Raw genomic sequence first — 57,671 nt, 5'->3', positions numbered from 1 at the left:
TGTAAAAGGCGCCGCAGAACTGCTGATCCGCGAAAAACGTCATCCGGAAGAAGAAATAGATAAAGTGACCACTCCCAAAGGCTGCACCATCGCAGGCCTGAACGAAATGGAGCATCAGGGCTTCAGCTCTTCGCTCATTAAGGGAATTGCCACTTCCTATAATAAAATTGTTAAAGGATAATTCACAGGCCCGGTCAGTACCGGGCCTCTTTTTCTATTCCACCTTTGCCTGGCCTTTAGAGTGGCCGCATCAAAAACCGATCATATGTTCAAGAAACAAAGGGCAGGGAATTTCCTGTTATTTGCCCTTTTTGCCGGCCTTAGTGTAGTTGGGAAGCCCGTGCTGGCGCAGCAGGCGGCTAAGCCGAACATCCTCGTTATTGTTACCGACGACCAGCGGTTCAATACTATTCACGCGCTGGGCAACCGTTATATACAAACACCGAATATGGACAGGCTGAAGCGCCGCGGCGTTGCGTTTACCCGCGCGCACATCCTAGGGGCCAATAGCGGTGCGGTATGCGCGCCCAGCAGGGCCATGTTGCTGAGCGGCAAACCATATTACCAGTTGCCAGAGTGTTTTATGAATGCCGGTTGCGACTACCCTACTTTCCCCGCTTATTTCCGCAGCCAGGGGTACGAAACCTTTGAAACGGGTAAGTGGCATAACAGCCGCGAAGCCTTTAAAAGCTCGTTTACCACTGCCGATAACATATTCCTGGGCGGTATGCACCAGGAACAAACCGGAGGTCACAACACCCCCAGGCTGTATCATTTTGACAGCTCCGGCAAATATCCCGCAGCCAGCCAGTTCACCGGCGACCACTTCTCCAGCGAGTACTACGCGGAGGCGGCCGTTAAATACCTGGAACAGAAAAAAGACGCATCTCCTTTCCTGATGTACGTGGCCTTCACCGCCCCGCACGATCCCCGCACTCCGCCCGCGGAATTCGCAAAGCGGTACGATTCAGCCAGGATCCCACTGCCGCTTAACTATCTTCCGGAACATCCTTTCGATAACGGCGAAATGGAAGTGCGCGACGAAAAGCTGCTTCCAAGCCCACGCGATACCAACCTGGTGAAAAAGGAGATAGCCTCCTACTACGCCATGATCACCGAAGTAGACGATTGTATCGGTAAAGTGCTGGATGCGCTGGAAAAGTCGGGGAAAGCGAACAACACACTTATTGTTTTTACGGCCGATAATGGCCTGGCTGTAGGGCAACACGGCTTACTGGGTAAACAAAACCTGTACGATCACAGCATGCGCGTACCACTTATTATATCGGGCCCCGGTTTGCCTGCAGATACACGCCGGAACGCCCTCTGTACGCTCACCGACATATTTCCCACGCTCTGCGAATATGCAGGACTTAAAACACCGGAAGGCCTCGAAGGCCAAAGCCTTCTGCCCGTGGTGAAGAAAACTTCCTCCGGCCGCAGTGAAATATACACCGCATACAAGGACGTACAACGGGCCGTACGGACGGCCGATAACTGGAAACTGATCTGGTATAAAGTGAAGGGTCGCGAAACGAAGCAGTTGTTCAACCTGGAAAACGATCCTGCCGAAATGCACAATCTTTCAGGCAAGTCGGCCTTCTTCACCAGGGAAAGGCAGCTGTCCGAGTTACTGGAAAAGCACATGAAGGAAGTAAACGATAGCTTTGTAACTAAACAACCTGGCTGATGCTGCTACTATTTATCTTGTTCATTAAATATTTCTTCTTCGGAATTGCTCCTATGGACGGACCCGACACGACTTCATTAATAAGCCCGATGAACGTTCCCGAGGAAACATATTATATCATACCAAAAAAAATAACTAGGGGCCTGCAACTTCAATTGTGGGCCTTTGTATTTGTTGGACCATTCCATCCGTTTTCTTGCTTCTGATTACTTCCGAATAAACAGAATGGCCTATTGCCTCTCCCAGCTGGTTCAAAGGTTCCAGTTTATAAGTGTAGTGGAAACTTGTTGACCGGCAGTTCTGCTGGAAAAACAGGGAATCGTCTTCTATAATGGAGATTTTCCTTACCCTTATTTCGTGGCCTCCGTAGCGTACTTCTCCGCTCATATCCCTGCCGAGGAAGCTGACACTGATCACATCATGATAATTTTCGGACGGATATTGCTCCCTGAACCCTGCGGTCCAGCTGATAGCGTAACGGTAAAACAAACTGGTGTCGGGCCCATTCAATAGCGGTCCGGTAAGTCGCCTGCGCGACATGCTGCTGTCGAGCAGCCGGTAAGTAAGCAATCCGCGGGATGTGAGTGTGTCCAGCACCGTGGTAATTTCTTTTGTGGAAGATTGAACGATGGAATCGGGGACGATAAGCACCGTATTGGGGATTACTGTATCGTACGCAAGTATGGAAGAAATGGCATCTTTGCCTTTATAGTCTACTCCTCTGCAATCGGGTTGTTGTGTACAGGCAATAGTGGTCAGTAACAGGGCTGATATGGTTATCCGGCTTAATATGGTCGTCATGTTGGTCTGGTTTTATCAACTAGTAATGCAAAAGACGGGCCGCTGGTAATATTTTAACCATCTTCACCACGGCCTCTCCTAACTTCCACCACACTCTCTCCATACTCCGGGGTAACTCCAAAGCCATTTGGTAAAATAGTATCAATAAAAAAAGCACCTGCCGTATGACAAGTGCTTTTCTGAATTTCGTGGTCCCACCAGGGCATGATCCTGGGACCCCCTGATTATGAGTCAGGTGCTCTAACCAACTGAGCTATAGGACCTGTTCCGAAGAACGTCCCCTCTTTCAAGGGAGGGCAAAAGTAAATATTTTTTATTCAATTCAAAATTTTTTTGTGTTCCCTTTAAACTACGCTGTGTTACCTTTGCCGCGGCTGATAAAAAATGCAGTAATGGAAGGAATCAAACATATCATCTTCGACCTTGGTGGCGTAATTCTAAATATCGATTACATGCTTACGGAGCAGGCGTTTATCGACCTGGGCGTAAAAAACTTTCGTGAATTGTACTCACAATTCCACGCCAATGCGTTGTTCGAAGATCTGGAAACAGGCGGTATCAGTAACGATGATTTTCTTCATGAACTACAAAAAGCAGCGCCTGACGGAGTAACGATCGAACAGATTGTAACCGCCTGGAATGCCATGTTGCTCGATTTTCCCGTAGCGCGCTTACAGGTGCTGCAGCAACTGCAAAACTATTACGACACCTTTCTTTTAAGTAATACCAACGCAATTCATCAAAGCGCGTTCAATGCCATATTGTTCCAGTCACGAGGCCTGCCTTCCCTTGATCTGTTCTTCAACAAGTCGTACTATTCCCACAAAATAGGATACCGCAAGCCGGAGAAAGAAGCTTACCAGATCATACTCGACGAGAATAAATTAGATCCCGCTGCCACCTTATTTATTGATGATACGCTGCCAAACATTACCGCAGCACAGGAATTGGGCATAAAAACCATTCACCTGCAGGCGCCACGCACCATACTGGATATATTTCGTCCGGCAAATTAAAAAGGCTTATTTAGTTTCCTCGAATTCGATGTAATCGTCGGGATTTACAGGCTTTTTCACCTGCTCAGTAGCTTGTTGTCGGGGATTAGCGGTATATCCTGTGGAAGACTCTTGCTGTTGACGGTATTGTTCACGCACATGCTCCTGCATGTCGTTCATCTGACGCTTTACGTGTTTCGTGGCTCTGTACACTGGTATGATAAAATCAAACACCAGCTTGTAGAACAGCCATGTAAGAAATAAGTATAACAGAAATTTTAACATAGAAACAAAGGTAGCGGAATATCCAGTTCGTGCCGTAATAGCAGGGGTGTTTTTAAGGTTTCTTTAACTAGTAAGGCTTTAAATGCAAAAGGCCGCTTCGCACGGGAAGCAGCCTTTTATTATTAGCAAAAAGGATTAATTAAACTTGTAACCCAGCAGGGCTGCGGCGTTCATCGCTTCCTGTTTGTTAAACTCCCAGGTAATTTTGCGATAATTGATGGTATCAATTATAGTTCCCACCAAACAAAGGCCTCCGGTAAAGAAGTAAAGTATACCCAGGCCGATACTCCCGGTAATGAAACGGTGGACGCCCGCCACAATTACAAATCCGAGAAGGCAGCAGATCAGAACGGTTTGGGGATCTTTACGGCGCTGGCCATAAATGCTGATGAAACGATGACGGGTTTCCTCATCATAATTTTTTGTCAGTTCCTGAAGCCACATCAGTTCTTCAGGTTCTGCACCAGGTAGCATAGAGAAGTAGTAGTTTGTGTTCATGACTTAAAGATAAAATTAAATTATCATTTGTTGATCCTGGAAAGTTGATAGTCGCTGTATTGATTTCTCGCCAGCCGGTAAATCCGCAGCAGCAACACCAGCAGCGCAAATCCTCCCAGTTTATGCATTTGCCAGGAAGCGGCCGGGTTGCCGTGAAGCAGGTAACTTACCGATCTTCCCAGCCCGCAGCCTGGGCACCAGGTAAAACCCATACGGTGCAGCGGACAAAGATCTATGATGGGAGGATGGGCGGGATTGATGAAATATAGGGCCAGCAGTCCGCCGGTCCATATCACCAGTTCGAGGTTAATTTTTTTAATATGATGGAAAAAAGCACGCATGCTTACTTTCTGCTGATCAGGTTTGCTATCAGCAATATAACGAAAGCCCCTGCGAAAGCCGTAACAAATGTGCCAGCCGGCTTAATTTCCAGCTGACGGAAAATCCAGCCGCCCAATACACCGCCAACTATTCCCAGCAAAATATTTCCCAGGCATCCCAGTCCGCGACCTTTAATTAAAAGGCCTGCCAGCCATCCGGCGGCAGCACCTATCAGTATAAACCATAACCAGTGCATAATGTTTTGTTTGATTTGATGGCGGCAATATAGGTTCTTTATTTTACATGTGAGGCCTTGGTAGCGCTGTGGTCGGCAATTCGCTGTTAATTACCTAAAAATACTTTTTGTATTGAAATAAAATCTTAATTTTGCAATTGATAAAAAGAATCAAAAGAAGGGGACGAGAGAGTCCCCTTCTCGTTTTTTGTATGGCAAACGAACAAATAATAGCATCGATACAGGCGCTGGTGGAAACAGTGATAGCGGAAAACCCCGAGTATTTTTTGGTAGAGATTAAGATCAAGCCCACCAATAATGTGAAGGTGTATATAGATGCAGACAATGGCGCTGCCATTTCCAAACTTGTATCTTTTAACCGCGCGCTTTACCCGCACCTGGAAACATCCGGACTTTTCCCGAACGATGATTTTTCGCTGGAGGTATCTTCTCCGGGACTGGATGAGCCGCTTAAATCGCCGCGCCAGTTCCAGAAAAACATTGGCCGTAAGGTGGAAGTGACGTTGCTGGACGGCACCTCTAAAGAGGGCAAACTGCTGGCGGTAACTGAAGAACAGCTAACTATTGAGGAGCTGATCGGAAAAAAGAAGGAACAAAAAGTAACAGATATAAATTTCTCTGAGATCAAGCACACCCACGTGTGTATTGTGTTTTAAAATAATGAAAAAACATGGCTAGTATTAACCTGATTGAGTCATTCACGGAGTTTAAAGAAGCGGAAAATATCGACCGGCCGACGTTAATGAAGGTATTGGAAGATGTGTTCAAAACGCTCTTGCGCAAAAAGTATGGCTCAGATGAGAACTTCGACGTGATCGTAAATACCGAAAAAGGTGACCTGGAAATCCTGCGTCGCCGTACCATCGTTGAAGATGGTGAGGTGGAAGACGATAACGCCCAGATTGCCTATACAGACGCCATTAAGATAGAACCCGATTACCAGGTAGGTGAGGATTTGTACGAAGAGGTGGAGATCATGGATTTCGGCCGTCGCGCCATTCTGGCAGCTAAACAAACGCTTTCTGCCCGTATCGGCGACCTGAAAAAGAACATCCTGGTTAAAAAATATGCAGACAGGGTAGGTGAAATTGTGAATGGTGAGGTTTACCAGGTGTGGAAAAAAGAAGTTTTATTATTGGATGATGAAGGGAATGAGTTAATATTGCCTAAGCCGGAACAAATACCGACAGATTACTTTAAAAAGGGAGAAAATGTAAGGGCAGTAGTGAAGAAAGTTGAGATGAAAAACAACTCTCCGCTGATCATCCTTTCAAGGACCCACCCCTCCTTCCTGGCAAAATTGCTGGAGATAGAGGTTCCGGAAATCTTCGACGGACTTATCGTGATCAAGAAGATCGTGCGTGAGCCGGGCGAAAGAGCTAAAGTTGCAGTCGAGTCATATGACGACCGTATAGATCCTGTAGGTGCCTGCGTAGGTATGAAGGGTAGCCGTATCCACGGTATCGTACGGGAACTGCGCAACGAAAATATAGACATCATCAATTACACCAACAACATTCAACTGCTTATCCAACGTGCGCTAACGCCTGCGAGGATCAGCCGTATGGACGTTGATAACGACAACAAATACACTTCCGTTTACCTCAATCCGGACCAGGTATCACTGGCCATTGGTAAAAAAGGTGTGAACATAAAACTGGCCTGCGAATTGACGGGATATGAAATCGACGTATTCCGCGACGAGCAGCAGGAACAGGCCGAATTCGATATCGATCTGGAAGAATTCTCAGACGAAATCGAAGAATGGATCATCGACGAACTCAAACGCATTGGTTGCGATACCGCTCGCAGTGTGCTTGAATTAACTTCCGAAGAGTTAGTACGTCGTTCAGACCTGGAAGAAGAAACGGTAACGGAAGTGCGCAGAATATTACAGGAAGAGTTTGAAAAAGAATAAAGTACGTCCCAACCTTCCCCGTGGGATTGGCTTTATGAAGTGAAGAGAGAAATTTATTTGATTAATTACTTAATGTTAAAACAGTCTTCGCTAATGGCGGAGTAGGGGGAGGCAGAAATTAAATATGCCCGAATCAACAAATAACACACCGCGCCTGTTGGCTGCTGCCAAGGAATTCAATATTGGTAAGGATACGCTCATTGACTATCTGTCCAATAAAGGATATGACATGGCAGAATTTGGCTCGCCTAACGCACGCCTTACATCACAGATGTATGGCGCGCTGCAGTCGGAGTTCCAGCAGGATAAAGCGAATAAGCGCAAAAGCGACCAGATCGCTTTGCCTAAAGGGACCGTGTTAGATGCCGCGAAGAAGAAAGAGAAAGAAGATGCAGAAGCTGCAGCCGCGGCAGCCAAAAAGAATGCGCCTGCTAAAGAGGAGGCGAAACCAGAGCCGGTAGCTCCCGCTGCGGCCCAGGAAACACCTGCCCCTCCTAAAGCAGAAACGCCTAAACCGGAACCTCCTCAGCCACAGGCTCAGGCCCCCGCGCCACCTCCACAACCGGAAAAAGCTCCGGAACCGCCTAAAGCGGAAGTGAAGGAAGAGCCGGCCAAGCCAGCAGAAACATCCCGTATCAGCGGCCCTAAAGTTGTGGCCACAATTGATCTGGATGCGTTAAACAGCGCTGCCCGTAGCAAAAAACCTACACCGCCACCTGCACCTCCTGCTAAAAAGGAAGAAGTAGAAGCCCCGGCACCTCCACCAGTAGCGGAGAAACCGCAACCACAGGAAGTAAAGCCCGAGCCTAAACCTGAACCAAAAGCAGAACCGGCTAAACCGGCCGCTGAAACAGCCGCCCCTAAACCGGTACAGGAACCAGTAAAGGATAAGAAGGAAGTAGTAGAAGATAAAAAAGAAAAAGTGGCTGTAATAACAGAAGAAGCCCCCGTAGCTAAACCAGCAGCGGTAGTCGTGAAAGAAACGCCTGCCACACCTCCCCCAGCAACAACTGTGGTGACCCCTGCGGCAGCAAAAGAGGACGATGCTCCTAAAAACGACACCCAGGACGGTGGCGACGACGATGAGTCTAAAGTAATCACCAACATTCAGGCAGAAAAACTTACCGGACCTAAAGTAATCGGTAAAATTAACCTGCCGGTGAACAACGACCGTCGCGATAACAAAGCAAAACAAGACAACGAGAAGCGCAAACGTAAGCGTATCATAGTGGAAAAGAAACCTGAGCCAATTAAGCCAGGCGAATTTCCACAAGATCGTGGTAACCGCGGCCCCGGTGGCGATAACCGCAGCCAGGGAACAGGTGCCAGCCGTCCGTACGAAAACCGTAACCAGGGCGGTGGCCAGGGTGGTAATCGCGGTCCCGGTGGTAACCAGGGTGGCACACACAGTGGCGGACCAAGCCGTCCACACCAGCCACGTAACCAGGGTACCGGCGGTCAGGGCCGTCCACAACACGGTGGCGGACCAAACAGAGGCGGCGGTAACTTCGGTAACCGTCCTGCCGGACAAGGCGGTGGCTATCGTAGCAACCAACCCGATAACAGACGTCCTGAGGATAAAGAAATCGATAAAAACGAGATCCAGAATAAGATTAAGGAAACCATGGCCAAACTCGGCGTTAACTCACGCGGTGGTAAAAACACCAAAGCGAGCCGTCGCCGTGAAAAACGCCAGGTACGTGAAGAGCAACTGGCTAACCAGGGGGCAGATGGTAACAAACTGCAGGTTACAGAATTCGTTTCTGTAAGCGAACTGGCCAACCTGATGGATGTGAGCTTCGCAGAAGTAATCTCGAAATGTATGGGCCTGGGTATCATGGTATCCATTAACCAGCGTCTCGATGCGGAAGTTATTGAACTGGTAGCAGGCGAGTTTGGTTATGAAGTTGAATTCATTGGTCTGGACGATGCAGATGATACCGACGAAGAAGAAGAAGTGGACGATCCGGCCGACCTCGTACCGAGGGCGCCGATTGTGACCATCATGGGTCACGTTGACCACGGTAAAACCTCTTTGCTCGATTATATCCGTAACGCAAACGTAGTGGCTGGTGAGGCCGGCGGTATTACCCAGCACATCGGTGCTTACCAGGTAACTACTGCAACCGGTAAAAAACTGACTTTCCTCGATACACCTGGTCACGAAGCGTTTACCGCGATGCGTGCCCGTGGTGCCAAGGTAGCCGACATCGCCGTTATCGTAGTAGCTGCGGACGATGCGATCATGCCTCAAACCAAGGAAGCGATCTCCCACTCTCAGGCGGCAGGCCTGCCAATGGTGTTCGCTATCAACAAAATTGATAAGGACGGCGCTAATCCTGAAAAAATCAAAGAACAGCTGGCACAACTCAACTTGCTGGTAGAAGACTGGGGCGGTAAATACCAAAGCCAGGAAATATCTGCCAAAAGTGGTTTGAATATCGACCTGCTGCTCGAAAAAATACTGCTCGAAGCAGAACTGCTCGAACTGAAAGCTAACCCTGACCGCGAAGGTTCTGGTAGCATCATCGAAGCTACGCTGGATAAAGGCCGTGGTTATGTAACTACGCTGCTTGTTTCCAACGGTTCCCTGCGCCAGGGCGATACCATCGTATCTGGTTCGCACTTCGGTAAAATCAAGGCCATGTTCAACGAACGTGGTCAGCGTCTGGAAGTAGCAGGTCCTTCTGCTCCTGTACAGATCCTTGGTTTGAACGGTGCGCCGCAGGCTGGTGAGAAGTTCAAGATGTATGAAGATGAATCTGAAGCGAAAGATGTGGCCAGCCGCCGTGCGCAAATCGTGCGTGAGCAGGGTATTCGTACCAAAAAGCACATCACGCTCGACGAAATCGGTCGCCGTTTGGCACTGGGCAACTTCAAGCAGCTTAACCTCATCATCAAAGGTGACTTCGATGGTTCTGTAGAAGCGTTGAGCGATTCCCTGCAGAAACTGTCCAGCGAAGAGATAGCGGTTAGCGTGGTACATAAAGGCGTGGGTCAGATCACTGAGTCCGACGTATTGCTGGCCACCGCATCCGATGCACTGTTGATCGGCTTCCAGGTACGCCCGTCTATGCAGGCAGCGAAACTGGCAGAAAAAGAAAACATCGAGATCCGTACTTACTCTATCATCTACGACGCAATCGACGAGCTGAAAAGCGCGATGGAAGGGATGCTGGAACCAAAAATCGAGAAGAAAGTGGTGTGCAACGTGGAAATCCGCGAAACCTACAAATTCGACAAGGTTACGGTTGCAGGTTGCTTCGTACTCGATGGCCGACTGGCGAGAAACACCAGGATCAACCTGGTACGCGATGGTATCGTAGTATACACCGGCGAACTCGGCTCACTGAAACGTTATAAAGATGATGTGAAGGAAGTAGTATCCAACATGGAGTGCGGCCTTAGTATCAGGAACTATAACGACATCAAACCAGGCGATATCGTGGAAGGTTTCGAAGAGGTAGAAGTTAAGAGAACATTATAATCACGTTCTTACAAATAAAAAAAGGGCGGAGAGCTTGTCAATCAAAGCTTTCCGCCCTTTCTAAATCCGAAATTTTTGTTAAATCACTAGGCCGTCTTTGTGCGGCTTATTTTTTATTGGTTATTTTGGTTATTCACTTTAGAATTATGAAGAAATTATTGATACTGTCTGCTGCCACCCTGTGCCTCGCACAAGCTGCAACCGCACAGCAAAGGTATATTGTAGACAAGATCGTGGCCAAAGTAGGCGATAAGATCATTCTCCGCTCGGAAGTGGAATCTGGTTTAGTCGAATTCCAGAAACAGGACCTTGATCAGCCACTCCCTGCCAACGCTGGCTGTAGCGTGCTCGAGCGCCTCGTAGCGCAAAAAGTACTGGTATTGCAGGCCGAGCGCGACTCCCTCCCCATCAGCGAATCCGACGTATCGGGCAGGATCGAAAGCCAAATCCGTTACTTCGAACAGGTGTATGGTGGTAAGGAGAAAATGCAACAAGTTACCGGTTATAGCATATACCAGCTTCGCGAACGCTTCCGTGAGCCTATCCGCGAGGGTATGCTGGCGCAGGCCATGAGGGAAAAAATCGTGGGTAGCGTGAAAGTGACGCCTACGGAGGTAACCCGCAACTTCGAAGCTATTCCTAAAGACAGCCTTCCGTTCTACGAATCGGAGCTGGAAGTAGGTCAGTTGGTGGTAATACCCAAGGCGAGTACCGAAATGCAAAGCTACGCTTCTGAACGCCTGCTGGAATTTAAAAAACGTGTGGAAGATAAGCAGGGCGACTTCGGTACCCTGGCCAGGTTATACTCAGAAGATCCGGGCGTTAAGGAAAACAGCGGTATGTATACCCTCAACCGTAATGACAAAAACCAGTGGGATCCCGAATTCCTGTCCGCATCGTTCCGTTTGAAAGAAGGTGAAATTTCTCAGCCGGTTAAATCCCAGTTCGGATATCACCTGATCAAAATGGTAAGAAGGCAGGGTGATAACGTGACGGTACAGCACATCCTGCTGAAAGCAAGTGTGACTAACACCGACCTTACTGCAGCAACTAAAAAGATCGATTCGCTCCGCAGCCTTATTATTGCCGGTAAATTGAATTTTGCTGAAGCCGTAACCAGGCATAGTGATGATCCAAATGCGAAGTTCACCGGCGGTATGATCACCGATCCTAATACTGGTAGCTCAATGATCACCATCGACCAACTGAATGATCCTTCGCAGAGGGATATCGTACTGGCACTGAACGATCTGAAACAAGGCGAGTTGTCTAAACCAATGCCTTACGAAGACGAACGTGCAGGCCGGGGCGTACGCATCATCTACCTTAAAACACGTACCCAGCCTCACCGCGAGAACCTGCAGGACGATTACGCCCGCATCCAGTCGCGCGCGCTGGAGATTAAACAGGCCGAAGCATTGAACAAATGGTTGCTGGATAAAATCCCAACCTTCTATATCGATGTGGAACCGGAGTTTAAGGATTGTACCAATGTGGCGCAATGGATGAACGCATTGGCAAAACATTAAGCATCACCTCATAACGATATTAAAAGGAGTACCATCAGTGGTGCTCCTTTTTCTTTTCCGCACCACTCCCAATTTCTATCCACCTGATACACCAAAAAGTCCATTGCCATGCTCCCAATTTGCACTAACTTTGCATCTTCAATTTTACGGCATGAGTGACGCGATTAAGCATGAATGCGGACTTGCATTCATAAGATTAAGAAAACCATTCGCTTATTACCAGCAAAAGTATGGCTCGGTTTTCTACGGACTCAACAAGCTTTACCTCCTGATGGAGAAGCAGCATAACCGGGGGCAGGATGGAGCAGGGGTGGCCGCAGTAAAATTACACACCGAACCCGGCGTTCCCTTCATGAACCGCATCCGCAGCAGTGCCAACCAGCCAATTGCCGATGTTTTCGCCAGGATCAGACAGGAAATTACGGAGGTAGAGAAGTACCAACCGGAAATTACCAAATACCCCGGCCTCATGAAAGGCCACATTCGTTTCCTGGGAGAGTTGCTGATGGGCCATCTCCGTTACGCGACCCAGGGTAAAAATAACGAAGAACTCTGCCATCCTTTCGTACGCCACAACACCATTCCTGCCCGCAACCTCACTATGGCAGGTAACTTTAACCTGGTGAATGTGGAAGAGCTTTTCAACTTTGTAAAAGTATTTCCGGGTGATGCCCATAAAAACAGCGACCTGGCAGCTATGCTGGAAGTTGTACATCACTTCCTGGCTAAGGAAGACGAAACCCGCCAGAACGGCCTCGATGTAAAGAGCATTTTACAAAATGCATTCTCTATGTTTGATGGTGGCTACCACGTAGCAGGCCTTATCGGCTCCGGCGATTCTTTCGTTATCCGCGACCCGCACGGCATCCGCCCTTCTTATTATTATATCAATGAGGATGTGATCGTAGCAGCTTCTGAAAGAGCCGCTATCCGTACCTCCTTCAACGTAGGCGAAAATGAAGTACTGGAACTGATGCCAGGCAACGCACTGATCGTGAAAGAAAACGGTGATTACTCCATCGAACAGATACTGACACCGAAAGAGCGCCGCGCTTGTAGCTTCGAGCGCATCTATTTCTCCCGCGGTAACGATGAAAAGATTTACAAAGAGCGCTCTGCACTTGGCCGTAACATCTCTGAAACCGTACTGAAAGCAATCGACAACGACCTTCGCAATACGATCTTCTCTTTCATTCCTAATACCGCCGAAGTTGCCTTCTACGGTATGATCAAAGGCCTGGAGCATTACCTCAACCGCATTAAGGTAGAGCGCATCATGAGCTGGGACAAGGATTTTGATGAGGAGAAACTTCACGAGATGGTGAACCGCCGCGTTCGTATCGACAAAATTGCGATCAAGGACGTGAAGATGAGGACCTTTATTACCGAAGACAGTGGCCGTAACGAGATGGTGCAACACGTGTACGATATTACATATGGTACAGTGCGGCCCGGTATCGACACACTGGTGGTCATCGACGATTCCATTGTTCGCGGTACTACCCTGCGCGAAAGCATCATCAAAATGCTCGACCGCCTCGGCCCTAAACGCATTATCGTAGTATCTTCCGCACCACAAATCCGCTACCCGGACTGTTACGGTATCGATATGAGCAAAATGGGCGATTTTGTTGCCTTCCAGGCGGCTATTGCTTTGCTCAAAGAAAGCGGTAAAGAGCACATTTTGCAGGAAGCTTACGGTTTGTGTAAGGAACTGGAACGTACAAATACACTGCACGCCCAAAACGTGGTGCGCAATATCTATAAACCCTTTACCACAGAGGAAATTTCTAACAAAATCGCCCAGATCATTACGCCTGCCGGCATCAACGCACAGGTAGATGTAATTTACCAGTCGATAGACGGGCTGCACAACGCCTGCCCTAACAACCTGGGCGATTGGTACTTTACCGGAAATTATCCTACCCCCGGCGGTAACAGGGTGGTGAACAAGGCATTCATGAACTTTATGGAAGGCAAAAACGAACGTGGTTACTAAGTAACTACGTTCGTTTTGCATGTTAATTCTGTCTTAAATCAGCGGCCTTTGCACTGAACGGAAGCTTTTACGGGTTAACTTTCTATAAAATCCGTAATTTCAGTAAACTGTTTGTTTATCAATGGTTTTCAAAAGCTTATGAAAACATTGCTTCTTGTTCGCCACGCAAAGTCCAGTTGGACAGACCCTGACATGGATGATTTTGACCGGCCGCTTAACAAACGGGGCAAAATAAGTGCACCTGAAATGGCAGAACGTATGCTATCGAGGGGCGCGGTGCCACAGCTCATTATTTCCAGCCCGGCCAAAAGGGCAAGGTCTACAGCGAAAATTATGGCCAGAGAGTGGAACTATCCGCGGCAGGCAATCTTGCTGGAAGAGGAGCTCTATTTATGTTACGCCTCCACTTTTTTAAAAGTGATTACCAAAATAGACGACGACTTTGACCAGGTAGCCATTTTTGCCCATAACCCGGGCATCACTGATTTTGCCAATTACCTCACCGAAGAAATGCGCATCGACAACGTACCCACCGCAGGCATTTTTGCCGTGTCGGCTGATACCGATTGCTGGAAAGATTTCGACCGCGCACCTAAACGTTTCCTCTTTTTTGACTACCCCAAAAATGAAGGAGCTGCATTGTTCTGATTTAACTTTTGAGGAGATTTTTACCTGTTTTTCAATTCCTGTGTTTTGTACACGAATTCCTGATTTTTAAATCCCCGTATTTTTTAAATATTGTTTGTTTTACACAAAGATAGTTGAAACCCTTTGCCATAAAGGATTTGGTAAAATGGTCCATCATTTCATTTGCAATCCGCGATAATTTAATCGCCGTTTAATGGTAAACGTTAGGTTGATGTGAATGTGATGACAAGCACTACTGTTTTTTTTCTCCCGCCCCATTTTTTTCTATAGTTGAAGTGTGCGACGCAACGGCGGATGACCAACGGACAGCTGTTGGCTACCACATCCTTACCCAAAATCCGACTTGGCCAGTTTGGATAAAAGGTGTAAAATGCCAGACTTTATCGGGGTACCAAAACACGTTACAACAAAATATTTTGCCATGACACCAAGGATAGAACATGATTTTTTAGGAGAGAAGGAGTTACCACATAATGTTTATTACGGTATTCAAACGCAGCGCGCGTTGGAGAATTTTCATATTACCGGCATTCCTATCAGGACGGAGCCGCTTTTCGTGCAGGCTTTGGGTTATGTGAAAAAGGCAGCTGCCATGGCCAACCGCGACCTCGGTGCCCTGGACCCGGAAATTGCTGAATACATTATACAGGCGAGCGACCGTGTAATTAATGGCGACTTCGACGATCAGTTCCTCAGCGACCTGATTCAGGGTGGCGCCGGTACTTCGGTAAACATGAACGCCAACGAGGTAATTGCCAATGTGGCGCTGGAGATGATGGGCAAACAAAAAGGCGAATATAAATTCTGCCACCCCAACAACCACGTTAACTGCTCGCAGTCGACCAACGATGCCTACCCCACCGCTTTTCGTATCGCCCTCATTAATAAACTGACCAACTACAGCAAATCTATACAAGACCTTGCCGCCGCCTTTGGTGCGAAAGGTGATGAATTTAAGAACGTACTGAAAATGGGCCGTACCCAGTTGCAGGATGCTGTGCCGATGAGCCTGGGCGATGAGTTCCGCGCTTTTGCCACTAATCTTAACGAGGAGCTGGCGCGCATCCAGGATAGCAAAAGCCTGATACTGGAAATTAATATGGGTGCCACGGCAATTGGTACCGGGGTAAATGCGCCTGAAGGGTATGCGGGCCGGGTAACCCAATACCTGCGCGACGTAACCCAACTTGACCTGGTGCTGGCGGGAGATTTAATAGAAGCTACTTACGATACCGGCGTTTACGTACAGCTCTCCGGCGTTTTGAAACGTACCGCCGTAAAGATATCTAAGATCTGTAACGACCTTCGCCTGTTATCGTCGGGCCCACGTGCCGGGTTAAATGAAATAAACCTGCCGCCCATGCAGCCAGGTTCGTCCATCATGCCAGGTAAAGTAAACCCGGTGATTCCTGAAGTGGTGAACCAAACCGCGTTTTACGTAATCGGCGCCGACCTGATGGTCACTTTGGGAGCCGAAGGCGGCCAACTGCAACTGAACGTAATGGAACCGGTGATAGCGATGGCGCTGTTTACCTCCCTTACTTACATGACCAACGCCTGCAATACCCTTCGTGAAAAATGTGTGGTGGGTATTACCGCCAACGCCGAGCATACCCGCAACATGGTGATGGGCAGTATTGGTATTGTTACCCAGCTCAACCCGATCATTGGCTACGAGCAATCGGCGGCCATTGCCCGCGAAGCCCTGGAAACCGGAAAGTCGGTTCATGATCTGGCAGTGAAGGAGAAAAAGTTATTGACGCAGGAGAAGTGGGACGAGATATTCACTTTCGAGAACATGATTCACCCGAAGTTTATTAATAAATAAGGAGAAGCGGCTGAAAGGCCGCTTTTTTTATACGCTAACTGCCAGCGGATTTTGTAATTAGGCCGGTCGGGAGAACGGAAATGATTAGAATTTATCGCCGATCACACTAGCAGTAAAGCCATGAATTCCTTATTGGAGAAAGCTTTGGGCCGCCAGCCGAAAACTGGCCAACATGTGAGCTTACGTTATTCGCCCAGTTTTTCGCGGGTATTTTCCATCGCTTCCTCAATCGAGTGCGATTCTTTTATGTCGAGGTGCTTGCAGGTAAGTTCTGCCAGTTTCATATAATACTTATGGAGGGTGTTCAGCTCCTCTTCAGACAGGTCTTCCACATCAATCAAGCGGTTACTTGCTTCTTTTGTGGCTGCAATCAGTTCGTTCAGCTTTAGTTGTATCGATTTCCCATCCTTATTCTGTGACTTTTGGATAATGAATACCATCAGGAAAGTGATAATGGTAGTGCCTGTGTTGATAACCAGTTGCCAGGTGTCGCTGAAATTGAATATCGGGCCGGTGATGGCCCAGATAACGATGATGCCCATCGCGGTAATCGAGGCCCAGGAACTACCGGTTGCAGTAATCACTTTACTGGCGAAGCGTTCGAAGAAGGGGATTTTCTTTGCTGCACGTTCTGGTTTGTTCTTCATAAAAGGGAGGTTTTACACGAAGCTACTGTAAACAGTTGCGGGTCCCAAGGGACCCGCTATGATAATCTTGCCAATAAGTGATATTAGTAGTTGATGTTCAGCAACCGTAGTTTGTTATACAAAGTTTTACGGTCGATGTTGAGGAGCTGGGCGGCTTTTGTTTTGTTATACTTTACCGCTTTAAGCACATTAATGATCTTATTGTACTCTGCTTTTAATGCCACGGCCTTGAGGTCGTTCGCATCGGTGATCATATCATGTTCTTCCAGTCCATCGGCGCCTACGGAGAAGCTTTCGCGGCTGGATTCCTCTTTGAGTTCCAGTGGCAGTGTTTCTACGGCTATTTCTTCATCGGCCGGTGTGAGCAGGCATGCACGGCGAATTACGTTCTTCAGTTCGCGGATGTTACCTGGCCAGTCGTAGCGGCGGAAGCAATCCCACACATCGCTGGAAATAGGAATGGGCGATTTGCCGAGTTCGCGCGCTACCTGTTGCATGAAGGTATCTACCAGTTGTGGTAAATCGTCGAGGCGTTCGCGTAATGGCGGTATATAAATGGTGAATTCGTTAAAGCGGTGGAACAGGTCTTCCCTGAACTTACCTTTTTGAACAGACTCAGATAATTTTTCGTTAGAAGCTACCACGAGGCGAACGTCCACAGCTATTTCCTTGAGGCTGCCTACGCGGCGGATCTGTTTTTCCTGGATCACGCGGAGCAGGGCTACCTGGATATCATAAGAAAGGTTCGCGATTTCATCGAGGAACAGGGTACCACCGTGGGCCTGTTCGAAAGCACCGATCTTAGTGTTGATGGCTCCTGTGAATGAACCTTTTTCGTGACCAAACAATTCGCTGGCTGCCAGTTCTTTGGAGAGGCTGCCACAATCTAGCGCTACGAATGGTTCGTTTTTGCGCTGACTGTTCTGGTGAATAAGGTTTGCTACAGACTCTTTACCGGTACCGGTTTCGCCGTACACGATCACGCTGTAATCGGTAGGTGCTACCAGTGTAATCTGGCGGTAGAGTTCTTTAGCGGCATGGCTTTTACCATACACATATTTATCGTTCGGTTTCGAAGATTTAAGGGAGAGCGGCGCTTTTTCCTCTTCCACAACTTCCTCCTGCGCACGGCCGCCAACAGCCGCAGCAGCGGGAGCATAGGCAGGTTCCCTAAGGGGTACAGGCTCATGCGATAGCGCTTTTTGCACCAGGGCCAGAATTTCATCCGGGTAAAGTGGTTTGGAGATATAATCGTACGCACCGTTTTTTACCATATCAACGGCAATACGCACGTCGGTATAGCCGGTAATAATGATCACAACAGTACGTGGCCTTATCTGCCTGATGTCGTTCAGGAGCTGTGCGCCATCCGTGTCTTTTAACCTGTAATCGCAGAGAATGAGATCATACGGCTTTTCCTTCAGCATTTTGAGGGCTGTAGCACCAGACATCGTTGACTCAGCTTTAAAACCATGCTTAGACAGGAATTTGCTGAGCAGCGTACAGATATTTATTTCATCGTCAATTATTAGGATACTCTTCATATTCGTATGATGTTAGCCGGGTTACTAAATTTACGATTTAAATCAGTGCCGTCCTAACGGTTTTAGCTTTTTATTTGATAGATTACTTCTTGTAAACGCTTAAGACTAAATGGCTTAGGAAGGAAATACGAGGCTCCTGCACTAAGTGCCTGCTCCATTTCCATGCCCGTGTCGTATGCACTGATGGTAACGATGGGCGTTTGAGGACACTGCTTTTTTATAGCAGGTAAAGCCTCAAGTCCTGATCCATCAGGCAGGTGTATGTCTAAGAACAGAATATCAGGTTGTTTATCTTGTATGCACTTCATACCTTCTTCTAAAGCATGCACGTACTTAACATTATAACCCCGCCTCAACAGGCTTAGTTGCAATAGTTTGCAAATATCCGGTTCGTCATCAATAATCAATATGAAATCACCCATTTTGAACTTTTGTTGCGCTATTGCGCCGTGTAAACTTGCATAGGTTGAAAAACGTCAATACAGCTACCATCCTATTTTCACAATCAATAATACTAACACTGCAATTAGCTTGCCTGAATAGGTTTATAGGACTTAATGGCATATTTGTGGAATTTTTTTCCCGCTGGGAGATATAAAAATTCCACACTCTGGCCTGCCAATTAACAAATCGATGATTATTCATGGGAGCTGGCACGCTGGTACAGTAATTGAATTATTTTTTCCGACCACAGACAGGGTCAACGGATACAGTAAAAGTTAATCATACACCAAAAACGAAAACCATGGACACATTACAAATCAAAGGTAAGTGGAACGAAATCAAAGGCAAATTGAAACAACAGTACGCCGACCTTACCGACGACGACCTGATTTATGCAGAAGGAAAGGAAGATGAGCTTTATGGCAAACTGCAACAAAAGTTAGGTAAATCAAAAGATGAAGTTAAAAAGCTCATTAATGAGCTATAAGATATTATTAAGATATTATAAGGAGAGATCTAATAAACCGTTTGTCTAGACGGTGATATACTTTTTATCATAGCTGTTGTTTTAGTTATTAGGCATCCTTTTTCGGTCTTTTTTTATGCATGAGTATTCATATTCGATGCTTCGAAAGAAGACTTAAATGGAAACGAAGCAGAGATAAAGACCTGATAGTTTTGCCTTTACACTGTCCTGCATTGAAAAATGCAGGACAGTTTTTTACAACATACAGTCTGAACTTTGTATGAGGAAGAAGAAATAAAATAGAAAGCAGTGCCGATTTGTGCTGCTTTTTTATTGGTGGCTGTGGCTTTGCGCCGGCGGGCCGGTAGTGTACGGCAAACCCGGATGATCGTTTCGGATTGACTGGCGATTGCAAAATCGTTCTCCACTTCATTCAATACAATACAACGAATTTTACCGGAATAAGAAAGAGCAAGGATCGTATTGAACCTTGCTCTTGTAATTAATGGGGACGATGGATGTTTGAGTTAAACATGGATAGTGGGATATAACAATACGGATGAATTGGGTTGGAGGAAAAGATATCTTTTAAGCATTCACTTTTTCCAGATCACGCAGGTGCCTGATTTTATCGTGAGATGCTTTTAATGATTGTTGCTGATTACGCACCAGCTGACTGATTTCTGCCGGTAATTCCGAATCTTCTTTTAGTGCTTCGCGGTAAGCCTTCTGTGCCGCATCCTCTCCATATTCGCAACTCGCCAGGATAGCGTGCCTGTTAGCGCCGCTAAAGGTCGCTTTCACGTCCATCCAGGCCCTGTAAATTTTACCGGCGAAAGTAGAATCATCCTCACGTTCTTCCCCGTTCTGGCGAAGTTTCTGGTTAAGTTCTACCTGGTAAGTTTTACTTTCTGCTATCATCTGGGCGAATAGTTCTTTCAAATCGATTTCATCTGTTTGATTGATCGCTTTCTGATAGCCTTCGATCCTGTCGTTATTAATTTTAACGAGGTCGGTGAGTACTTCGGTTACTTGATCGTTCATGACTTATTGTTTTGGTGTATACATAAGTAGACCCAAAAACTTGACCACGAATTTTTACTGCACAAACAGCGCGTAATACCTGTGAAATCTGCTGATTTTTTTCACGCATGGTGGAGGTGTGTCCACGAAAAGGGTGTTAAACACATGCTATAATGGGCAATTTGCGGGGTTTTAATACTGGCACAGAATTTTAACATATAATCATGAACCAAAAACTCCAAATTATGAGCGGCTTATTATATTTAATCGCAGTAATACTCATCATAGGATGGGCGCTTGGCGTGTTTGTTTACTCCGTTACCGGACTAATTCACGCATTGTTAGTATTGGCAGTAATTGCTATACTGGTTAACATTATCAGGGGCAGAAACCCGGTTTGATAATTTTGCCTTAACATAAATGAGGGTTGATGGTTAATACCGTCGACCCTTTTTTATTGTATTCCGGGCGGTAAATCATTCCCGGGGATGAAGGGTGCGACCTGTTCCCGGTATACGAGCGCGATTCACTGTGCTACAAAGCCCGATGGGTTTGTTCAATAAATTTAGTTTTGACGGGCACGGAACACGCCTCTGCAAATAAGTAAAGCCGCAACTGGCGGTTGCGGCTTTACTGTTATATCAATGAAGACTTACTGAACAGGTAACAATATTACAAACTCAGTTCCGTGGCCCCGTGCGCTTTCTACATGAATAGAGCCTTTGTGGTTAAGGATGATGTTTTGTGTGGAGGTTAAGCCCAAACCGGTACCTTTTGTTTTATCGGTAAAGAAGGGCTCAAACAGCCTTACCTTGTTTTCTTCCGGAATGCCAATACCATTATCTTTAATACGAATGCAAACCTTATCCTTTTCCAGGTAGGTGGTAAGGGTAAGCACACCTTCATTAGGTTTCATGGCCTCGATAGCATTGATCACGATATTTAGTAAGGCGATAATCATTTTATCTATGTCCAGCTGTAGTATTACATCCGGGCGCATCAGGTTCTTTTCTACCTTAATACCGTTCAGTTGCAGGCGGTCCTGCGCATGTTCCAGCGTTTTAAGCAGCAACTGGTTGGCAAATACAGCTTCGGGATGGAGGTCCATCATGCGGGTGCTTTGCAGCAATTCGGTAACCAGCTGGTTAATGCGGTGGCAGTTACGTTCTACAATGTCGAGGTACACTACGCTTTCTTCCGGGTTGGGCGAAACGGGTTCCAGTTTAAACTGGCTTACGGCCAGCAGGATGTTCGTAAGCGGGTTACGTACTTCGTGTGCAATTACGCGCGCAATGCGGCCTGATACCACGAATTTCTCCTGCTGACGTTTTTCCAGTTCTTCACGTTTACGCCGGGTAATATCTTCTGCCACGCAAAGGAAAACATTGTTCTCTTCGTCGAGCATATTGGCATTTACCAATACATCGAGGCGGTTGCCCGATTTGCTTTTGAAAATATACTCCACGTGTGTGATCGCGTCCTCTTTACAAATCTCTTCCACAAACTCTCCTCCCTGCTCCTTTTCCAGGAAAAGGTCCTGCATATGCAGCTCCAGCAGTTCGTCTTTACTGTACTCCATTTTACGCAGAGCGGCAGGGTTGGCGTCGATAATCTTTTTATTGCAGTCGGCCAGCAGGATAAGGTCGTGCGACTTTTCGAAGATGCCAAAGTACTTACGCTCGCTTTCGGCAATGGCGCGCAGGTGGCGGAACTCGTCGAGTACGTAACGTACCGTTCTTTCCAGCACTGCGGCCGATATTTCCCCTTTCACAAGGTAATCGGATGCGCCGGCTGTCATGGCTTCCTTATCTATGGAGTAATCGCCCTTACCAGTAAGTATGATCACAGGTGCCTTATAGGCGATCTCCTGGAAGTGCCGGAGAATGTCGATACCAGTGTACTGCCCGAGCCGGTAATCGATCAGGTAGATGTCATGGCCCCGTTTAGCGATAGCGGCAATTCCCTCGTTGTAAGTGCCAGCCCAGTCTACTTTGTACTGGCCGGGGGCGATGTCGTCGAGAAGGCTGCTTACAAGGAAGTAATCATCTTCATCGTCGTCGATCATTAATATTTTTACTAAATCTTCTGTCATCCGTTTATATAAGGTAGTTCTGAAATGTGGAGCCAATAACGTTGGAATACTTTGGTAAACTCTACCAGACCTTTGTAGGTGACCGGTTTTATTACATAACTGTTTACCCCAAGTTCATAGCTTTTTAAAATATCATTTTCTTCGGTAGATGTGGTAAGTACCACTACTGGCAAAGTCCTAAGCTCACTGTCTGTTTTAATTTCCTTCAGGGCCTCGCGGCCGTCTTTCTTAGGCATGTTAAGGTCCAGCAGTACGATATGGGGAAAGGGATATTTCAAATCGTCGGCATATTTTCCCTTTCTTTTCAGGAACTGAACAAGCTCTTCGCCATTTTCCACGAAACAGAGAGGATATACCAATCCACTTTCGTCGAACGCGGCTTTTATCATTTCCCGGTCGTCCACATCATCATCTGCAATAAGTATGCACTTTTTGTCGGATAAGCCAGTTTTATTCATCCCACTTTTGTTTGAAAGGTAACACAACGATCATGGTGGCTCCTTTTCCAGGGCTGCCAATTGCACTTATATTACCATGGTGGGTATCCACTATTTTTTTACAGATAGCCAGTCCTATGCCCGTGCCCTGGTATTCGCTCATGCCATGCAGGCGTTGGAAAATCAGGAAGATGCGCTCTGCATACTCTTGTTCAAAGCCAATTCCATTATCGGCGATGGTAATGCGTACAAAATTATCGTTCCACTTATTTTCTTTCGCAAAACCGGTATCCCTGCCCGTAATTACTTCACTGGTAATATTTATTTCCAACGGTCTGCCTGGATGGGAGAATTTAACGGAGTTAGACACCAGGTTCTGAAAAAGCTGTAGCAGCGCCGTGTGGTTACCTTCTATTACCGGCAGGGCTACGGTGTTTACTTTAGCGCCTTTCTCCTGCAAACTTACATCCAGGTCGGTCATTACTTCGCTCAGCACGGTGTTAAGATCAACCGGTGCAATACTTTCCGGTGATATACGGCCTGCCCGTGAAAAATGAAGCAGGTCATTAATCAGTACCCGCATACGCGCTACCGCACTCACCATTCGTTCCAGCAACTGTGCAGCCTCTTCGGGCAGGTGTTGCTTGTACTTCATTTGCAGCCTGTCGCTGAAGGTGGATATTTTCCGCAACGGTTCCTGCAGGTCGTGCGAGGCTACATAGGCAAACTGCTCCAGTTCCAGGTTGGATTTGTTCAATAGTAAAATGTTATCCTGTAGTTCGCGCTGGTAGCTCTTCATCCGGGCCTCTATATGTAACTGCAAATGGAACTCTTTGTTCAGTACCACATAAGAATATATACCGATAAAGATGGCGAGCAGCGATACGATAAGCAGTACGGGTATCCAGAGGTTGGAGAAAAACCGGAAGTTCTGCGACCGGTGTTTGAGTATATTCTCCTCGATCCGCCTCATGTCCAGCACCTTTTTATCGAGCCGGTCCATGTTTATTTCTCCTTCCCGTACCGCCGCCTTGGCACCGGTATTGGTGGTGCGGTGCGTTTGGGATTGTAGTAACTGGTAATATTTAATATCGAGCAGTTCCTTTAATGTATCGAGGTGGCGCTGTTGGGCGGGATCGTCGGAAGTAATACGCCGCAATAGCCTGTATTCATCTTCAATGATCCGGTTGCGCTCCAGCATGCTTGGCTGAAGAAAGGTGCTGTCGCCCGTGAGATTATACCCGCGCACAGCCGCTTCGGCCGACTTCAGCTCCTTGATAATCACCTCCAGCCTGCGCGAAACCTCTATGGTATGACTAAACATATTGGCATTATCAACAAGGTTTTTGGCTACCAGGTAAGAGAAAAAGGAAGCCGCAATTATGATGGTAAAGGCGACGTAAAACCCGTAACGTATTTTTTTATGTAGTGCGCTATGCATCGTAATTTATAGGGTAAATACAAGTTAAGACTTAAAAATCAATTCATTGCACTGAATAAAACCGCAGCCCCTGTGGGAAAGAATTTCTACAAAAGATAATCCCATTTCTACATGAAACCCTTATTAGCACACACGATATACAGCAGTTGCGCTTGCTCATCCGCAATAATCATGCATTTTAAACGCCTATTTGGGACAAAGTGTTAAAAAAATGGGACGGTCGTTCATCGGGAATGGCATTTGATCCGTTTAAAATGACTACACACTTAAGAAACTGAAGCATGGAAACCGTATTAGAAACCGTTAAAATTATATGTTATGAACAATTCTGGCAATAACCCAATTTCACCCGTAGCACAAAAACCTGCTAACCGTCCGGATACTGGAAGTATGGGCCACCAACCCAATACCGGTCACCTTCCTGATGAGGAAAAGTTTCCGGAAGATCCTGAAGCGCCGGTAACACAAGATGGGACACAAAAGGAGCCGAAAGCAGAAGGGGAAGACGTTGATGCGCTGACTAACAACGATACCATTCCTGCCCAGGACAAAAAAGATATAGAGAAGAAACAGCCGCTTAATACAGAAAGTGAGGAGAACAATGATGTGGAAGAAAAATCTTCGGATACCGATTTGGCCGGCGGGGAAGAAAAAGTGGACAATTCAGATCAGTATCCATTCCCTAACAGATAAGAAAATACAGGCGGCCCGGACTAAACATTGTTTTTTCCCAAGTTGATCATCCATCAATTATAAATCGAAACAACAGACGGGCCGTCTGTTATTTTAAAACGGAAACCCTTACATCATGCAGAAAACGAACGAAAAGCAGGAGCTGCGGCCACCGCAGCATCAGGACCACCAGCCGGGTGTGGAAACAGAAATGTTTCCCAAACCTGTATCGGAAAATAAAACATCTCCCAAGCGCGGCCGCCTCGAAGGCAAAACGGCTATTATCACAGGCGGTGATAGCGGTATAGGCCGGGCCGTAGCGCTGGCCTTTGCCGATGAAGGTGCGGATGTACTGATAGCTTATCTCGAAGAAGAGGAAGATGCTTACAATACCCGCAGGGAAATAGAAGAACGTGGCCGCAAAGCGGTATGCGTGCCCGGTGATATTAGTGTGGAAGCACATTGCGATGAACTGGTATCGCAGGCATTAAGTGCATTCGGTAAAATTGATATACTCGTTAATAATGCGGCGGTGCAATACCCGCAGGAAAAACTGGAAGATATAACGGCCGATCAGTTACACAAAACGTTTTCGGTAAACATCTTCGCCATGTTTTATCTCACTAAAGCAGCCCTTAAATATATGTCTAAGGGTTGTGTAATTATTAATACCACCTCGGTAACCGCGTATCGCGGGAGTGCCAACCTGGTAGACTATTCCGCTACCAAAGGCGCTATCGTAAGTTTTACCCGTTCGCTGGCCGCCCAACTGGCCGATCGCGGTATACGTGTAAATGCTGTAGCACCGGGTCCTGTGTGGACGCCTTTAATTCCCGCCACATTTCCGGCGGACCATGTAGCCGAATTTGGCTCCGATGTACCTTTAAAAAGAGCGGGTCAGCCTGTGGAAATTGCCCCCAGCTACGTATTCCTGGCTTCTGACGATGCCAGTTTTATGACCGGGCAGGTGTTGCACCCCAATGGAGGAGAAGTAGTAAATGGATAAGATAGCCGCTATCATTACCGACCCTGTTGCCATTGCAAAGGCGGTACACCTGCGTTATGTTTCTGCCTCGTCCGCCGGTTTTACCCGGCAAAAGAAGGGCGACAACTTTATCTACCTTGATAAAGAAGGAAAAGAAATCAAAGATGATGATATATTGAAGCGCATCCGCGGGCTGGTGTTACCACCGGCCTGGCAGGATGTGTGGGTTTGCCCGTACGCCAATGGCCATTTGCAGGCTACTGGCATAGATACGATGGGCCGGAAGCAATACCGCTACCATACCAGCTGGCAAAAGGTACGTAACGAAACCAAGTACGACCGCCTCTATCTTTTCGGGCAGCAACTACCTCAGATACGAAAACAGATCAGTAAAGATATACGCCGTAAACAGCTCGATAAGCAAAAGGTGATCGCTATTGCTTTAAGGGTGATGGAGGAAACGCTGATACGCGTGGGCAATTCATCTTATGAAAAGTTATACGGCTCCCACGGACTCACCACACTTCGTAACCAGCACGTGAAAGTGAATGGCAGTAAAGCCTTTTTTAAATTCAAAGGAAAGAAAGGGGTGATGCACCAGATAGAACTGAAGCACGCTGCCCTTACCCGCCTGCTTAAAAAAGTACGCGACATACCCGGGCAGGAGCTATTCCAATATTATGATGGCGATGTGGTGCATAGCCTGGACTCCGGCGAGGTGAACGAGTATTTAAAGAATGCTACGGCCGAGGAATTTACGTGTAAAGATTTCCGCACCTGGGCAGGTACAGTACACGCGTTAAATATGATGGCCGAGCTGGGCCCCTACGAAACTTTAACAGAATGTAAAAAGAATATCCTGGGAATTATAGACGGTGTGGCCTGCAAACTGGGGAATACACGCGCGGTTTGTAAAAAGTATTACATACATCCACAGTTGTTTGAGATGTACGAAGCGGGTACTATTACCCCTTATGTTGACATGATAAGGAAAAAGAAAACCGCCCCCGGAGCTTTAGGGGCGGATGAAAAGTGTTTGCTTTCGCTATTAAAACATCTTCTATCCGGCCGTAAAACATCCCGTAGGGCGGCCTAGTTAAAAGGGCCGCGGTTGTTAAAGACCGCCGTAAATCAATTGTTCCTCACGGTCTTCCACCGGAATCTTTTTCAGGAAGTCGTCGAAGCCGCTTTCGTCATGGGTGCTGTACACGCCATAGGCGTCCAGCACATAACCTTTGCTGCCGTCTTTATCTTCCATCAGGTACAATACAGAGGAATCGGAAGGGTCGGACTCGCCCTCAAACCTATAGGTCTTAATGATCTTCAGGTCTTCCGGGTTGTAGATCTTCTGTTCCGCTACTGACTGCATCCTGCCGTGATCACTCATTTTAAGCTCGTTATCATATCCCTTGCTGTGCAGCTTATTCATAACCTGCGAAAGCGTATTCATTACTCCGGGTTTCTGAGGTGTTTCCATAAAATCATGTTTTAATGAGATAATCATGTTTTAGTTGGTAGAAAAATCCAAAACACATGCCACCAAATTCCGGCGCAAATTTTGCGAAGTACTTCGCGACTCGTAACAGTTAAACCCTGAAAACAAAATCCACTGTTCCCCCAAGTTATGCATATAGAAGTAACGACCATCTTGATTCGCAGGATGGTCTTTTTTTTGTATCATATTCGGGTACACCAAAACTCAAGCACATGCGATCAATCTGGACAGGCACACTGGGCTTTGGCCTCGTAAACATCCCGGTGAAACTTTACAGCGCCGTACAGGACAGCCACGTTGACCTGGATATGCTGGACAAGAAAGACCACAGTAAGATCCGCTTCCGGCGTGTGAATGAGAAAACGGGCAAGGAAGTAGCCTGGGGCAATATTGTAAAGGCGTATAACCTTAATGACGAGTACGTAGTACTGGAAGATGCAGACTTTGAGGCCGCCAGCCCCAAAAAGAGCAAGATGATTGAGATTGAGTCCTTCGTACAACAGGAGGAAATAGACGATATCTACTTCGAAGCCGCGTACTTCATAGAACCCGATAAAGGAGGTGGTAAGGCTTACGCCCTGCTGCTGCAAACCCTCGAAAAAACCGGGAAAGCCGGTTTCTGCCGCTTCGTATTACGCAGCCAGGAGAACCTGGCCATTGTTCGCCCCCGCGAAAACTACCTGCTGCTACAGCGCCTCCGCTTTGGCAATGAGGTACGTACCGCAGACGATCTAAAGCTTCCTACTGATGTGAAAATCAATAAGAAAGAGGTAGATATGGCCACCAAACTGGTGGAGGAATATACCGAGGCATTCGATATCAGCAAATACAAAGATGAATACACCGCCGAATTGATGAAGATCATTAAAGCGAAGGCCAGTGGCAAAAAGCGTCCGGTGAAAAAGATGAAGGTGGTGCATACCCGCAGTACCGATTTGCTCGACCAGCTGAAAGCCAGTTTAGGCGGAAATGGAAAGAAACGGGTGTCGTAAAGCAGTGCTTACCTGCAACGAATGTAGAATCGATTCCACAATTTGTGTAAGCGGCTACTTTTATTAGTAGCCCAATTCCCGTTATGAAAAAAATCCGCCGCGCCTATTATGAAAACCAGCAATAAAAAAAGGGAATAATATGGAACAGGCAACCCAAACAAGGAAAAAACACCACAATGCAACCCCAAAAGGGGAAGATGATGTAGTGGTAAAATTGAACGGTCACCCGGTAAACCTGACTAACCGCAACAAAATTTACTGGCCGGAGGAGGAGATTACGAAAGGAGAGCTCGTAGACTATTATCTTTCCATTTCTGACATCCTGCTGCCACACTTAAAGAACAGGCCCTTATCGCTGCACCGTTTCCCGAATGGCATCAACGGCATTAGCTTTTACCAGAAAGACCTGGATGTGAAGAACATCCCCGCCTGGCTTAAAACTATTCCCATCCACGCTGCTTCCACAGGTAAAAACGTAGACTACCTTATTTGTAATAACGAGGCTACACTGGCCTACATGGCTAATCTGGGTTGTATAGAAATCAACCCATGGCTTTCCCGTAACCCTAACCTCGATCACCCGGACCACGTTGTACTCGACCTCGATCCGGAGGATATTTCCTTTAAACATGTGATAGAAACCGCACTTTGCATTAAAGAGATACTCGACGAACTGGAGCTAGAGAGTTATATAAAAACCTCCGGCTCCTCCGGGCTCCACATCTATATACCGGTAGCTGGTAAATATGATTACGAAACCTGCCGCACGTTTGCTGAGTATGTGGCCAAACAAGCCAACGGACTGTTACCTAAAACGACCAGCGTAGTAAGGGCAAAGGTGCAACGTAAGAATAAAGTGTACATCGATTACCTGCAAAACAGTTTCGGGCAAACCGTAGCGGCCCCCTACTCTGTAAGGCCGCGCCCTGGCGTAACCGTTTCTGCCCCGCTACTGTGGAAAGAAGTGAATGAAAAACTGAAGCTGGAGGACTACCACATCAATAATATGGCGAAAAGGCTTGAGAAAATGGGCGATCTGTGGAAAGATATCCATAAACAAAAGAATGATCTTAAGCGGGTTATGAAATTTATAGCAGGAAATTGAAATGGCGCAATAGTTGAATTATGAACCAACAGAACACCGATAGTATTAACGCTATGAACAACACAAACAAATTTCCTACAGGCCTGTTATGGAAAGGCCTTGCGGCCGGCGCAGCGGTAGCCCTTCTTATTTTCGCGCTGGAAAAGAAGGCTAAGAAAAGGTTGGCGCTGGATGAGGGTGATATGCAGCGTAAGATGTACCGCAGGATTAACAGGACAAGGATTGCGTCGTAGCGGATTTGTTCACGTTTAAAACGACAGGTTATGCAAACAGTACACACACAGCCAAGGTTAACGCCCATTTATGGGTTGCTGATCGCCGCTATCTCCATCGTGTTTACCATCATATTTTACCTGACTAATCATTCGGATAACCTTTGGACTGGTTACTTCGTACACCTGATCTTATTTCTCGGAGTGTTGTTCTCCGTTATACATTATAATAAGATAAAAGGCGGCGGCGCTTCTATACCGTCGCTGTTTAAGATGGGGCTGCACACTACGTTGCTGGCCGTGGTTATCGTATCAGTATTCACCATTGTTTTCCACCTTATTATTGAATCGTCTGCCGGCGCAGGTGGCGTACCTTCCGATGGTAACGAATTAAGCGATACCAGTCTTTACAAACGTGAAGGCTTCTGGATATTCCTGGTAAGTAATGTATTGTTCGTAAACGGTATACTGGGGCTGCTGGCTTCTCTGCTGGGTGCCATTTCTGTAAAAAGAAACCAGAAAACCGAGAAAAGAACATAGCGCTTTTTTCGATAACCAATCCTGGTGAAACCATCAATTGCATCCCGTCCCCACCCCGAAACATGAAAAACTTGTACAGAAAAAATTAGTGTAGTATAGAGAGGGGGCGGGAGCATTGACTCCCGTTTTTTTGTTTGCCCATACTTCACTTACCTTTGCCCTACATTTTTGCATAATGGCCAAAGGAACAATCCTTATTATCGACGACGAAGACCAGTTACGTAAGCTGATGGGCCGTTTGCTCGCCCTGGAAGGTTACACCGTTTTAGAAGCGGCCAACGGTCGTAGTGCGTTAAAACTGCTGGAAAAAGAAGAGGTGCAGGTAGTGCTGTCGGACGTTAAACTGCCCGATGCAAATGGTGTGGAACTGGTAACCGAACTTCGTAAAAAGTACCCCGAAACAGAAGTGATCGTGTTAACCGCTTACGGTAACATCCCCGATGGTGTTTTGGCCATTCGCAACGGGGCTTTCGACTATATTACAAAAGGTGACGACAACCACCGTATTATCCCATTGGTGAGCAAGGCCATAGACAAATCGCTCTTGCAGTTCCGGGTAAAGGCGCTGGAGAAGAAGATATCCGGCAAGTACGGCTTCGATAATATTATAGGTGTTTCTGCCGAAATAAAGGCCCCCATTGCGTTAGCGCAAAAAGTAGCCGCTACCGATGTAACCGTGTTGTTGCTGGGCGAAACCGGTGCCGGTAAAGAAGTATTCGCACAATCCATTCACCAGGCCAGCGATCGCCGCTCACAGCCCTTTGTGGCGGTAAACTGCAGCGCCATTGGTAAAGAGTTGCTGGAAAGTGAACTGTTCGGTTACAAAGCCGGGGCTTTTACCGGTGCCAATAAAGACCGTACAGGTTTCCTCGAAGAAGCCAACAAAGGCACCATCTTTCTCGATGAAATAGGTGAAATGCCCATGGAGCTGCAAGCCAAACTATTACGCGTACTCGAAACCCGCGAGTTCTATAAAGTAGGCGACGCCAAACCCGTAAAGGTCGATATCCGAATCATCGCCGCCACCAACCGCGACCTTGAAGCCGAAATAGACCTCGGTCATTTCCGAGCCGACCTGTTCTACCGCCTTTCCTCCTTCACCATCAAACTCCCGTCCCTGAACGAACGTCGTAAGGACATACCCTTATTGGCAGCGTATTTCATCAGCACGCTGGCACCAAAGCTCAACAAAAAAGTAGAAGGTATGAGCGCCCCCTTCGCCGATGCCCTGCAACACCACCACTGGAAAGGCAACATCCGCGAACTCCGCAACGTCATCGAACGCGCCATCATCCTCGCCGATGCCAATACACTTGAGCCCGCAGATCTGCCCCTCGATTTCCACTGGGCACAGCACCCCGCCGGCGCCAACAGCTTCCGCCTGGCCGATATAGAAAAGCAGCATATCATCAAAACCCTGCAACACACCAAAGGCAATAAAACCAAAGCCGCCGAACTTCTCGACATTGGCCTCACCACGCTCTACAATAAACTCAAAGAGTATAACATTCATTCTTAGGGAACAGGCATCAGGAATACTATTTAGCCCCCGTTGCGTCGCACTCTTCAGCAAATAGTTACAACATTGGTCATTAACAATTCGTGTCGCAAACACACCCGTGTGCTAAAAAGACGCCTTACCGTCCGCTCACCGTCCGCTCACGTTCCGCTTCACCTTACTCTCACCATACTTCCTCTATACTTCCTCCCGGCATCGCCTCCTCCACTCGTCATCACGAACGAAGTGAAGTGACCCGTCGCTTCAGTCAAAAGCCTCGCACCAGAATAATGCAGGCGCAGCAATAACGACCCCAGGCCGTAGAGTAAGAGGACCGGAGTGGTCGTGGAAGTGGGTACACAACGAGCCATGACCTTCGCCCATGAGAGGAGTAACCGCTGAAGGGTGTGACACAACGGCGGCCCCATCCTGCCCCCGCCGCCCGTCCCCCCAAATCTGAAAATACCATACAGAAATTGAAGGGTATATACACCGACAACGCCACCTGCCAAACTTATAAGGTATTATATATCAATCTGTTAATAGTGATTGGATCAACCCGGAACACCCTTTGGCATATCTCCCGAAACATTACGATCATGAAACCGAAACTGATGATGCGGCCAGGGTACACAAGGCCGCGGTTTAAACCGGCACCGAGGCATCCCTTTGTGATGTATTACCTGCTGACGGCACTGTTTGTTGTATCGCTCATTGCCCAGCTGCTCATTAAGATTTTCCAATAGTTAAATACGGACTCACTATGATCAATCAGTATGAAGTACCTGCTATGATAGAGGATGCGCTGCCTGAACTGTGTAAACCTTTGCGCCAGTTCCCGGCAGTGTTCCACATCTACGAAACCATGAGCTGCTTTACGGTATATACATGTAAGCAGATAATACGCGGCGACTTCGCCCTGGCAGGCCGCTGCCTGCAACTGGCAGACAAGCTGTACAGCCGGGGTAACGAAAAAGTGAAGTACGCCATCGAACAATATTTCCTGCCGGTGTTATCGGCGCTGCCGGTACAGAACGCGGCAGAACGCATCAAACTCTATTCTATTATTCCATCGCACCTGTACAGCAGGTTTATCAACGAACAGTTAAAGCATTCCTAATATGGAAACAGATTCGCCGGACGTCATCGTCCGTATAGCCACGCCGGCCGATATTGATTTTGCCCTGCCGATAGTGGCCGAAATGGAAGCCAGCGCCCAGGCGCGCGGTACCGGTATTGCTAAACGCGACCCGGAAGTAATTAAACAGAAAATACTGGCGGGCAAAGCCATTATCGCCTTTACCAAAGAGGGCGTATGGGCTGGGTTTACCTATCTCGAAACCTACGACCAGGGCCGTTTTGTAAGTAACAGCGGACTGATCGTGCCACCGGGCTTTCGTGGTTTAGGCGTAGCGGCCAAACTTAAACAACGGCTGTTTGAATTATGTCGCTTCCTGTACCCGCAGGCGAAGTTATTCGGTATCACAACCGGATCGGCGGTGATGAAAATTAACAGTCGCCTGGGTTACGAGCCGGTTGCCTTCGCAGAAATTACCCAGGACCCAACGTTCTGGAACGGTTGCAAAAGCTGCGTGAATTACGACATCCTGGAACGTAAACAGTTTAAGAACTGCCTGTGTACGGCCATGTTATTTGAGCCTCCTAAGGAAACCTACCATGCGGATTTTGAAAACCACCCTTCCGTTTCTGAAGGGTGGGTGGTATCCGCCAATCGCCAATTGGCCTTAAAAAATCTTATTAGATATTGATAAGCAGGTAGTTAGTGATGCCTGTTGGCACACTGGCACTTTGCTGGCTTATACTGCTGAAACAAAAAACAATGATACCCGACGAAAACATATCACAACTCATCGCCCGGCAGGTGCCCGACTTTAAGGTGGGCCAGGGCAAAAGTGTATCCAATACTATACATGCCTTTATGGAATATACCAGTGCGCTGGTGCGTACCGGTCAGCTGCACGAAGCCGGCAGGTGTTTCCGTATGGCAGGCGTGCTTTACCGCAATGGCAGTAACATGCTGCGAAACGCTATTGAAAACGTGTACATCTATGGCGTATCGCCGCTTATCGACATGTATAAACAACCGCTGAACGAGTTATTGCCACTGTCGTTGAAACAGGTACGTATCCAACATCATCAAATATAAAACTATGCTCACGATCGCTCTTTTCGCAGCAGCTATTGCCTGCTTCGCACTACTCTTCAAATGTGCCGATTACTTCGAAAAAATTTAAGACCATGATGACCGCTTTATTTATGCTCTCTCTCCTGGTGTTTGGCTACATGATTTACGTACTGCTAAAGCCAGAGAAATTCTAAACGCTAACAACTATGAACACAGAAATTGCAGGCATTATTTTCATCTTCGTACTCACGGTAATAATTGCCTTGCCGCTCGGTAAATATATAGCGAAGGTATACCTGGGCGAACGTACCTGGACCGACTTCCTGAAACCGCTCGAACGCGGGATCTATAAACTTTCCGGTATCAATCCCAATGAGGAAATGAACTGGAAACAACATCTCAAAGCATTGCTCACTATCAACTTTGTATGGTTTGTATATGCTTTCTTCATGTTGCTTTTCCAGGATAAACTGCCAATGAACCCGGATGGTAATCCGGCCCAAACGCCCGACCTGGCCTTCAATACAGCCATCAGCTTTTTGGTGAACTGTAACCTGCAGCACTACTCCGGCGAAACAGGTGTTACTTATCTCACCCAGATATTTGTACTGGCCTTCCTGCAGTTTGTGAGTGCAGCAACGGGTATGGCCGCACTGGTGGTGGTGTTTAAAGCATTGAAAGAAAAAACGGCGACACAGCTGGGCAACTTCTGGCAATACTTCGTGAAATCGATCACCCGTATTTTATTACCGATCTCCATTTTGCTGGCCATCATTTTCACCTTTAACGGCATGCCTGCCAGCTTTGAAGGCAAAGGGCAGTATGTGTCTGTACAGGGCGATACGGTGAATGTATCCCGCGGGCCGGTGGCTGCTTACGTAGCGATTAAACACCTGGGTACAAATGGTGGCGGATGGTTTGCCGCCAACTCTGCGCATCCGCTGGAAAATCCCAGTTATATAACGAACATCGTTGAGATGCTGGCACAAACGATCATCCCGCTGGCCATGATATTTGCGTTCGGCTTCTTTATCAAACGACGCAAGTTTGCATGGGTCATATTTGGGGTGATGACGGTGGGTATGCTGTGTTTACTGATACCTACTATTATCTCAGAAGTGAATGGCAACCCCGCCCTTACTAAGATGGGCATAATGCAAAGCACCGGCGCCATGGAAGGTAAAGAAGTGCGCTTCGGCCCCGCCGCTACGGCTTACTGGAGCATCGTTACCACGGTCATTTCTACCGGTTCTGTAAACGGCTGGCACGATAGCACCATGCCCATCAGCGGCATGATGCAAATGCTCGCCATGATGACCAATGCCTTTTACGGCGGTTGCGGTGTGGGGATACTGAACTACTTTATCTATATCATCATCGCCGTATTTATTGCGGGCCTCATGGTAGGGCGTACGCCTGAATTTATGGGGCATAAAATAGAAGCGCGAGAAGTAAAGATCGCCGCGATCATCGCGTTGCTGCATCCCTTCCTGATATTGGCGGGTACTGCCTTGTCTTCTTACGTACTCTCGCACAATTTGGGCGCTGCCTGGGCCACCCCGCCGGGCAACTGGTTGAATAATCCGGGGTATCACGGCTTCTCGGAAATGCTGTATGAGTACACATCTGCCACCGCCAACAACGGCTCCGGTTTCGAAGGTTTAACGGATAATAACGTGTTCTGGAACGTTACCACCGGTATTATCCTCATCGTGTCACGCTTCCTGCCGATCATTGGCCCGGTGGCCATTGCGGGTATACTGGCGCAAAAGAGATTTGTACCCGAATCGGCTGGTACACTGCGTACGGATACTGCCACTTTTGGTATGATGACTTTCGCCGTGATCGTGATCCTCGCTGCCCTCTCGTTCTTCCCATCGCTGGCCCTTGGCCCGCTGGCTGAGTATTTTTCAATGTTATAATCGTAATCATGAAACAGGAAAATAAATTATTCCCGAAAGCATTGGTGAAAGAAAGCCTCGTGCAATCTTTCATCAAACTCAATCCCAGGCTGATGGTCAGGAACCCCGTGATGTTTATGGTGGAACTGGGCACGCTGGTGATGTTGTTTGTAACGTGTTACACTTTATTTACCGGCGATACTTCGCAAGGTTCGCTGGCCTACAATATCATTGTACTTTTCGTATTATTCCTCACCGTATTGTTCGCCAACTTTGCAGAAGCTATTGCCGAAGCGCGGGGTAAAGCGCAGGCCGAAAGTCTGCGTAAAACGAGGGAAGAAACGCCGGCTAAGCTGGTCGTAGCAAATGAGATGAGGATAATTTCATCTGCACAACTTAAAAAGGGCGACGTGTTCCTCTGCGAGCCAGGCGATATTATCCCCGCTGATGGTGAGATCATAGAAGGTTTGGCCAGCATCGACGAATCGGCTATTACGGGCGAAAGTGCGCCGGTAATACGCGAGTCGGGTGGTGATAAATCGAGCGTGGTAGGCGGTACGAAGGTTTTGAGCGACCATATTAAAGTGCGGGTAAGCACAGCTGCCGGCGAATCATTTTTAGATAAGATGATTGCGTTGGTAGAAGGTGCCAGTCGCCAGAAAACGCCGAATGAAATTGCGCTGACTATCCTGCTGGCCAGTTTTACGCTGGTGTTCATTATCGTGTGCGTAACGTTAAAACCATTTGCAGATTACGCCAATACAACGATCACGATCGCCGCCTTTATATCCCTCTTCGTATGCCTCATACCCACTACCATCGGCGGTTTATTATCTGCCATCGGTATAGCGGGTATGGACAGGGCGCTACGCGCCAACGTGATCACTAAATCGGGCAAGGCGGTGGAAACTGCGGGCGACCTGGACGTATTACTGCTCGACAAAACAGGCACCATTACCATCGGTAACCGAAAGGCCACTAACTTCTACGCTGCCAATGGTGTTTCGCAGGCCGGGTTCGTAGAGCTGTGCGCCTTAAGTTCGCTCTCCGATGAAACGCCTGAAGGTAAATCGATCATAGAACTGGCGGGTAAAGAAGTAGTCAATAAACTAAGTGTACATGGCGCCACGATGGTACAATTTACCGCCGAAACAAGAAGCAGTGGTATCGACCTGCCCAATGGCACCCGCATTCGCAAAGGTGCTTACGATACCATGCGTGGTTTCGCGGAAAAGGCAGGCCACGCCTTCCCTGCAGAAACAAAAGAAAGAGTAGAAACCATTGCTAAAGATGGCGGTACGCCACTGGTAGTAGCACTTAACGGTGAAGTAAAAGGTGTAATAGAGTTACAGGATATTATTAAACCCGGCATCCAGGAACGCTTCGAGCGCCTGCGCCGTATGGGTGTAAAAACGGTCATGGTAACGGGCGATAACCCGCTTACAGCTAAATACATTGCCACCAAAGCGGGTGTGGACGATTTTATCGCCGAAGCCAAACCGGAAGATAAGATGCGTTACATCAAACAGGAACAACAGCAAGGTCGCCTGGTAGCCATGATGGGTGATGGTACCAACGATGCTCCCGCCCTGGCACAGGCCGACGTAGGCGTGGCCATGAACAGTGGTACCCAGGCCGCCAAAGAAGCCGGTAACATGGTGGACCTCGACAACGATCCCACCAAACTGATCGAGATCGTGGAAATAGGCAAACAGTTACTGATGACGCGCGGCACACTCACCACTTTTTCTATTGCGAACGACGTAGCCAAATACTTCGCCATCGTGCCCGCACTGTTCATCGCATCTATCCCCGCACTGGAGGGTTTAAACATCATGCACCTGCACAGTCCCGAGTCGGCCATACTGTCGGCCGTGATCTTTAACGCCATCATTATTCCCATACTGATACCGCTGGCCCTTAAAGGCGTGGCGTACAGGCCCATCGGCGCCAGCGCACTGTTACGCCGTAACCTGTTCGTGTACGGCATTGGTGGTTTGATTGCTCCGTTCATTGGCATTAAGCTGATCGACATGCTGATGGCCCTGTTCTTTTAATTTCTTTAAATCATTTATAAGATGAAAAAATATTTGTTGCCGGCCGTAAGGTTAACTGTTGTGATGATCGTTCTGGTAGCGGTTATGTATCCTTTGCTGATAGTGGCTGTAGCTAAAATGGCATCTGGTAAGGGCGATGGTGTAACCGTGTCGCATAACGGCCGTGTAGTTGGTTTTGCCAATGTGGGACAAAAGTTTACGGAAGATAAATACTTTAACTCCCGTCCTTCTACCGTGGATTATAACGCTGCCGGTTCAGGCGGTTCCAACAAAGCCGCGGCTAATGCCGATTACCTTAAAACCGTGCAGGAACGTATCGATACTTTCCTGGCGCACAATCCTGGTGTAAAGAAAGAACAGATTCCTGCCGAACTGGTAACCGCCAGCGCCAGCGGTCTTGATCCGCACCTTTCACCGGAAGCAGCCTATATACAAATCGCCCGCATTGCCGGTGCCCGTGGAATGACCATTCCACAGCTCACCGCGCTGGTGGATAAACATACCAAAGGTCCGCTGTTAGGCATGTTTGGTCCGGCTACGATCAATGTGCTGGAACTGAACCTGGCCTTAGATAATTTAAAATAGCGTTTGATTCATACTATCCATGGAAACCATGTGCCCTGCAGGTCATTGCCGTATCGCATGCGGAGCGGCAATGTACCTCCCGGCGCAGCTTTATATAGCCATGTGCCGCTGATGGTACAAAACATCTACATCAACACAATTCTTAACACCTATAATTTTTATGAAGCGAATTATTTTCAGCGCAGCCATGATAGCTGCTATGTGTACAACGGCCGCTGCGCAGGACACGATTAAACCAAAAATTCCTTTTGATGGAATGGACCTTACCTGGATTAATGGCCAGAACAGGCAAACCGACTTCCCGCTTACGTTAAAAGACAAAAACGGGGAAACGATACTGACCGGTGTGGCTTACATGGACGGGTATTACAATTACGATTTTCATCGCCCGAAAGATAATACGCACACCATTTCATCGACTATTGGCCGTAGCAACGAGTTTACCATCAATATGGCCAGCTTTGGCATCGAAACCAATTACAAAAACATGATCGGCCGCTTGTTGTTACAGTACGGGCAAGTGGGCTCCATCGTTCAGGACCTCGACGGAACAACCGGGCATGGCCGCAATACCAGCATCAACAACCTGAAATACATCCGCGAAGCGGCAGCCGGTTATCACTTTAATAAATGGTACGGCATTAACGTGGAGATGGGGGTTTTTATGAGTTACATAGGCCTCGAAAGTTATGTACTGGGTGAAAATTGGAACTATCAGCATAGTATGGTGAGCGACTTTACTCCCTTCTACTTATCCGGCGCCCGTGTACAAATGTTCCCCTCTAAAAAACTGAAACAGGAAATATGGCTGCTCAACGGCTGGCAGAGTTATAATAGCTGGAACCAAAGCCTGGGCCTGGGTAGCTCAACTTACTACCGCCCCAGCGAAAACCTGCAACTGGTGGCGAACTTTTACCTTGCCGGTAAAGACACCCGCAACAGCAATCGCCTCCGCTTTCACCACGATAACAGTATTGTGTACCGCTACTTCAAAAGCCGCAGCGATAAGGGTATTAGCCAGGCCGCGTTCAGTCTTAACAACCACTACGGTTTCCAGAGTGGCGATGGTGTAAAAGCCAGCGATCAGTACATGGCCGGTACTTCCTTCGCCAACCGCCTGTGGTTTGCCAAAAATAAACTGGCCCTCACCCTGCGTGGCGATATCATCACAAACCCGGGTCTGTACCTGGCATTCAGCCCTTCGCCAGTGGCCGATAACGACTTTAACGACGCCATTGCCGCCGATCCCAAGCAGAAGTTGAACATTGGCCAGGTATGCGCCACGTTCGACGTAATGCCTAACGACCACATTACCTTCCGTTTTGAGTACGGTTACCGTGCGGCCAACGTTCCGTATTTCGCCGGTCGCGGTGGTACCACCTCACCCGACGGCTGGATAGATACGCCGACAGACAACTGGCGTCCCGACCTGCAGAAAATGGAAAACAGGCTTACCGTAGCCGCCAGCTTCAGGTTATAACCTATTTTTGTTCATGCGTACCTGCTTTGTTCACGCAAAGCAGGTATACGTATTAAAAGGATATAGATGGATAAATCATCGCCGTCGCCCTTTGCTAACCGCAGTCGCGGTAAATTTAAGATCTACATAGGCATGAGCGCCGGTGTGGGTAAAAGCTACCGCATGTTGCAGGAGGCGCATAGCCTGCTGCACAACGGCGTAAACATCCAAATTGGTTATGTGGAAACACATGGCCGTAAAGAAACTGAAGCGCTGGTGGCCGGCTTACCACTTATTCCACGCAGGCAGGTGTTTTATAAGGGTAAACTGATGGAGGAGATGGACCTGAATACCGTGCTGCTATTATCGCCCGAGTGGGTAATAGTCGACGAGCTGGCCCATACCAACATTCCCGGCAGCCGTAACGAAAAGCGCTGGCAGGATGTGCAGGAACTGCTAAAAGCCGGCATCAATGTAATATCGGCCGTTAATATCCAGCACATCGAAAGTATTAATCATCACGTGAAAGCCATTACCGGGGTAGATGTGCACGAGCGTGTACCCGACGTAATGCTGCAACTGGCCGATGAGGTAGTGAACATCGACCTTACGGCCGATGAGCTGATAACGAGATTGAAAGAAGGAAAGATTTACGAGGCCTCGAAAGTAGATACCGCGCTGCGGAATTTCTTTCAGCCAGATAAAATATTGCAGCTTCGCGAACTGGCGTTAAAAGAAGTAGCTACGCAGGTAGAGCGGAAGGTAGAAACAGAAGTGCCCCGCGCACAACAAATGCGGCACGAACGTTTCCTGGCCTGCATATCTACCAACGAGGAAATAGCGCGTAAGGTAATTCGTAAAACAGCCAGGCTGGCCGCTTACTATCATGCCGACTGGAAAGTGCTGTACGTACAAACACCGTCGGAAAGCACCGGCAGGATAAACCTGGCCTTGCAGCGCCACCTGATCAATAATATGAAACTGGCCACAGAATTGGGCGCAGAAGTGATACAGGTACAACACACTAATATTGCAGAGGCGATCATCAGCACGGTAAAAGAAAAAGAGATTACGACCATCTGCATCGGCAAACCACATATCAGCCTGTTCCGTATTATTTTACGTACCAATATCTTTAACCAGCTACTAAAAACACTATCTTCCCATGAAACCGATATCGTTATCCTGTCATGAGTAAATCGAGGCTTAAATCCAAGATCACCGCAGGCGTGCTGTTCCTGTTCCTGATGCTTATACTGGTAAGCGTGGTCAGTTACTTTTACCTGTCGCGGCTCGATAAACAGGCGCGCATGGTGCTGGAAGATAACTATGAATCGCTGGAGTACAGCCGCGAGATGTTATCCGCTATTGACAACTGGCCCAATGCTACCCGGTTTGATAAAGCGCTAACCCAGCAGCAGCAGAACATAACTGAAAAAGGAGAAGCGGCGGCTACCACCACACTCCGCCTGTTGTACAACAGTGCGCGCGGGCAGCAGCAGTTGTCGCCAGTCATCGCCAAAGCCATGCGGCGGCAGTTGGATATACTGATGGACCTGAATATGCAGGCGATCGTTCGTAAGAACGTGCGCGCGGGTAAAACGGCGGAGAGTGCCCTGGTATACATTGCGATTATCAGTGGCGTGTGTTTGATGCTGGGCATCACCTTCGTTTATAATTTTCCCGGTTACATTGCCAACCCCATACAGGAACTAACCGCCGGTATCAAAGGAATTGCGAATAAGCAATACAGCCAGCGCCTGCACTTTAAGTCGGGCGATGAGTTTGGCGAACTGGCCAACGCGTTTAACACCATGGCGCAGCGGCTGGATGAGTATGAGCATAGCAACCTCGCCCGTATCGTGTTTGAAAAGAAACGTGCCGAAGCGGTGATCAGCAGCCTCAAAGACGCTACCATCGGTTTTGATGTGAACGATGTAGTACTGTTTGCCAACACGCAGGCCTTACAACTCCTCAACCTCCCCGAAGGCGAATTACCTGGCCGCACAGCCACGGAGATCGCCAAACGCAACGACCTGTTACGCTTCCTGGTAACGGAGGCCAATAACGCACCGCTCAAAATAGTGGTAGATGGCAAAGAGAGTTTCTTCACACGCGAAGTAGCCGATATCACCCAGGATGGCCAACGCACTGGTTACGTCATCATCCTCCGGAATATTACGACGTTTAAAGAACAGGACATTGCCAAAACACACTTCATCGCCACCATTTCCCACGAACTAAAAACCCCGCTTGCAGCTTCCGACCTCAGTCTGCGATTGCTGGAAGATGAACGTACCGGCAAGTTGTTACCCGAACAACTCGAACTGGTAGAAAGCCTGAAACAGGATAATCGCCGTATGATTAAAATGGTGAGCGACCTGCTCGACTTCTCGCGTGTGGAAAGCGGCAATATCCAACTACAAATACAAACTGTTGCGCCGCAGGGCATTGTAGCATATGCGCTGGAAGCGGTGCGTAAACAAGCCGCCGAACACCAGGTAGTCATCTTACAAAGTATGGCCAACGACCTGCCGCCCATTACGGCCGATGCGGAGAAAACTGCGTGGGTGCTGGTAAACCTGCTCACCAACGCCATCCGTTATTCCCCTCACAGTTCCTTTATCCAACTAGAGTTGCAGCCGAATGAAGACAATACACTTACGTTTAGTGTTACCGATAAAGGCAAAGGCATTCCTGTCGCGTTTCGCGATAAAATATTTGAGCGCTTCTTCCAGGTGCCGGGCGTGGATACTGAAAAGGGCAGCGGGCTTGGGCTGGCCATTGCCCGGGAGTTTATCGAGGCCCAGGGTGGCGTTATTGGGGTGGATAGTACCGAAGGTGCGGGCAGCCGCTTTTATTTCTCGTTGCCGGTAGCCTAAACATTAAAACCTCGTCTTTACTTCCTGCTTTAAAATTTCATCCGCTTCCTCGTAAAGTTTAATCGCCAGCAGTATATCGTCTTCTATCGTGTCGGTGTGTTCCGGTTGCATGGCATGCTCTTCTATCTGCAACAATAAAGCAATAAGCGGGATAATGCGGATAGTGTTTAACTCTGCCCGCAACTGCCTGGCCACCGGCGCTATTTCCGTCCACTGCTGCTGTTGCGCGTTTACCAGCATTTGTTCTAAGAGGAATTTTGTGCGCGACCGGAACATGTCTATCAGGTCCATCAGGTAACCGCGGTCGCTGTTTGCCAGCATCTGCAGGTACTGTAGATCTACCAGCGCAGTAAGTTCCGCCTGTTCCAGCATCAGCGCCCGGTTGCGGGCCGTGTTTTCGCTGTGGATGATGGAATCATGTATCTTTTTATATAGTTCTTCAGGAATAAAAGGTTTGGAGATGTAGTCGGTCATGCCTGCCCGCACACAATTTTCCTTTTCGCCATCAATGGCCGAGGCAGTCATGGCGATAATGGGTGTGGTACATCCAAGTTCACGTATCAGGCCGGTGGCTTTAAGTCCGTCGATTTCAGGCATCTGGATGTCCATTAGTATACAATCGTATTCATGCTCCTTCACTTTTTCCACCGCTTCTGCACCATCGGACACGATCTCTACGTTGGCACCGGCTCTCTTTAAAGTATGCAGTGCCACTTTCTGGTTGATAAGGTTATCCTCTGCCACCAGTATTTCTTTGCCGTTAAGGTTGACCTGCGGTACTTCATGGGCAATTGTTGTTTCCGGCTGTGTGAACAGGTTTCGGGTGTAAGGGATTTCGAAACGCAATGTTGTGCCCTTGCCAACGGTACTCTCCAGCGATATTTCTCCCTGTTGCAGGGTGACCAGTTGTTTGCAGATGGCCAGTCCAAGCCCGGTACCGCCGTACTTGCGGTCTATACCCGGGTGCGATTGCGTGAAACTCTCGAACACTTCGGCCAGCATGTCCGCTGGAATACCAATGCCCGTATCACGCACCTCAAAACAAATTCTAGCGTACATATCATCTATGCTGCGAAGTGCCGCCGTGAGTGTAATAGCGCCTTTCTCCGTGAATTTGATCGCATTACTCAGCAGGTTTTCCAGAATCTGCCGCAGTCTTACAGGGTCGCCAATGAGGTGGGATGGTACTGCATCATCCACGCGGCATACGAGGTCCAGGCCTTTTTCATGTGCTTTGTGGTTAAAGGGATAAACCGTTTTACGAATGATGTAACGAATGTCGAAGTTCGTTTTCTCAAACGCCATTTTCCCTGATTTGATTTTCGAGAAGTCGAGTATGTCGTTAATGATCACCAGCAGGTTGTTGGCCGAATCTTTAATGGCATCAATAAATTCCCTTTGCTCTGCCTGTAAGGTCGTTTTGTGCATCAGGTTAGTCATACCAATAATGCCGTTCATGGGCGTACGTATTTCGTGGCTCATGTTGGCCATAAACGTTTCCTGTGCCCGTTTCGCCGCTTCGGCATCGCGCCTCGCTGCAATAAGTTCATGTTCGTATGCAATACGTTCAGATATATCGGTCGATATACCGCATAGCCCAAATACCTTTTGCTGGTGATCGCGCAACGGGAATTTGGTGGTCATGTAATAATGTTTTCTGCCCTGGTGTACGAGCGTATTGTCCATTTCTACCGGTATCTTAAAGTCGAGTACCTGCCTGTCGGTGGCGTCCGCACGGATTACATCGAAAATATGAGGGAATTGCTGGTCGCTATGGCCAATGATACGTGCGGCATCGATGTGGAACATCTCCTCAAACTTTTTATTAACCAGCAGGTAGCGGCTGTTAAGGTCTTTTATAAAGATGATAGCGTTGGTGTTGTCCAGTATAGATTGCAGCCATATCTGTATTTCATCTTTTTCCTCCTGCGATTTTATTAGTTGCTCCTGGAAGCGTTTGCGCTCGTCCACATCTTTCACTATACATTGATAACCGGCCAGGTCTTCGCCTTCCCATATAAGCATCGCCTGTTGTTCCACCCAAATCTGCGTTCCGTTTTTTCGTTTAATGCGAAACTCGCGGGTAGTGCTGGGAATGTGGTTACCGGCCTGCTCCTCGTAGTGTGCGGCCAATTCCTTTTGCGTTTGTTCATCAAGAAACAGGCTGTAATGTTTGCCCAGCAGTTCGGTATTAGTATGTCCGGTTATACTTTCCACTTTAGGGCTGATGTAGGTGAAATAACCGCCACGGTTAGTCGTATACATAATCACCTCCGCATCTTCAATAAGCCGTCTGTATTTAATTTCGCTTTTGCGCAGGTTCTCTTCTGTTACCTTGTTACGGGCGTGCTCCACGATAAAGCGTACCATCCCCACAATAAGAAATACGACGCCGATCATGCTGCCGGCGATGGACAAATAGTATACTTTGCTGGCGAAGAAGCGGTTGTTATTAACGTGGTTATCCATCAAAAGCCGCTCTTCGTCGAGCAATCGGCGGTGAACGTCGGCAATGCCTGCCTGTAATGCACTGCGATAGTTATTTTGCATCATCGCCACGGCCGTGTCTGGCGACTGGCGGACGGTGCTACGGATGTTTTGGTCGATCGCCAGCTTTTTGATGAGCAGTAGTTCCAGCGAGTCGGCCAATGCCTGCTGCGCGGGGTGGCCGGCAACGGCCTGCCGCAAATCGGCGGCCTGCCTTACGAGGTCCTCGTCGGGCAGGTCAGGTTCCGTGCTGTCGTCCTCCAATGCCACATAACCATGCATGAAAACATCAATTTCGGCATGTTGCCGGAAAATGTTGTGAAGAAGCTGCATTCTTCCGTCTAAATCTTCCACCTTGTCGCGGCTGTGCATAGCACGCTCATTGGCTACAATTACTTTGTAGGTGAACCAGGACATGGACAGGGTTGACACGACAAATACAATGAGCACAGGGCTCTTAATGATTCTCATCACTAACTAAAAGTTAACGTTAAAAAAGGGGCATGCCGACGGTGAGAATAGGCTGGGGGTGTTGTAACGATACAATTTACGGGAAATAAAATGAACGAGGCTGTTCATTATTCCATAGATATTTTTGCAATATTTTAACCTTTGGTTATTTGCATTCCATTAAATTTGCCTAATATTCTTTTTGCTAAGCATTAAACAGATTATGAAAAAAATACTCTTTACATTAGGTCTGATCGCGGTTTCTTTTGGCGTTTTTGCACAGGAAAACACTTCCGGTTCAGCCGTTTCCGGCGTAGCTAACAGGGCCCGGTACTCCAGGGATTTCCTGATGATACAGCTTACGTACGACAACTGGGCCGGGGCGGACAGTGCGCGTGTGACAGGTTTTTCCCGTGGTTTTAATGTGTACCTGATGTACGATTTCCCTATTAACAACTCGCATTACAGCTTTGCGCCAGGTTTGGGTATCGGTACCAGCAGTATTTTCCTCGACGATCAGAAGATCGATATGTCAAACGGTAACTCCCAGCAGGTGAATTACGTAAACACCACCGCTTTCAGCAAATACAAGGTAATGACTACCTATGTCGACATTCCCCTGGAACTTCGCTACCGCGGTGTGCCGGACAATGCCAATAAAGGTTTCAAAGCGGCTTTGGGTGTTAAAGTGGGTGCTTTGCTGAACGCGCACACTAAGTCTAAAAGCTCCCTGGGTGGCGAAAAGAACATCCTGAAAGAGCAGAACAAACGTTTCTTCAACACCTGGCGTTATGCAGGTACTGCCAGGATCGGCTGGGGTAACTGGGCAGTGCTTGGCACTTACAGCTTCTCTTCCGTGTTTAAAAACAACACTGGTCAGGAAGCGTTCCCGTACTCAATCGGTCTTTGCCTGAGCGGCCTCTAAGCCAGTCATGATAAGTTATAAAAAGAAGGGGTGGCCTTATGCAGGCCACCCCTTCTTTTATGTTGATGGTATATTCTCCTTCTTCTCCTACTCTTCTCCTAGCTTTCAGGTATACTTCAGGTATACTTCAGCTATACTCGGGCTTGTCAGGTAAAATACTATCAGGTTAAACGCCTTTGAACACTGGCTTCCTTTTCTCAAGGAAGGCGGTGATACCTTCTGCATTATCCGCCGTATTTCCAGCAATCTCCTGGCAATAGGCTTCATACTCTAATACTGCGTCCAGGTCTTCCGTCATGCCTTTGGTGAGCATCTTTTTCATCATGGCGATGGCTTTTGTGGGGGCATTGGCGTAAAAACGGGCCTCTTCGGCTACCGCATCATCCAAATCTGCCGCAGGCACTACTTTGTTCACCAGGCCCAGCTCCTTCGCCTCGGCAGCGCTCAATTTGGTAGCCTTCGTAGCCAGCTCGAACGCCCGGTGGTAACCCACGGTGCGTGGTAGAAAGTAAGAAGACCCGGAATCCAGCACCAGTGCGATATTGATGAAGATCTCTACCATAGAAGCAGCTTCGGAGGCGATGATTACATCGCAGGCCAGGGCGAGCGAGCAACCTGCACCTGCCGCCACGCCGTTCAGCTTGCAGATCACGGGTTTGGGCATATTGCGGATGGCACGGATGATGGGGTTGTACCGCTTGTGCAGCGATTCGCTGAGGTTGCGTTTGCCGGAGGCCATAGCGGCTTTGAGGTCCTGGCCACTGCAAAAGGCTTTACCGGCGCCGGTAATCACTACGGCACGCACGCTGGCGTCTTTGTCCACCTGCTTAAGGGCATCCTGCAGTTCGTAACTAAGCGTATCGTCAAATGCATTGTAAACTTCGGGGCGGTTAAGGGTAATGGTGGCGATGTTATCCGCCACCATTACCTGGAGTGTTGTAAACATATAACGTGGAATTTTTTGGATTAAAGCGTTTCTTTTAACCAGCCGAAGAACTCGCGCTGCCAAACAATAGCGTTTTGCGCGCTTAGTACCCAATGGTTCTCTTCAGGCAGGTACAGCAGTTTGCTCTTAATGCCCCTTAGCTGTGCCGCCTGGAAGGCCTGTAAGCCCTGCTCAATACCAACCCGGAAGTCGATACCACCCTGCACGATCATGATGGGCGAGGTCCAGTTGGCCACGAGGTTGCTGGGGTTGAACTGCTCGTAGCTTTTAGCATTGGCTTTATCCCAGTAAGCGCCGATATCCCAGTTGGCGAACCACAGTTCTTCGGTGGTGCCGTACCAACTGCGCAGGTCGAAAAGGCCGTCGTGTGCAATGAAGGTTTTAAAGCGTTTTTCGTGTACGCCGGCCAGCATGTAAACGGAGTAACCGCCGTAGCTGGCACCTACTGCACCCAGACGGGCTTTATCTACGAAAGGTTCCTTCGCCACATCGTCTATTGCAGATAAATAATCTCTAATTGGCTGTCCGCCCCAGTCTTTACTGATGCTGGCATTCCATTCCACACCATGGCCAGGCATACCGCGCCTGTTGGGTGCTACTACAATGTAACCCTGCGCCGCCATTAACTGAAAGTTCCAGCGGAAGCTGTAGAACTGCGATACGGCCGATTGTGGGCCGCCCTGGCAGTACAATAAGGTGGGATATTTCTTTGTGGCATCGAAGTCAGGCGGATAAATCACCCAAACCAGCATTTTCTTGCCGTCGGTCGTGTTTACCCAACGCTCTTCTATTTTGCTGGAAGTGAGTTTGCTGTAAATGTTTTCGTTTTCCTTCGTTACCGGTTGCATGCTGCCGGTCTTCAGGTTCACATTAAACAGTTCTGCGGCGTGGTTCATGTCTGCCCGGCTTACCACCAGGCTGTTGCCGGTTTCGCCAACAATGCCGTTTACATCAAACATGCCTTTGGTTACCTGGCGGATGTGTTTGGCGCCGGTAAGTTCTACCTGGCCCTGCAAAGCTATTTCGTGCAGTTGTTCAGTGCCTTTTATCACCGCCAGGAAGAATATCTTTTTACCATCTTTGCTCCAGGAAGCACTGCTCACGGTGTTGTCCCAGTCTTTGGTAGCATTATGGATCTGCCCGGATTTAAGATTGTAGATGATTACATCGTTTTTATCAGCCTCAAAGCCATCGCGGGCCATGCTAAGCCATAACAAACGGTTGCCGTCGGGGCTAAAGGCGGGAGCTACGTCGTAGCCGGCCATGCCTTCGCTGAGGTTATTGGTCTGTTTGGTAGCAATGTTATATTGGTAAATGTCGGTATTGGTGCTAATGGCGTAAGCGGTGCCGTGTTTCTTTTTGCATACATAGATAATGCTGTTGCCATCGGGTGCCCAGATGAAATCTTCGGGGCCGCCGGAAGGCACCTGTGGGCAATCGTGTGGCTGGCCGGCCATAATATCTACGGGCTCGCCCAGCTGACCATCGTTGTACGGAGCGAAGAATACATGGTTGTAATTACCATCTTCCCAGGTGTCCCAGTGGCGGTAATTAAGTGAGGTGTATACTTGTGCATTGGATTTCGGTAAATCGGGGTGGAAGTCTACACCACTCACTTTATCCACCTTTACATCCTTCGAAAAAAGAAGGTATTTACCGTTAGGCGAGATGCGGATGTTTTGCATACCGCCTTCGTAATTGGTTTTCTGCACAGGGTTGCTTCCGTCGGCATTCATCTCCCACCACTGCCCTTTCAGGTTGTAACCAATTTTACCGTCAGGCAGTACCGTTGCGCCGGATTCGCCACCCGCGGTGCTGGTCAGTTGTTTGGAAACACCCCCTTCAATTGGTGCGGCATACAGGTTTCGTTCACTTTTATTCTCGGCGAGGTTGTAGCGGCTAACACCGTAAATCACCGTTTTTCCGTCGGCTGAGAGGGTTTCGCCACCCACCCTTGCCAGTTGCCAGAGTAGCTCCGGCGTCATTTTTTGTTGTGCCATACTTGAATACTGGATAAAAAGCATGCCTGCCAAAAAGAGCGTTTTACGCATGGTCAGTAGATTTTATTGATCCGATAAATGTAGGAAAACCCGGGGTATCTGTAAAATTGGCGCTTTTGTCCAGCCGGTTCCACAATCTATTGTACATTTTACCGCAAGTGTTAAACCTACGCCGCTACCAGTTGTTTATGGAATGGTTTTAGGGGTTAAAATCCCGGCATTATATCAACAAAAACATTTTTTATGGATAAGAAACAAAACAAAAACACCGAAGGTTATCCGCATTACCCCGCCAGCGAGGATATTTACAACAAGGCCGAACACACCGGTCAGGGCGGCGCACCGGATAGCAAAGACCCTGAAGATCTGGCACCGCTGCTGAACAGCGACGATATCGAGGAAAGTGATGCAGATGTAACGGAGGAAGACCTTGACCTGCTGGGCGACCCGCAGCGTGACTTCGAGCTGGAAGATAACACGGACATCGTGCGTCCCGAGCGCGAAGAAGGCGACGAAGACCTCGATACCCTCGATGTACCGGGCGATGAGCTGGATGATGACATGGAAGAAATAGGCGAGGAGGACGAAGAAAATAATTACTACAGCCTCGGCGGCGACAGGCACGGAGAAGATATCGATATGGAAGAGGAGAAGTAGGCTGATGGCGGCTGTAACTAAGCTCCGGCTATCCGGTTATTTGTAGTAACTTTGCCGAAAGTTTTTAAAGAATTGATAGATAAACAACAAGTAGTAAAGAACGACGAACGTGCGGTACTGGTAGGGCTTATTCACAAAGAGCAAACCGAACCGCAGGTCCAGGAGTATCTTGATGAACTGGCCTTCCTGGCAGAAACTGCCGGAGCCGAAACGGTAAAACGTTTCACGCAAAAACTGGCTCACCCCGATCGCGCTACCTTCGTAGGTAAGGGTAAGCTGGAGGAAATACGCGTGTACGTAAGTACGCGTAACGTAACCCTGGTTATTTTCGATGACGAGCTTACCGGCTCGCAGATATCCAATATCCAGAAGGAGCTGAAAGTAAAAGTGATTGACCGTAGTGACCTCATCCTGGATATATTTGCCCGCCGCGCCCGCACAGCGCAGGCCAAGGTGCAGGTGGAGCTGGCCCAGTACCAGTACATCCTGCCAAGACTCCGCGGTATGTGGAGTCACCTCGAACGCCAGGGCGGTGGTATTGGTTCAAGAGGCCCCGGTGAAACGGAGATTGAAACAGACCGCCGTATCGTAAAGGATAAAATTGCCTTACTACGTAAACGCCTCGGCGAAATAGACAAGCAGGCACTTACCCAGCGTAAGGACCGTGGCGAGTTTATTCGTGTAGCGCTGGTAGGTTACACCAACGTGGGTAAATCCACGCTCATGAACCTGCTGAGCAAAAGCGAAGTATTTGCAGAGAATAAACTGTTTGCCACTTTGGATACCACTACCCGCAAGGTAGTATTCGAGCAAACCCCTTTCCTGTTAAGTGATACCGTAGGTTTCATCCGCAAACTTCCTCACCACCTGGTAGAGAGTTTTAAATCTACCCTGGATGAGGTGCGCGAAAGCGACATCCTGATGCACGTAGTAGATATTTCGCACCCTAAGTACGAAGATCAGATCGAGGTAGTAAACAGAACGCTGCAGGAGTTGAAGGCCTTCGAAAAGCCCACCATCCTTATTTTTAATAAGATGGACCTTTACGAAAAACAAACCTTTGACGAGTGGCTGAGCGATGAGGTGAAGCAGGACATACTGGAGCAATTACGCCAGGGCTGGCTGTCTAAAGCAAACGGCAACTGCGTATTTGTTTCCGCTACCGAACGCCGTAACATCGAAGAGTTGCGCGCAACCATCCTGGAAAAGGTGGCTACGTTGTACCGCGAGCGTTATCCTTACAAATCAGAATTTCTCTACTAAACATTCATGGCAAAGGAGTATAACTGGCACCGTGTAGCCGATGCGGACGATGAACTGGCCGCCGAAGCGGTAATTACCGTACAAGACGTAGCCGGTAAAAAGGTTTGCGTTACCCGCTACCAGGGAGAGTTATACGCCTTTGCCCATAAATGCCCCCACGCAGGCGCTTTTATGCAGGAAGGTTATATAGATGCGGTGGGTAATATTGTTTGTCCGCTTCACCGCTATAAATTCTCTGTAAAAAACGGCCGCAATACCAGCGGCGAAGGTTTTTACCTCAAAACCTACCCCATTGAACTTCGCCCCGAAGGTGTTTTTATCGGCTTCGAAAAAGGCTGGTTCTCCTGGTAATTAATAGTTCACCACCACCCTGTTATTTTCATTTTTTAAGTGGATGCGTTGCACCGTACAGCTATCCGTTTCCGAAGCTCCGGCTTGTGGATCGAAGCGTGATATAGCGTTGAGCCAGGCCATACGTTCCTCTTTTGCTTTCGGAACGGCTTCGTTAAAGCCGTGTAGCAATAGCGCTATCGTGTTAAATTTAGAGGTTGACCGGCCATCTGGCTTTTCAAAAACAATACTGCGGTTGGCCGGTTCATAACGGATAAAACGTTTGTAATACTGCCCTTTCTCGTAATCATAAGTTTCCCCATCATCTTCATAATAAAGAAAACTATTCGCCTGCCCGCCCTTATAAACATGTATGGTCAGCGTGTCTGTTGGCTTCTCCGCTGTACTTTGCACCAGCGACTGCGTGGGTACAATACTGCCGGCCTTTACGTACACAGGCAGCTTTTTCATGCTAAGCGGAAATATATATTCCTTGCCACCTTCTGATACCTGGTCGGTGTATAGATCGTACCAGCGACCATCGGGAAGGTATATTTCCGCATAGGTACGCTGACTTTCGAAAGGCGTAACCAGGAAAGCGTGGCCCAACATAAACTGGTTCTGGAACCGGGCGTCGTAAACCTTTGCATCGTGGGTGTAATCAATGGCGAGCGTGCGCATGATGGGCATAGCAGTTTGTGTGGCTTCGTAGAAGTTGGAATAGAGGTATGGCAACAGGCGGTAACGCAGGTTTACGTAGTTACGCACGATTTCCAAAGCTTCTTCTCCAAACGACCATGGTTCAGCGCTGCGGGTATTTACACCGGTGTGGTTGCGGAAATAAGGAATAAACGCGCCCAGTTGCATCCAGCGGGTGTATAGACCAACAGAGGCGTTACCCGTAAAGCCACCCACGTCCATCCCGTTGAAGGCCATGCCGCTGACGCCCAGGCTGTTGAGCAGCCGTACTCCGAGCAGCATATGATCATCTTCGGCGCGGTTATCGCCCGTCCAAATGGCGGTGTAGCGTTGCGAGCCGGCGTAACCTGCACGGGTAAGCATGAACGGACGGTGATTGGGTTTGGCTGCGCGTGCGCCTTCGTAACTGGCGCGGGTCATTTGCAGGCCATAAATGTTGTGTGCCTGTAAGTGAGTGGTCGTATCGCCTTCATAGTTGAACAATACATTGTCCGGCATTTTTTGTCCCCAGGTGGCGATCTCGTTCATGTCGTTCCAGATACCTTCTACGCCTGCATCTACATATGCCTTTACTTCTTTTTGCCACCACAGCCTGCCTTTTTCGCCGGTAAAGTCGGGGAAGTGGCACCAGCCGGGCCATACCTGGCCTGCGTAAGGAACTCCATCGCTGTATTTTATGAAGATGTCTGACTGCAGGCCACGTTCATAAGCGCCATATCCCTTTTCTGTTTTAATGCCGGGATCTACGATCACGGTAGTGCTGAAGCCCAGTTTCTTTAAATCGTCCGTTAGTTTTTTCGGGTTGGGGAAGCGGCTCTTGTTCCAGGTAAACAGTTTATAAGCGTCCATGTAGTGGATGTCCAGCGTAATGCCGTCGGCAGGGATCTTTTTCTCGCGGAGCGTTTGTGCAATGCGTATCACTTCCGTATCGGGGTAATAGCTGTAGCGGTTTTGCTGGTAACCCAGGCTCCATAAAGGCGGCATCGTCATGCGGCCTGTAAGTTGCGTGTACGATTGAATGATGCCGGCCACCTGCGTGTGGTAAATAAAGTAATAATTCATCTCCCCGCCCTGCGCACTAAAAGAAGAAAAGCGGTTGTTGCTGGCGCCGAAGTTAAAATCGCTACGGTAGGAGTTGTCAAAAAATATCCCGTAGTTAAGTTGGTGGTGAATGCCGATGTAAAAAGGGATGGTAGAATACAATGGGTCCTGCCCGGTACTGTAGCCAAATACATCAGAGTTCCAGTTGGTGTAAGCGCTGCCCCGGCGGTCGAAGTTGCCGGTTTTTTCACCGAGACCGATGAACCGTTCGCCCTCCTGCATTTTTTTGTAACTGGTTACGTTTACGCCCGCCCACGAAGTTGATAATCCTTTTTCATCTTCATTAATAATGGTACCACTTGGAGTAAGAAAACTAATGGTGAAAGGCCTTTTGTTAATGCGCACCTGTAACGAATCGGTACTGATATTAATCGTTGTTTCATTTTGGGTGATGCGGGAACTTGTCTTTACAGGTGCTGTGATAACAGCATAAGAAAAGTCCTTGCCCAGTTCTTTATTGTCCATCCTCACCCGGATGATGGTGGGCGTATGCACCGTAACCTGCACTACGGCATTACCTGTACCAATGTTCACCTGGCCGTCTTTTATATCTACTGTTTGAATATCGCCTATCGTATGTATTTTTTGCTGCGCCTGGGCGTAAAAGCCCGTCACCATCAATAATGCAGGAAGCATACATCTTCTCATAAATATCTGTTTAGTACAAAGAAAGGCCTGGGCCGCTGTGCCGTGGCCTGTAAATAGTCCATAAGAAGGGCTGCTAGAAAACAGCCCTTTTATGGATTTGATCAACTGCGAAAAAACGAAACGTTAATAACCGTCGTTCTGTGTAAGATTTTTGTTTACCGCTTTCGCGTTCGCCGGTATTGGGAACAGCAGGTATTTTTTATCGTCGGTAGGTTTTAACTGCCATGGCAGTAAGAACTTGCCGAAGCGGATAAGGTCCTGCCGGCGCCAGCCTTCCCAGTAAAACTCTCGTCCGCGCTCGTCTATCATTTTATCCAGGTCGAGGCTGGTAAGTGCTGTGGCGCCACGTTTGGTGCGTACATTGTTTACGATAGTGAGGGCTGCGGCTGCGCCGTTGTTACGTAATAAAGCTTCGGCTTTCATCAGCAGCACATCGGCATAGCGGAAAAACACATAATCGTTACTGGCGTTGTTGCTGTTCGTGCCATTAAGCGTTACAAAATCCGGGGGGTACTTCACCACGCGGATACCTTTTATCTCCAGGTCGTTGCCCGTTTCCTGTAACAGCAGCTCGCGGGTGAAGGCCAGTTTATTGCCCTTACGGTCCTGCAGTTCTTTCCCGGTTTGATCGAACTGCTGACCTACGAGTAAGCCTACCCGGAGTCCGCTCACGTTGGTAACCCCAGTGTAAGCAGCGCCACGGCGGGTATCCACCGCTTCGAACTTGTCATAAAAATCGCTGAGGGTAGAAAAGCCGTTCCATCCGCTGGGGCGTTGGTTGTAGTGCAACGTTGGCGCCCAACGGCAGAAGGAGGAGTTGCCTCCGCGGGCCGTACTCAGGCCAGGGCCATTCTGCTGGGTGAAGATGTTTTCGGTGGAAATGACATCGTTGTTATAGGCAAAGTTGTCGTAGAAGTTATTAGCCAGGCTGTAGTTACCGGTGCTAATAATTTCATCGGCCAGCGTTACCACCTTTGTCATATCTGCCGGGTCGAAGGTGGGCGCCTCGCGGTTGGCGAAGGAGCCTTTGTTCAGGTAACATTTCATCAACAATACCTTTGCTGCTGCTTTATTCGCAATATAGGCCGGTGTTGTGGGCGGACCAGCAGGCAGATCAGCGATAATAGCTTCCAGCTCGGAGATGATGAAAGTAAGGGCGTCGTTGCCCACCAGCACTTTAGGCGCGTTTAACAATGTGTCGCCTGGCTGGCGGTACGGCACCTGGTTCCAGCCATCCAAAACCGAGAACATGGCGAAGGCGCGCAGGAAACGGGCCTCGGCAGCCTGGCTGGCGGAGGGACTGAAGTTAAGCACATTCGTAGCCGCAAACTCTAATGTGAGGATGTTGTTAAAGGCATCGTTTACATGCGTATGGTCGGGTGTCCAGGCGTGTGCATGCAGCGCACGCCAAACTCCATTATCATCCCAGTCGCCACCGCGCGTAGGTGCCACGGCTTCGTCGGTCGTCATTTCGCAAAGCGCCCAAAAGTTGCTCTGGTCCTGGTAGGGAAGCTGCAACGCATCGTAAGCTGTTTTGAGCAGCGCCGGTACTTTAATCACCGAGTCGGCCTGTTCTTTCGTAATTGTAGAGCCCAGCTTTTCGTCGAGCTTGGTGCAGGCCGTGAGGCCAATACCCAGGGCTACGATGGAGAGCGCGAATATTTTATGTCGGGTCATGATCGTAAGTTTTAGAGTTTTTTAAAGCGAAAAGTTTACACCAAAAAGAATAGACCTGGCGGTGGGGTATGGAGAGTACTCAATACCGAACGAGGTAACGCCATTCACGCTTTTATCGGTGTTAACTTCCGGGTCGAAACCGCTGTAGCCGGTAAGGACGAACAGGTTTTGACCAGTAAGGAAAACGCTTACATTTTTAATGTTTTTACCGATGTTGCCCAGGCTGTAACTGAGCGTAGCATTGGTAAGTTTCATGAAATCGGCATTTTCGAGATACCTGCTGGAAGTAGTAATCGGGTTGCTGGTGCTTTCGGTGGTGCCCAGTAAAGAGGCACCAATGTTACGCGAGCCGAGGTTGCCGATAGGCAGTACAGTATTAGCCGTATTATTATACACCTGGTGACCGAAAGCTCCGTTCATATTCACGTTCAGCGCCCATTTTTTATAATTCAGTTCGCTGGTGATGCCCAATAACTGGTTCGGGTTAGGATCGCCGAGGTAGAACATAGAGTTACCATTGTCGGTGTATACACCCTGGCCTTTGTCATCAAACCCCTCGAACTTCCGCACATAAAAAGTATTGAGTGGCTGGCCCGAAACAAGTCGCTGTATGGTAGCGCCAGATACGCCCTGACCGCTGATAGAGCCGGTAAGGACGATGGGGCCGGTGTAGTCGCGCAACTCATTCTTCAGGAAAGCTGCATTTACGCCCAGTGTCCACATCCAGTCCTTCCCTCTTACTATATCCCCTTTAATGGCCAGTTCCACGCCCGTATTCAGCACATTACCCGGCAGGTTGATCCAGTAGTTGGAGGCAGGGGCCGGCTGAATGGCGGGGAAGTTAAACAGCAGGTTAGTGGTCTTCTTATAGAAATAATCCACGCTACCATAAATGCGGCTATTAGCTAAGGCGAAATCAATACCCGCATTTAACTGCTGACTGCTTTCCCATTTAAGGTCCGGGTTGGCCACGTTGCTAAGTCCCGCGCCGCCGCCAGATCCCAGTGCATATTGTTCCTGCGCCGCACCTGCCGGGAATTCCTGGTTGCCCGTAATGCCCCAGCCTACACGAAACGCCAGGTTCTGTACAGCCGTGCTGCCCTTAAGAAAAGCCTCGTTGCTCATATTCCATTTGGCCGCAAACGATGGGAAGTAGCCATACTTATTATTCGACCCGAACTTGCTGGAGCCATCGGCGCGCAGTGTACCGGTAAAGAGGTATTTATCTTTCAGGTTTAACGTCACCCTGCCGAACACCGACTGCAGTTCCGAGCTGGGGTTTTCGAATGAGTTGAGGAAGGTGTTAGACTGCAAAGCATTCTGGAGGATATTAGTATAATCCAGTTCATCCGTAGAAAAACCCAGTGCGCCCAATGAAGCGCCTTTAAACTGGAACTTCTGGTACTCGTAACCAATTACCGCGCTCAGGTTAAGGTCGGCGTTCAATTCCTTGTTGTAACTCAGCGTGTGGGTAAACAGTTGGGAGGTCAGTTCCGTATTACCGTAATACGCCTGTCCGAACCCGTTTACACCATTAATGTTGATGTAAGATTTGATTTCCGCGCGACGGATACCGATTTGCCTGTTAATGCTGTACAGGAAGCGGTACT

The 57,671-nt window shown here is 48.3% G+C and carries 53 protein-coding genes and 1 tRNA gene (1 of these 54 running past the window's edge); 34 read left to right on the top strand and 20 right to left on the bottom strand.

Annotated elements, in window-relative coordinates; translation table 11 throughout:
• Both proC and QZT80_RS19485 read left to right on the top strand, forming a co-directional pair.
• Positions 1-181 carry the 3' portion of a pyrroline-5-carboxylate reductase gene (proC, locus tag QZT80_RS19490; protein WP_295125954.1) on the top strand. It extends 620 nt beyond the left edge of the window, so 181 of the gene's 801 nt are visible here — the last part of the coding sequence; the start codon falls outside the window, past its left edge; the stop codon is at positions 179-181.
• Positions 182-265: 84 nt separating this feature from the next.
• On the top strand, positions 266-1,690 hold the full coding sequence (locus tag QZT80_RS19485) for a sulfatase-like hydrolase/transferase (RefSeq protein ID WP_295125951.1): 1,425 nt from the start codon (positions 266-268) through the stop codon (positions 1,688-1,690).
• Positions 1,691-1,825: 135 nt separating this feature from the next.
• Here the strand turns inward: QZT80_RS19485 and QZT80_RS19480 are convergent, their stop codons facing one another.
• Both QZT80_RS19480 and QZT80_RS19475 read right to left on the bottom strand, forming a co-directional pair.
• Positions 1,826-2,491, bottom strand: a complete 666-nt coding sequence (locus QZT80_RS19480) for a hypothetical protein (RefSeq protein ID WP_295125948.1) — start codon at positions 2,489-2,491, stop codon at positions 1,826-1,828.
• Positions 2,492-2,680: 189 nt separating this feature from the next.
• Positions 2,681-2,754 (bottom strand) — tRNA-Ile (locus QZT80_RS19475).
• Between the two features lie 129 nt (positions 2,755-2,883).
• On the opposite strand from QZT80_RS19475, the gene QZT80_RS19470 reads away from it, so the two are divergent.
• Positions 2,884-3,507 carry an HAD family phosphatase gene (locus QZT80_RS19470; protein ID WP_295125945.1) on the top strand — a complete coding sequence of 208 codons (624 nt, stop codon included), beginning with the start codon at positions 2,884-2,886 and terminating at the stop codon, positions 3,505-3,507.
• Positions 3,508-3,513: 6 nt separating this feature from the next.
• Here the strand turns inward: QZT80_RS19470 and QZT80_RS19465 are convergent, their stop codons facing one another.
• The 4 genes from QZT80_RS19465 to QZT80_RS19450 form a co-directional block, all read right to left on the bottom strand.
• Positions 3,514-3,771 (bottom strand): hypothetical protein, encoded by a 258-nt coding sequence (locus QZT80_RS19465; protein WP_295125942.1) that lies wholly within the window; start codon positions 3,769-3,771, stop codon positions 3,514-3,516.
• 135 nt (positions 3,772-3,906) lie between these two features.
• Positions 3,907-4,269, bottom strand: a complete 363-nt coding sequence (locus QZT80_RS19460) for a TM2 domain-containing protein (RefSeq protein WP_295125940.1) — start codon at positions 4,267-4,269, stop codon at positions 3,907-3,909.
• A 23-nt stretch (positions 4,270-4,292) separates the two neighbouring features.
• Positions 4,293-4,610 (bottom strand): DUF2752 domain-containing protein, encoded by a 318-nt coding sequence (locus tag QZT80_RS19455; protein WP_295125937.1) that lies wholly within the window; start codon positions 4,608-4,610, stop codon positions 4,293-4,295.
• Between the two features lie 2 nt (positions 4,611-4,612).
• The gene (locus QZT80_RS19450) at positions 4,613-4,846 is read right to left on the bottom strand and encodes a GlsB/YeaQ/YmgE family stress response membrane protein (RefSeq protein WP_295125935.1); all 234 of its coding nucleotides are present in this window, start codon (positions 4,844-4,846) and stop codon (positions 4,613-4,615) included.
• Between the two features lie 191 nt (positions 4,847-5,037).
• Between QZT80_RS19450 and rimP the strand changes: the two genes are divergently transcribed.
• From rimP to aspA, 7 genes are all read left to right on the top strand, one after another.
• The gene (gene rimP, locus QZT80_RS19445) at positions 5,038-5,502 is read left to right on the top strand and encodes a ribosome maturation factor (protein WP_295125932.1); all 465 of its coding nucleotides are present in this window, start codon (positions 5,038-5,040) and stop codon (positions 5,500-5,502) included.
• Positions 5,503-5,516: 14 nt separating this feature from the next.
• Positions 5,517-6,764, top strand: coding sequence for a transcription termination factor NusA (gene nusA, locus QZT80_RS19440; protein WP_295125929.1), 1,248 nt, complete (start codon positions 5,517-5,519; stop codon positions 6,762-6,764).
• Positions 6,765-6,888: 124 nt separating this feature from the next.
• Positions 6,889-10,251: a translation initiation factor IF-2 gene (gene infB, locus QZT80_RS19435; protein WP_295125928.1), complete on the top strand. Its 3,363-nt coding sequence runs from the start codon at positions 6,889-6,891 to the stop codon at positions 10,249-10,251.
• Between the two features lie 146 nt (positions 10,252-10,397).
• The gene (locus QZT80_RS19430; RefSeq protein WP_295125926.1) at positions 10,398-11,780 is read left to right on the top strand and encodes a peptidylprolyl isomerase; all 1,383 of its coding nucleotides are present in this window, start codon (positions 10,398-10,400) and stop codon (positions 11,778-11,780) included.
• 151 nt (positions 11,781-11,931) lie between these two features.
• Positions 11,932-13,779 (top strand): amidophosphoribosyltransferase, encoded by a 1,848-nt coding sequence (locus QZT80_RS19425; RefSeq protein WP_295125924.1) that lies wholly within the window; start codon positions 11,932-11,934, stop codon positions 13,777-13,779.
• 138 nt (positions 13,780-13,917) lie between these two features.
• Positions 13,918-14,427, top strand: a complete 510-nt coding sequence (locus QZT80_RS19420) for a histidine phosphatase family protein (protein ID WP_295125921.1) — start codon at positions 13,918-13,920, stop codon at positions 14,425-14,427.
• A 421-nt stretch (positions 14,428-14,848) separates the two neighbouring features.
• On the top strand, positions 14,849-16,255 hold the full coding sequence (gene aspA, locus QZT80_RS19415; protein WP_295125919.1) for an aspartate ammonia-lyase: 1,407 nt from the start codon (positions 14,849-14,851) through the stop codon (positions 16,253-16,255).
• Between the two features lie 185 nt (positions 16,256-16,440).
• On the opposite strand, the gene QZT80_RS19410 is transcribed toward aspA, so the two are convergent.
• From QZT80_RS19410 to QZT80_RS19400, 3 genes are all read right to left on the bottom strand, one after another.
• Positions 16,441-16,902 carry a low affinity iron permease family protein gene (locus QZT80_RS19410; protein WP_295125916.1) on the bottom strand — a complete coding sequence of 154 codons (462 nt, stop codon included), beginning with the start codon at positions 16,900-16,902 and terminating at the stop codon, positions 16,441-16,443.
• Positions 16,903-16,985: 83 nt separating this feature from the next.
• Positions 16,986-18,446: a sigma-54 dependent transcriptional regulator gene (locus QZT80_RS19405; RefSeq protein ID WP_295125913.1), complete on the bottom strand. Its 1,461-nt coding sequence runs from the start codon at positions 18,444-18,446 to the stop codon at positions 16,986-16,988.
• A gap of 62 nt (positions 18,447-18,508) precedes the next feature.
• Positions 18,509-18,868 (bottom strand): response regulator, encoded by a 360-nt coding sequence (locus QZT80_RS19400; RefSeq protein WP_295125911.1) that lies wholly within the window; start codon positions 18,866-18,868, stop codon positions 18,509-18,511.
• Between the two features lie 323 nt (positions 18,869-19,191).
• Here QZT80_RS19400 and QZT80_RS19395 point away from each other — a divergent pair, with 323 nt between their 5' ends.
• Positions 19,192-19,377, top strand: coding sequence for a CsbD family protein (locus tag QZT80_RS19395; RefSeq protein ID WP_295125908.1), 186 nt, complete (start codon positions 19,192-19,194; stop codon positions 19,375-19,377).
• A 567-nt stretch (positions 19,378-19,944) separates the two neighbouring features.
• Here the strand turns inward: QZT80_RS19395 and QZT80_RS19390 are convergent.
• Positions 19,945-20,400 carry a PA2169 family four-helix-bundle protein gene (locus QZT80_RS19390; RefSeq protein WP_295125905.1) on the bottom strand — a complete coding sequence of 152 codons (456 nt, stop codon included), beginning with the start codon at positions 20,398-20,400 and terminating at the stop codon, positions 19,945-19,947.
• A 224-nt stretch (positions 20,401-20,624) separates the two neighbouring features.
• On the opposite strand from QZT80_RS19390, the gene QZT80_RS19385 reads away from it, so the two are divergent.
• Positions 20,625-20,780, top strand: a complete 156-nt coding sequence (locus QZT80_RS19385; RefSeq protein ID WP_295125902.1) for a lmo0937 family membrane protein — start codon at positions 20,625-20,627, stop codon at positions 20,778-20,780.
• 251 nt (positions 20,781-21,031) lie between these two features.
• On the opposite strand, the gene QZT80_RS19380 is transcribed toward QZT80_RS19385, so the two are convergent.
• Genes QZT80_RS19380 through QZT80_RS19370 form a run of 3 tightly spaced genes read right to left on the bottom strand, consistent with a single transcriptional unit; the run spans position 21,032 to position 24,349 of the window.
• Positions 21,032-22,471: a hybrid sensor histidine kinase/response regulator gene (locus tag QZT80_RS19380; RefSeq protein WP_295125900.1), complete on the bottom strand. Its 1,440-nt coding sequence runs from the start codon at positions 22,469-22,471 to the stop codon at positions 21,032-21,034.
• Positions 22,468-22,929, bottom strand: coding sequence for a response regulator (locus tag QZT80_RS19375; protein WP_295125897.1), 462 nt, complete (start codon positions 22,927-22,929; stop codon positions 22,468-22,470). Before QZT80_RS19375 ends, QZT80_RS19380 begins: the two co-directional genes overlap by 4 nt.
• On the bottom strand, positions 22,922-24,349 hold the full coding sequence (locus QZT80_RS19370; protein WP_295125894.1) for a sensor histidine kinase: 1,428 nt from the start codon (positions 24,347-24,349) through the stop codon (positions 22,922-22,924). Before QZT80_RS19370 ends, QZT80_RS19375 begins: the two co-directional genes overlap by 8 nt.
• Before the next feature lie 318 nt (positions 24,350-24,667).
• Here QZT80_RS19370 and QZT80_RS19365 point away from each other — a divergent pair, with 318 nt between their 5' ends.
• The 3 genes from QZT80_RS19365 (at position 24,668) to QZT80_RS19355 (ending at position 27,102) form a co-directional block, all read left to right on the top strand.
• A complete protein-coding gene (locus tag QZT80_RS19365) occupies positions 24,668-25,042 on the top strand; it encodes a hypothetical protein (protein WP_295125891.1) in 375 nt (124 codons plus the stop codon).
• 115 nt (positions 25,043-25,157) lie between these two features.
• Positions 25,158-26,027 carry a glucose 1-dehydrogenase gene (locus QZT80_RS19360; RefSeq protein WP_295125888.1) on the top strand — a complete coding sequence of 290 codons (870 nt, stop codon included), beginning with the start codon at positions 25,158-25,160 and terminating at the stop codon, positions 26,025-26,027.
• Positions 26,020-27,102, top strand: a complete 1,083-nt coding sequence (locus QZT80_RS19355) for a DNA topoisomerase IB (protein ID WP_295125885.1) — start codon at positions 26,020-26,022, stop codon at positions 27,100-27,102. Before QZT80_RS19360 ends, QZT80_RS19355 begins: the two co-directional genes overlap by 8 nt.
• Before the next feature lie 18 nt (positions 27,103-27,120).
• On the opposite strand, the gene QZT80_RS19350 is transcribed toward QZT80_RS19355, so the two are convergent.
• Entirely contained in the window at positions 27,121-27,483 is a 363-nt protein-coding gene (locus tag QZT80_RS19350; RefSeq protein ID WP_295125883.1) for a hypothetical protein, read from the bottom strand.
• Positions 27,484-27,713: 230 nt separating this feature from the next.
• On the opposite strand from QZT80_RS19350, the gene QZT80_RS19345 reads away from it, so the two are divergent.
• The 15 genes from QZT80_RS19345 to QZT80_RS19275 all read left to right on the top strand — a co-directional run bounded on the left by QZT80_RS19345 (position 27,714) and on the right by QZT80_RS19275 (position 42,878).
• Positions 27,714-28,493: a Ku protein gene (locus QZT80_RS19345; protein WP_295125881.1), complete on the top strand. Its 780-nt coding sequence runs from the start codon at positions 27,714-27,716 to the stop codon at positions 28,491-28,493.
• 139 nt (positions 28,494-28,632) lie between these two features.
• A complete protein-coding gene (gene ligD, locus QZT80_RS19340) occupies positions 28,633-29,598 on the top strand; it encodes a non-homologous end-joining DNA ligase (RefSeq protein ID WP_295125878.1) in 966 nt (321 codons plus the stop codon).
• Positions 29,599-29,618: 20 nt separating this feature from the next.
• A complete protein-coding gene (locus QZT80_RS19335; protein WP_295125876.1) occupies positions 29,619-29,831 on the top strand; it encodes a hypothetical protein in 213 nt (70 codons plus the stop codon).
• 30 nt (positions 29,832-29,861) lie between these two features.
• Positions 29,862-30,350: a DUF4199 domain-containing protein gene (locus QZT80_RS19330; protein WP_295125874.1), complete on the top strand. Its 489-nt coding sequence runs from the start codon at positions 29,862-29,864 to the stop codon at positions 30,348-30,350.
• 175 nt (positions 30,351-30,525) lie between these two features.
• The gene (locus QZT80_RS19325) at positions 30,526-31,869 is read left to right on the top strand and encodes a sigma-54 dependent transcriptional regulator (protein WP_295125871.1); all 1,344 of its coding nucleotides are present in this window, start codon (positions 30,526-30,528) and stop codon (positions 31,867-31,869) included.
• A gap of 578 nt (positions 31,870-32,447) precedes the next feature.
• Positions 32,448-32,594 carry a hypothetical protein gene (locus QZT80_RS19320; protein WP_295125868.1) on the top strand — a complete coding sequence of 49 codons (147 nt, stop codon included), beginning with the start codon at positions 32,448-32,450 and terminating at the stop codon, positions 32,592-32,594.
• 17 nt (positions 32,595-32,611) lie between these two features.
• Complete coding sequence (locus tag QZT80_RS19315; RefSeq protein ID WP_295125866.1) at positions 32,612-32,968, top strand: hypothetical protein; 357 nt, start codon at positions 32,612-32,614, stop codon at positions 32,966-32,968.
• A gap of 1 nt (position 32,969) precedes the next feature.
• Positions 32,970-33,617, top strand: coding sequence for an N-acetyltransferase (locus QZT80_RS19310; RefSeq protein WP_295125863.1), 648 nt, complete (start codon positions 32,970-32,972; stop codon positions 33,615-33,617).
• A 71-nt stretch (positions 33,618-33,688) separates the two neighbouring features.
• Positions 33,689-34,015: a hypothetical protein gene (locus tag QZT80_RS19305; protein ID WP_295125860.1), complete on the top strand. Its 327-nt coding sequence runs from the start codon at positions 33,689-33,691 to the stop codon at positions 34,013-34,015.
• 185 nt (positions 34,016-34,200) lie between these two features.
• Positions 34,201-35,916, top strand: coding sequence for a potassium-transporting ATPase subunit KdpA (kdpA, locus tag QZT80_RS19300; protein WP_295125857.1), 1,716 nt, complete (start codon positions 34,201-34,203; stop codon positions 35,914-35,916).
• 8 nt (positions 35,917-35,924) lie between these two features.
• Positions 35,925-37,952 carry a potassium-transporting ATPase subunit KdpB gene (gene kdpB / locus QZT80_RS19295; protein ID WP_295125854.1) on the top strand — a complete coding sequence of 676 codons (2,028 nt, stop codon included), beginning with the start codon at positions 35,925-35,927 and terminating at the stop codon, positions 37,950-37,952.
• A 21-nt stretch (positions 37,953-37,973) separates the two neighbouring features.
• The gene (locus tag QZT80_RS19290; protein WP_295125851.1) at positions 37,974-38,537 is read left to right on the top strand and encodes a K(+)-transporting ATPase subunit C; all 564 of its coding nucleotides are present in this window, start codon (positions 37,974-37,976) and stop codon (positions 38,535-38,537) included.
• 160 nt (positions 38,538-38,697) lie between these two features.
• Positions 38,698-40,017, top strand: coding sequence for an outer membrane beta-barrel protein (locus QZT80_RS19285; protein ID WP_295125849.1), 1,320 nt, complete (start codon positions 38,698-38,700; stop codon positions 40,015-40,017).
• 66 nt (positions 40,018-40,083) lie between these two features.
• Positions 40,084-41,190, top strand: a complete 1,107-nt coding sequence (locus QZT80_RS19280) for a sensor protein KdpD (protein ID WP_295125846.1) — start codon at positions 40,084-40,086, stop codon at positions 41,188-41,190.
• The gene (locus QZT80_RS19275; RefSeq protein ID WP_295125844.1) at positions 41,187-42,878 is read left to right on the top strand and encodes an ATP-binding protein; all 1,692 of its coding nucleotides are present in this window, start codon (positions 41,187-41,189) and stop codon (positions 42,876-42,878) included. The genes QZT80_RS19280 and QZT80_RS19275 overlap by 4 nt, the downstream gene beginning before the upstream one ends.
• 3 nt (positions 42,879-42,881) lie before the next feature.
• Here the strand turns inward: QZT80_RS19275 and QZT80_RS19270 are convergent, their stop codons facing one another.
• A complete protein-coding gene (locus tag QZT80_RS19270) occupies positions 42,882-45,782 on the bottom strand; it encodes a PAS domain S-box protein (protein ID WP_295125842.1) in 2,901 nt (966 codons plus the stop codon).
• A gap of 256 nt (positions 45,783-46,038) precedes the next feature.
• Here QZT80_RS19270 and QZT80_RS19265 point away from each other — a divergent pair, with 256 nt between their 5' ends.
• Positions 46,039-46,740 (top strand): porin family protein, encoded by a 702-nt coding sequence (locus QZT80_RS19265; RefSeq protein ID WP_295125840.1) that lies wholly within the window; start codon positions 46,039-46,041, stop codon positions 46,738-46,740.
• A 166-nt stretch (positions 46,741-46,906) separates the two neighbouring features.
• On the opposite strand, the gene QZT80_RS19260 is transcribed toward QZT80_RS19265, so the two are convergent.
• Together QZT80_RS19260 and QZT80_RS19255 are read right to left on the bottom strand one after the other, a co-directional pair.
• Positions 46,907-47,686: an enoyl-CoA hydratase-related protein gene (locus tag QZT80_RS19260; RefSeq protein WP_295125838.1), complete on the bottom strand. Its 780-nt coding sequence runs from the start codon at positions 47,684-47,686 to the stop codon at positions 46,907-46,909.
• A gap of 20 nt (positions 47,687-47,706) precedes the next feature.
• Complete coding sequence (locus QZT80_RS19255) at positions 47,707-49,737, bottom strand: S9 family peptidase (protein ID WP_295125836.1); 2,031 nt, start codon at positions 49,735-49,737, stop codon at positions 47,707-47,709.
• Between the two features lie 192 nt (positions 49,738-49,929).
• On the opposite strand from QZT80_RS19255, the gene QZT80_RS19250 reads away from it, so the two are divergent.
• Genes QZT80_RS19250 through QZT80_RS19240 form a run of 3 tightly spaced genes read left to right on the top strand, consistent with a single transcriptional unit; the run spans position 49,930 to position 51,957 of the window.
• Positions 49,930-50,343, top strand: a complete 414-nt coding sequence (locus tag QZT80_RS19250; protein ID WP_295125834.1) for a hypothetical protein — start codon at positions 49,930-49,932, stop codon at positions 50,341-50,343.
• Positions 50,344-50,394: 51 nt separating this feature from the next.
• Positions 50,395-51,606, top strand: a complete 1,212-nt coding sequence (hflX, locus tag QZT80_RS19245) for a GTPase HflX (RefSeq protein ID WP_295125833.1) — start codon at positions 50,395-50,397, stop codon at positions 51,604-51,606.
• A 6-nt stretch (positions 51,607-51,612) separates the two neighbouring features.
• Positions 51,613-51,957: a Rieske 2Fe-2S domain-containing protein gene (locus tag QZT80_RS19240; protein ID WP_295125831.1), complete on the top strand. Its 345-nt coding sequence runs from the start codon at positions 51,613-51,615 to the stop codon at positions 51,955-51,957.
• On the opposite strand, the gene QZT80_RS19235 is transcribed toward QZT80_RS19240, so the two are convergent.
• From QZT80_RS19235 to QZT80_RS19225, 3 genes are all read right to left on the bottom strand, one after another.
• Positions 51,958-54,384 carry a glycoside hydrolase family 31 protein gene (locus tag QZT80_RS19235; protein ID WP_295125829.1) on the bottom strand — a complete coding sequence of 809 codons (2,427 nt, stop codon included), beginning with the start codon at positions 54,382-54,384 and terminating at the stop codon, positions 51,958-51,960.
• 123 nt (positions 54,385-54,507) lie between these two features.
• Positions 54,508-56,061 carry a RagB/SusD family nutrient uptake outer membrane protein gene (locus tag QZT80_RS19230; protein ID WP_295125827.1) on the bottom strand — a complete coding sequence of 518 codons (1,554 nt, stop codon included), beginning with the start codon at positions 56,059-56,061 and terminating at the stop codon, positions 54,508-54,510.
• A gap of 21 nt (positions 56,062-56,082) precedes the next feature.
• A partial coding sequence (locus QZT80_RS19225) for a TonB-dependent receptor (RefSeq protein ID WP_295125825.1) occupies positions 56,083-57,671 on the bottom strand: 1,589 nt, incomplete at its 5' end.

Origin of the sequence: uncultured Chitinophaga sp. (assembly GCF_902168175.1) — a bacterium.
GTDB lineage: Bacteria > Bacteroidota > Bacteroidia > Chitinophagales > Chitinophagaceae > Chitinophaga.
Note: the sequence above shows the minus strand (reverse complement) of the source record. Positions and strands in the feature narration are given on the sequence as shown.

What these genes read in the sequence shown, in the direction of transcription:
- QZT80_RS19485 (WP_295125951.1), top strand. Translation starts at nt 266, where the DNA reads ATGTTCAAGAAACAAAGGGCAGGGAATTTCCTGTTATTTGCCCTTTTT.
- QZT80_RS19480 (WP_295125948.1), bottom strand. Translation starts at nt 2,491, where the DNA reads ATGACGACCATATTAAGCCGGATAACCATATCAGCCCTGTTACTGACC.
- QZT80_RS19470 (WP_295125945.1), top strand. Translation starts at nt 2,884, where the DNA reads ATGGAAGGAATCAAACATATCATCTTCGACCTTGGTGGCGTAATTCTA.
- QZT80_RS19465 (WP_295125942.1), bottom strand. Translation starts at nt 3,771, where the DNA reads ATGTTAAAATTTCTGTTATACTTATTTCTTACATGGCTGTTCTACAAG.
- QZT80_RS19460 (WP_295125940.1), bottom strand. Translation starts at nt 4,269, where the DNA reads ATGAACACAAACTACTACTTCTCTATGCTACCTGGTGCAGAACCTGAA.
- QZT80_RS19455 (WP_295125937.1), bottom strand. Translation starts at nt 4,610, where the DNA reads ATGCGTGCTTTTTTCCATCATATTAAAAAAATTAACCTCGAACTGGTG.
- QZT80_RS19450 (WP_295125935.1), bottom strand. Translation starts at nt 4,846, where the DNA reads ATGCACTGGTTATGGTTTATACTGATAGGTGCTGCCGCCGGATGGCTG.
- rimP (WP_295125932.1), top strand. Translation starts at nt 5,038, where the DNA reads ATGGCAAACGAACAAATAATAGCATCGATACAGGCGCTGGTGGAAACA.
- nusA (WP_295125929.1), top strand. Translation starts at nt 5,517, where the DNA reads ATGGCTAGTATTAACCTGATTGAGTCATTCACGGAGTTTAAAGAAGCG.
- infB (WP_295125928.1), top strand. Translation starts at nt 6,889, where the DNA reads ATGCCCGAATCAACAAATAACACACCGCGCCTGTTGGCTGCTGCCAAG.
- QZT80_RS19430 (WP_295125926.1), top strand. Translation starts at nt 10,398, where the DNA reads ATGAAGAAATTATTGATACTGTCTGCTGCCACCCTGTGCCTCGCACAA.
- QZT80_RS19425 (WP_295125924.1), top strand. Translation starts at nt 11,932, where the DNA reads ATGAGTGACGCGATTAAGCATGAATGCGGACTTGCATTCATAAGATTA.
- QZT80_RS19420 (WP_295125921.1), top strand. Translation starts at nt 13,918, where the DNA reads ATGAAAACATTGCTTCTTGTTCGCCACGCAAAGTCCAGTTGGACAGAC.
- aspA (WP_295125919.1), top strand. Translation starts at nt 14,849, where the DNA reads ATGACACCAAGGATAGAACATGATTTTTTAGGAGAGAAGGAGTTACCA.
- QZT80_RS19410 (WP_295125916.1), bottom strand. Translation starts at nt 16,902, where the DNA reads ATGAAGAACAAACCAGAACGTGCAGCAAAGAAAATCCCCTTCTTCGAA.
- QZT80_RS19405 (WP_295125913.1), bottom strand. Translation starts at nt 18,446, where the DNA reads ATGAAGAGTATCCTAATAATTGACGATGAAATAAATATCTGTACGCTG.
- QZT80_RS19400 (WP_295125911.1), bottom strand. Translation starts at nt 18,868, where the DNA reads ATGGGTGATTTCATATTGATTATTGATGACGAACCGGATATTTGCAAA.
- QZT80_RS19395 (WP_295125908.1), top strand. Translation starts at nt 19,192, where the DNA reads ATGGACACATTACAAATCAAAGGTAAGTGGAACGAAATCAAAGGCAAA.
- QZT80_RS19390 (WP_295125905.1), bottom strand. Translation starts at nt 20,400, where the DNA reads ATGAACGATCAAGTAACCGAAGTACTCACCGACCTCGTTAAAATTAAT.
- QZT80_RS19385 (WP_295125902.1), top strand. Translation starts at nt 20,625, where the DNA reads ATGAGCGGCTTATTATATTTAATCGCAGTAATACTCATCATAGGATGG.
- QZT80_RS19380 (WP_295125900.1), bottom strand. Translation starts at nt 22,471, where the DNA reads ATGACAGAAGATTTAGTAAAAATATTAATGATCGACGACGATGAAGAT.
- QZT80_RS19375 (WP_295125897.1), bottom strand. Translation starts at nt 22,929, where the DNA reads ATGAATAAAACTGGCTTATCCGACAAAAAGTGCATACTTATTGCAGAT.
- QZT80_RS19370 (WP_295125894.1), bottom strand. Translation starts at nt 24,349, where the DNA reads ATGCATAGCGCACTACATAAAAAAATACGTTACGGGTTTTACGTCGCC.
- QZT80_RS19365 (WP_295125891.1), top strand. Translation starts at nt 24,668, where the DNA reads ATGAACAATTCTGGCAATAACCCAATTTCACCCGTAGCACAAAAACCT.
- QZT80_RS19360 (WP_295125888.1), top strand. Translation starts at nt 25,158, where the DNA reads ATGCAGAAAACGAACGAAAAGCAGGAGCTGCGGCCACCGCAGCATCAG.
- QZT80_RS19355 (WP_295125885.1), top strand. Translation starts at nt 26,020, where the DNA reads ATGGATAAGATAGCCGCTATCATTACCGACCCTGTTGCCATTGCAAAG.
- QZT80_RS19350 (WP_295125883.1), bottom strand. Translation starts at nt 27,483, where the DNA reads ATGGAAACACCTCAGAAACCCGGAGTAATGAATACGCTTTCGCAGGTT.
- QZT80_RS19345 (WP_295125881.1), top strand. Translation starts at nt 27,714, where the DNA reads ATGCGATCAATCTGGACAGGCACACTGGGCTTTGGCCTCGTAAACATC.
- ligD (WP_295125878.1), top strand. Translation starts at nt 28,633, where the DNA reads ATGGAACAGGCAACCCAAACAAGGAAAAAACACCACAATGCAACCCCA.
- QZT80_RS19335 (WP_295125876.1), top strand. Translation starts at nt 29,619, where the DNA reads ATGAACCAACAGAACACCGATAGTATTAACGCTATGAACAACACAAAC.
- QZT80_RS19330 (WP_295125874.1), top strand. Translation starts at nt 29,862, where the DNA reads ATGCAAACAGTACACACACAGCCAAGGTTAACGCCCATTTATGGGTTG.
- QZT80_RS19325 (WP_295125871.1), top strand. Translation starts at nt 30,526, where the DNA reads ATGGCCAAAGGAACAATCCTTATTATCGACGACGAAGACCAGTTACGT.
- QZT80_RS19320 (WP_295125868.1), top strand. Translation starts at nt 32,448, where the DNA reads ATGAAACCGAAACTGATGATGCGGCCAGGGTACACAAGGCCGCGGTTT.
- QZT80_RS19315 (WP_295125866.1), top strand. Translation starts at nt 32,612, where the DNA reads ATGATCAATCAGTATGAAGTACCTGCTATGATAGAGGATGCGCTGCCT.
- QZT80_RS19310 (WP_295125863.1), top strand. Translation starts at nt 32,970, where the DNA reads ATGGAAACAGATTCGCCGGACGTCATCGTCCGTATAGCCACGCCGGCC.
- QZT80_RS19305 (WP_295125860.1), top strand. Translation starts at nt 33,689, where the DNA reads ATGATACCCGACGAAAACATATCACAACTCATCGCCCGGCAGGTGCCC.
- kdpA (WP_295125857.1), top strand. Translation starts at nt 34,201, where the DNA reads ATGAACACAGAAATTGCAGGCATTATTTTCATCTTCGTACTCACGGTA.
- kdpB (WP_295125854.1), top strand. Translation starts at nt 35,925, where the DNA reads ATGAAACAGGAAAATAAATTATTCCCGAAAGCATTGGTGAAAGAAAGC.
- QZT80_RS19290 (WP_295125851.1), top strand. Translation starts at nt 37,974, where the DNA reads ATGAAAAAATATTTGTTGCCGGCCGTAAGGTTAACTGTTGTGATGATC.
- QZT80_RS19285 (WP_295125849.1), top strand. Translation starts at nt 38,698, where the DNA reads ATGAAGCGAATTATTTTCAGCGCAGCCATGATAGCTGCTATGTGTACA.
- QZT80_RS19280 (WP_295125846.1), top strand. Translation starts at nt 40,084, where the DNA reads ATGGATAAATCATCGCCGTCGCCCTTTGCTAACCGCAGTCGCGGTAAA.
- QZT80_RS19275 (WP_295125844.1), top strand. Translation starts at nt 41,187, where the DNA reads ATGAGTAAATCGAGGCTTAAATCCAAGATCACCGCAGGCGTGCTGTTC.
- QZT80_RS19270 (WP_295125842.1), bottom strand. Translation starts at nt 45,782, where the DNA reads ATGTCCTGGTTCACCTACAAAGTAATTGTAGCCAATGAGCGTGCTATG.
- QZT80_RS19265 (WP_295125840.1), top strand. Translation starts at nt 46,039, where the DNA reads ATGAAAAAAATACTCTTTACATTAGGTCTGATCGCGGTTTCTTTTGGC.
- QZT80_RS19260 (WP_295125838.1), bottom strand. Translation starts at nt 47,686, where the DNA reads ATGTTTACAACACTCCAGGTAATGGTGGCGGATAACATCGCCACCATT.
- QZT80_RS19255 (WP_295125836.1), bottom strand. Translation starts at nt 49,737, where the DNA reads ATGCGTAAAACGCTCTTTTTGGCAGGCATGCTTTTTATCCAGTATTCA.
- QZT80_RS19250 (WP_295125834.1), top strand. Translation starts at nt 49,930, where the DNA reads ATGGATAAGAAACAAAACAAAAACACCGAAGGTTATCCGCATTACCCC.
- QZT80_RS19240 (WP_295125831.1), top strand. Translation starts at nt 51,613, where the DNA reads ATGGCAAAGGAGTATAACTGGCACCGTGTAGCCGATGCGGACGATGAA.
- QZT80_RS19235 (WP_295125829.1), bottom strand. Translation starts at nt 54,384, where the DNA reads ATGAGAAGATGTATGCTTCCTGCATTATTGATGGTGACGGGCTTTTAC.
- QZT80_RS19230 (WP_295125827.1), bottom strand. Translation starts at nt 56,061, where the DNA reads ATGACCCGACATAAAATATTCGCGCTCTCCATCGTAGCCCTGGGTATT.